The organism is Clostridia bacterium, from assembly GCA_035628995.1.
In the GTDB taxonomy this organism is placed as follows: Bacteria; Bacillota; Clostridia; order Lutisporales; family Lutisporaceae; genus BRH-c25.
The window spans coordinates 1-57,671 of sequence record DASPIR010000017.1 but is presented as its reverse complement, the minus strand read 5'-3'; the positions used below and the strand labels follow the sequence as shown (position 1 = coordinate 57,671).

Sequence of the window (57,671 nt, the reverse complement as noted above, 5' to 3'; positions counted from 1 at the left end):
AAATGCTGGAAGCTGAGCTTGATGTATCGATTGGGTATCCTAAGAACGAGAAGTTGATTGAGATGATAATGAGCGTAATGGGCACTCTCAAAAGACTGTAAAAAGCCAATTTGGAGAGTTTGAACTGAATATTCCCAGAGATCGAAAAGGCGATTTTGAGCCCAAAATAGTTCCTAAATACAAAAGGGATATATCCTGCTTGGAGGAAAAGATAATTTCCCTCTACTCCCGCGGAATGTCTACAAGAGATATTCATGATCAAATCAAAGATCTATAGGGCATTGAAGTATCTGCCGAAATGGTCAGCAAAATCACAGAAAGGCTTGTCCCTGAAATAAAAGAATGGCAGAATAGAGCTCTTGAACCCATGTACCCATTCATATTCATGGATGCCATACATTACAAGGTTAGAGAGGACGGACATATTCTAAACAGAGCTGCATATGTGGTATTAGGCATCGACCTGGAAGGGAATAAAGACATATTGGGCGTATGGATAGGAGAAAATGAATCCTCAAAGTTTTGGCTTGGAGTTTTGACAGAGCTTAAGAACAGAGGCGTACAAGATGTACTGATATTCAGCGTTGATGGACTGAGTGGCCTTAAGGAAGCTATACAGGCAGCATATCCAAAAGCCGAGATACAAAGGTGCATTATTCACCAGCTTAGAAACTCTTTCAAGTATGTATCCTACAAACATCTTAAAGAATTGCCAGGGATTTTAAAGCAGTATATACCGCTGTAAATGAGGAGGTTGCTTTAATGAAGCTGAGTGAAGTAAACAGTAAATGGGGCAAGCAATATCCTTATGCTACAAGGAACTGGGAGGCTAATTGGGATGTTCTAAGTCCATTCTTCAAGTACCCTGAGGGTATCAGTAAAATGATTTACACAACCAGCATAATTGAAAGCTTACATAGGCAATTCAGGAAGGTAACGAAGACAAAGACTGTCTTTCCATCAGACTCAGCCTTAGAAAAAATGCTTTATTTATCAAGCAGGAACGTCCTCAAAAAATGGACCCAAAGATACCGGGACTGGGACCAGGTTTTGAATCATCTGATGATTATGTTCGAAGATCAGGTAACTCAGTATATTTAGATAGCCATAAATGATAAAAGGCCGAGCAGCCAGACGCCCATGCCTTCTATCGGAGTCTTTTTTATAATCTTGTCTAATAAAATTATTGCCAGAACCGTCCAATTTCATACATAAAATTGAGCGATTCTGACAAAATAGAACTAACTAAATACGGGCGAATCTTGTCTAGAAAGGACGCTGTCCTTTCCTACCCACAAAATTATTTACGGTCTCTAAAATAAAAAACACCATAGCTGATATGGTGTTAAACTTTCAATATGGTGCACCTAGAGGGAGTCGAACCCACGACCTGCGGTTTAGGAAACCGTCGCTCTATCCTGCTGAGCTATAGGTGCATTTGTCACATTAAAATATTATATCGAAATGAACTTTTTGTCAATCGTAAATTTTGGAACTTCTTTATTTTTAAGCCTTTTACAGCAATATAATACCATTAATCAGGGACTTTTATACCTCTGCGCCGAGCTTCTCGTTTTCTCCAATTTTTACTGTTGTTCTGCTGCCGAATTCTCTTCTAAGAACACCACAGCCACAAGCACTGCAGCACTCTCCGCATAATATACACTCGGTGTTTCTCATGTTGCCTTTTTGAACCATTCCCATTACATCCAGACTCATTGGACAAGCTTTGTTGCACTTTCCGCACTTGATGCACTTATCCTTCCTTACTGTCAGGTGAAGAGAGGGTGTGTTCAAACAGTTAGAGAGCTTGCTGCCGGTGATAGTTAAAATTGACATTGGGCATAAATAGTGGCAGACTGCCCTTTTACCTAAAATAAAAGGCATAATTGCAAGAATTGTTATAAGCATATAGTAAAATATCAGCTTGCCCCAATGATCCACCGAGACAAAATTCTCAGTCATATAAAGCATATTGAACTGCTTCTGCCCTCCTACCAATACTAAAGGTACGATAATCGCTGATATCCAGATAACTCCCAATCCATATTTGAACCACCTGAGCCATGCTATTTGCTTCAGACTCTTGCCGTGAAACTTATCAATTAGCATTTGCAGCCCTCCATATGGGCATACATACGAACATGCTGCTCTCCCAAACACCAATGAGCTCAATAAGAACAACAGCCATATGACAAAGGCGCCGCCTATCACCTTTTCGAACAGCCCCTCTATTATTAAGTATGGCGAGAAATAATTCAAGGTTGCAGGCAGTAAAATAAATGATAATAGCAGTATGAACCTTCTAATTTTTTGATTTTTCATAATATCTCCCCTATTCCAATGTTATATGTATACTCCCTTTTTTCAAACCCAACACATTCACGATTACCTCTTCTATGGCCTTCATCTTCTCGTTTACAGTCTCCCTATCCTTTAATAATGGGTAAATCGCATGCATGTAGCCTTGTATTCCCAAGAGAAGTATCTGAGTCACCTCTTTATATGAATTCAATTCAAAATATCCTTCTTTTATGCCCTGTTCAATTACATAAAGCAGTACAGGATAAAACTTACCGTGAAACTTTTCTTCAAGTCTGCTGTGCATCTCATTATCCTGATTGTTATCCATGTGTTCCGTCATATTTTGTCTCCCAAGGCCTGAAAGCAAGACTATCTTCAGCATGCTTTGAAGCTTTTGCAGTGCATCCAGCTCGGATCCTTCAGCTATTGAGCTCACGGTTTGCATTATGCCGTCAAGCTGCCTCTCCAGAGTTTGATTCAACAGATCTTCTTTGGATTTGAAGTAATAATAAAAGGTTCCTTGTGCCACCCCAACTTTTTTAACGATATCGCTGACAGCTACATTTCGGAAGCCCTTTTCAGAAAACAGAACTTCAGCAGTATTCATAATCTCCGCCTTACGTTCTTCAGGATTCTTTGTTATTCTCGCCAAAACAATCACCTCCATTTGTATAATCTCATATTACCATACCGACTGACTGTCAGTCAATACAGATTGAAAAAAATAACGAGAGCCTTGCACCCCCGCTCCATCAATTCTTCATGCTAAATAAACAGCAGTAAGCTTACTGCCATTACCGCCATACCTGCCACAAGACCATATGTGGCCAAATGGGGCTCGCCATATTCTCTTGCAGTAGGCAGCAGTTCATCCAGGGATATGAATACCATAATGCCTGCTACAACAGCAAACATACTTCCAAATACCTGATCGTTCAATATTGGCATCAGGAATAAATAAGCCAGAAGAGCACCAAGAGGCTCAGAAAAACCTGACAGCAGGGAGTAAACAAATGCTTTGCGCCTGCTTCCTGTAGCGCAGTAAATCGGCACAGATACGGCAATACCCTCAGGTATATTGTGTATTGCTATTGCTATTGTTATTGCTATGCCAAGCTGGGGATCCTTTAGTGCCGCAATAAAGGTGGCTATCCCTTCAGGGAAGTTGTGGACTGCAATTGCTACAGCTGTAAAGACACCCATTTTCATTAGGCTCTTCATACTGTTCGGCTTCATATCGCTATATTCGCTCATTTCTTCCACCCTTCTCGTCTCATGAGGGTTTTCAAAAGATGGTATAAGCTTATCTATTAATGCAATTAATAATATACCTCCGAAAAAGGATGCTACCGTTATCCAACTGCCTGTGACCTTCCCCATTGATGCTGTCAGCATCTTATTGGCCTGAGGAAACAAATCTACCAGTGATACATATATCATTACTCCTGCGGAGAAACCCAAGACCGCAGATATGAGTTTTGTATTTGTCTTTTTTGTAAGAAGAGCAATAAGACTTCCTAAACCCGTGGAAATGCCCGCAATAAGTGTCATCCCAAAAGCAATAAAAACCGAATGCATATCCATAGCTATAACCTCCTCTTATATTTGCTGTAGAATCTGGTGTTTTTCCAAAGAACTATGCTCAAAAACAATTCCCATGCATATAAAGTATTAACCCAATATTTTTATATGTGCCTTCTTTAACCTTTCACCCCTTGTACATATGTCTAGTTCAATATACGCAGATGTTCTATTTGAGTTCCTAAATTTAGTAATTCTGCCTAAAAAACTATTATAATCTATAAGAAGCAAAAAAGATATTATGTAAGCTTACATTCCAATGTAATGTTTATGTAAATTCTGTACGATTCATGCAGGAATTTGAGACTTTTTGGCAGAATTTATTATATAACATTCTTGAGAACCGCCAAGGTATTTATACTCCCAGCATTAGAGCCGTATACCACGAAGCATCTATGTATAATATGGAGGTAAATGCATGATAAAAAACTTTATACTTGATACAAATGTGCTGGTACACGACCCTTACTGTATCTCCAATTTCCAGGATAACAATGTGATAATCCCGATCATGGTAGTTGAAGAGCTGGATAGTCTGAAAAAGAGGGAGGGTATGATAGGTTTTCACGCAAGAAGTGCTGCAAAAGAAATAAATAAACTTCGTGAATACGGCAGTCTAAGTGAAGGAGTTAACTTACCCGGCGGAGGCATGCTCAAGATTGAACTGGATCATCTGGATACCGTGGATCTGCCAGATGGTTTGGATATTTCCAAGGTTGACAACAAAATACTTGCTCTTACGAAAAATCTCCAGAAGGAGAATACTGAACAGCCGACCATACTTGTCACTAAAGATGTCTACATGGCTATCAAAGGTGACAGCTTGGGCATAACAGTTCAAGATTATGAAAATGATAAAGTTACTGTTGAATCGATTTACAACGGTTATACAGAGCTGATGCTCTCCTCCAAAGATATCGAGAAGATTTTCAAGGACGGTCTGAAGCTGCCAAAACAGCTTGATCAGACTATATATCCCAATGAGTTTATTCATATAAGAAGCAACGATTCATCAAGTCATGAAGTTCTCACCATTTTCAATGGTGAAAGGATAGTACCGTTAAAATATGCAAATAGTTCAGCCTGGGGCCTGGTTCCGATAAACAGGGAGCAGAAAATGGCCTTTGAGCTCCTGATGGATAACAATATACATTTTGTTACTCTTGCAGGGGGCGCCGGCTCGGGCAAAACTATTCTTTCTACAGCAGTTGCTCTCCAGAAGGTCATCGAAGAAGAGGTTTTCAGAAAGATCGTCCTTGTAAAACCGGTTGTGCCGGCTGGCAACGATATTGGCTTCCTTCCCGGTACAGAGGAAGAAAAGCTTAAGCCTTGGATGGGCTCCTTCTACGATGCTGTAGACAATCTATTCGGCAACAAATACAGGCGTAAGGAAAAGGGAGGCAAGACAGACAGCTCTGCCAAACCTTCCTTTACAGTAGATTCCTTTATAGACGACTATCGGCAGCACGGAATTATCGAAACCAAGACCTTTACGTATATGAGAGGAAGGACATTGTCAGATGCCCTTGTTATAGTAGATGAGGCACAAGAGATCACTCCTCATCTTGCCAAGATGATGCTGACCCGTGCAGGCTTCGGAGCCAAGTTCGTATTTCTGGGCGACCCAACAGACAGTCAGATAGACAATGTACTGGTTGATGCCCGATCGAACGGTCTGGTTTATACCATTGAAAAAATGAAGCCCTTCCCTATCACCGGTCATGTGACCTTGAACAAGGTTGAGCGAAGTCCTCTGGCCCAGATTGCAGAAAAATATATGTAGCTTTTGATTAATAGATAAAAGGTGGGCTATAAACGCTCACCTTTTATCTTTCTTTTCAATTTCAATCCCACATTTCCAAGCTTTAATACATTTATAGGCACGTCATAAAGCATAGGCTTTACACCAGGAATTCCTATAAGCTTTACCATAGTATCATAGTTTTCATTAGAAGCCATATTAAAAGACTCTCTTATTTCGTAAAGCCTTAGACTTTGCTTATATATATTCTTTACCAATTTCTCATAATCAGAGCCTTCTATTATAGATTTTGCAGCTAAGCCGCCCATCGTAATAGATTTAACTATACCAAAACCAAGGAACGGATCAATAGCTCCCCCGACGCTGCCGGCAAGAAGAATATTATCAACCTTATGAGGATACACATGCCCGCTGCCATGTCTTACCTTGAAGGTTTCTACAATTTCATACTTAAAATGCAGATCTTTTAAGAATAAGTCCCAATAGTAATCTATTTCATCAATACTGATATCAGGAACATAAAGACTAATTGAAGCCCTCCTGTCACTAAATGGAGTAAGATAGGCGTAACCAGCCTTACAGTATGTTTTATTTAGCCACATAATTAGTTCCTGCGGGTCAAAGTTACCTTCTAAAACAGCTCCTTTAATTATCCCCCTTACCCAGTCAGTCCAGCATCCTAATTTTTCTGACATGTCCGGCTTACCATCGGCTAATACAACATAATCAAATTCCTTGGATATGACCTTATAATCAACATCCATATTGAACTGTATTTCGGTTTTCTGGAGCTGGGAAAAAAGCTGACCTTTTAATGAAGTTTCCTCTTTATCTCTCCTGAAAAACAAGCCGAAGCTTCCACTGATAGATGTAGTAGCTGCGGGTGCATAGTGAGTGAGCTTGGTTATTGTATTCAAAGGTTTTACGTCTATATCAAAGCTCTTTTTCAGATATTTGGTAATATCCTTAACAGGTCTGTCCACTATCTTTAAGCTAGCTCCTACATGCGCTTCCCGGTCACCTATGAAATTTGTTTTTTCATAAACTACGGGGATTATTCCGTTCTTTTCTAATACTATTGCACAGGAAAGCCCGGCTAATCCCGCTCCAATTATTGCGACTTGCATAAAAACACCTCACCTTAGTATATATCTTTTGTTAATTTTTATAAGGCATATTTCATTTAGTGCCTTAAAGGCTTTTAACTCCCCCTTGATTAACCGTCAAGAGTTCTTTATCATTATAAATAAGAATTATTTTGTATGGGGGCATTATTATGAACTATAAAAGACTGCTGGAGCTTATACTTCTAAACCTTGACGAAGGAATCATAGTCACAGATGCAAAAGCTGATATAACCTTCTACAAAGAGCCTGCCACCAATATTGGAGGTATCGACTCCCATACAGCTATAGGCAAAAACATACTTGATGTTTTCCCTGACCTTACAAAAGAAACAAGCACCTTCTACAGTGTCATAAATAATAAGAAGCCTATAATTGAACATATACAGCATTATACAAATTATCAGGGCAAAAAGGTTTCTACTGTGACCTCCACCATCCCCATATTTGAAAATGGAGAAATGGTGGGCTGCTTTGAAGTCTTCAAGGATCTTACCCAGGTGGTAGATTTATCTGAAAAGATTATGCACCTTCAGGAGCAGCTGTATAAAAGCAGTACAGGTAAAAAGGAATACAATGAAAGCGGCGCAAAATACACCTTTGACAACATAATAGGGAACAGCGAGCCCATAGTGGGGCTTAAGGAAAAGGCAAGGCGTATAGCCAAAAGCAATTCCCCGGTATTGGTGTACGGTGAGACAGGCACAGGCAAGGAGCTATTAGTCCAGGCAATCCACAATGCAGACCACAAGCGAAGAAACAAACCCTTTATAGCCCAGAACTGTGCAGCCCTCCCCTTCAGCCTTCTTGAATCAATCCTTTTCGGCACAGCAGCGGGCAGCTTCACAGGGGCGAAGGACAATCCCGGACTTTTTGAGCTTGCTCATGGGGGCACCCTTTACCTGGATGAAGTGAATTCTCTTAACATAGAGCTTCAGGCTAAGCTTCTCAGGGTTATCCAGGATGGAGTCGTAAGAAGAGTAGGTGCCGCCAAGACCAAGGACGTGGATGTGCGGATAATAGCGTCTACAAATGAGCCTCCCTCTGAGCTGGTGGAAAAGAAGCTTCTGCGGGAAGACCTTTATTACAGGCTCAATGTAATCTATTTGGAGCTGCCGCCTTTAAGGGAAAGGCGTGAGGATATAAGCGTACTGGTACGCTATTTCATTGAACGGAATAATGAACAGCTGGGAAAAAAGGTTGCAGGTGTTGACAAGGAGGCTATGAGGGTCTTCGAAGAATACCCCTGGCCGGGAAACGTAAGGGAACTGGAACACCTTGTGGAAAGCACCATGAACCTAATTGACACCGAAACCATTGTCCTTGATGATATTCAGTATTACTTCGATAAAAGGCTGAAGCTTGCAGCCATGGATACAGAGGCACTCCCCTTGGACACTCCCATGGGAGATTTGAATGCTTCTGTTGATAAATATGAGAAAAGCCTGCTGGTCAAAGCACTCAAGGCTTCCAAGGGCAACATATCCATGGCCGCCAGAACTCTCGGACTGCCAAAGCAAACGATGCACAACAAAATTAAAAAGCATAATATAAGGCTTGTTAAAGAAATTGAATAGTACCATTTTCGGTACTTCGTATTAAATTAAGTGCGTAAACGTACCATTTTCGGTACGTTTATTTTTTGCGTTTACACGAATGACAGAGATACTGCATTTGTGCGATAGGAGAATATGGCATGCTATTTGCTACATTAATTCGGTATCTAAGCGAGGTGATAATTTGTGTAATGGAAGAATATTCAACATTCAAAAATATTCAATACATGATGGACCAGGTATCCGCACAACAGTCTTCCTTAAGGGCTGCCCACTCTCCTGCATCTGGTGCCACAACCCCGAGAGCCAGGCTTTTGGCCCTGAGATTATGCTGTACAATAAAAGATGCATAGGCTGCGGCAAGTGTGTGGAGGTCTGCAAGCACGGTGCTTTGTTCTTGTTAGATGGCTCACTGCACTTTAATAGAGATACGTGCACTTCTTGCGGCAGCTGCACTGAGATCTGCTACGCAAAAGCAAGGGAAGCTGCAGGAAAGTGGGCTGCTGTGCAAGAAGTTATGTATCAGATTGATAAGGATAGTATTTTTTATGACGAATCCGGTGGCGGTGTCACCTTCTCCGGAGGAGAGCCACTTTCACAGCCGGAATTCCTGCTGGAGCTGCTGACCCAGTGCAAGAAAAGGGAATATCATACAGCAGTTGATACAAGCGGCTACGGGGCTCCAGAAACAATAAAAACGATAAGCGGTCTGACTGACCTGTTCCTTTATGACCTTAAGCTCATGGATGATGATAAGCATATGAAATACACCGGAGTATCCAACAAGCTGATACTGGAGAACCTCAAGACAATATCTCAGCTTGGCAACAAGATTTTTATAAGAATACCTCTGATACCGGGCATCAATGACGATGAGAGCAATATCAAGGCGACAGCGGAGGTTATACAAAGCACCCCAGGAATAGAACAAGTCAATATTTTGCCTTATCATAATATTGCAGCGGACAAATATAATAGACTTGGAAAGCAGAACAGCCTAATGGACATTCCCGTACCATCCAGTGAGTATGTGGAGTCCATTGCAGGCAAGTTCTTGGCATATGGAATAAAAGTAAAGATTGGAGGGTAACACATGAACGATAGAGTCAGGATATTAAGGCAGAAGAGCATTGATGCAGTGCCGACCATGTCCTTGGAGAGAGCCCAGATAGTTACAGACACATATAAAAAGCATGCGGGCAAAGTATCTATACCAGTACTCAGGGCACTTACCTTCAAGGCATTGATGGAGAACAAAACCATCTGCATCAATGAAGGGGAGCTTATCGTGGGTGAGAGGGGGCCTTCACCAAAGGCCACTCCTACATACCCGGAGCTGTGCTGTCATACTGTCGAGGACTTCGATGTCATAGATAAAAGACAAAAGATATTCTTCAGAGTAAGTGAAGAGGCTAAAGAAATACAAAAGGATGAGATAATACCCTATTGGAAGGGTAAGTCCATGAGAGATCTGATGTTTGATCAGATGACCCAGGAATGGCAGGATTGCTATAGCAGCGGAATATTTACGGAATTTATGGAGCAAAGAGCTCCCGGCCATACTGTCGGAGATGGCAAGATATATAAGAAGGGCTTCCTGGGCTTTAGGAAGGATATAGAAAACCAGCTTGCAGCTCTTGATTTTGTCAATGATATGGATGTTTATGATAAGCAGGAAGAACTAAAAGCGATGAGCATATGTGCTGATGCTATTATAAGCTTTGGAAAACGCCATGCAGAAAAAGCTATTGAGCTGGCAGCGAAGGAAAACAATCCCGAGAGGAAAAAAGAGCTTGAGCAAATTACGGAGGTCTGCTCCCATGTGCCTGCCAACGCCCCGAGGAATTTCCGAGAGGCTTTGCAGATGTACTGGTTCGCACACCTTGGTGTAATTACTGAGCTTAACACTTGGGATGCATACAACCCGGGAAGATTGGATCAGCATCTCCAGCCCTTCTACAAAAAGGGTCTGGAAGATGGTACACTGACACCTGAGGCAGCAGAAGAATTGCTCCAGTGCTTCTGGGTAAAATTCAACAATCAGCCTGCTCCTCCAAAGGTAGGCATAACCCTTCAGGAGAGCGGTACCTACACCGACTTTGCCAACATTAACAGCGGAGGTCTGAAGATTGACGGCTCAGATGGAGTCAACGACGTGACCTATATGGTACTCGATGTTATAGACGAGATGCGTCTGCTGCAGCCCAGTTCAAACATACAGCTGAGCAAAAAGAATCCAGATAGGTTCTTGAAGCGGGCTTGCAGGATAATAAGCAAAGGCTGGGGGCAGCCTTCTATATTCAACGCTGACTCTGTAGTTGAAGAGCTTGTACGTCAGGGTAAAAGCGTAGAAGATGCGCGAGACGGCGGAACCAGCGGCTGTGTCGAGGCAGGTGCCTTCGGCAAAGAAGCGTATATACTCACCGGCTATTTCAACCTGGTAAAAGTCCTTGAAATAACTCTCAATAATGGCATAGACCCAAGGACAGGCAAGAAAATAGGTCTAGCGACAGGAAATGCCAATGAATTCAAGAGTTATGAAGAGCTAATGACTGCTTTCAAGAAACAGCTGCATCATTTTATCGAAATAAAAATCAGAGGAAACAATGTGATAGAAAAGCTTTACGCCGACTTGATGCCCTCCCCCTTCCTCTCTATTATGACTGACGACTGCATAAAGAGTGGAAAGGATTATAATGCGGGAGGCGCAAGATACAACTCCAACTACATTCAGGGTGTGGGAATAGGAACCTTGACTGACAGCTTTGCTTCTATAAAAAAGCATGTATTTGAAAATAAAACATATGAAATGACTGAGTTCCTGGAGGCCTTGAAGAGCAACTTCGAAGGCAATGACAGGATGAGACAGCTTATAATGAACAATACCCCAAAGTATGGCAACGATGATGATTACGCTGATGATATAATGAAGGAGCTCTTCGATGCATATTACAACGAAGTGAATGGGAGAAAGACGGTAAAAGGCGGGACCTATCGGATAGATATGCTGCCAACTACCTGCCACGTGTACTTCGGCTCTGTCACAGGTGCTACACCGGATGGAAGAAGATCCGGTCAGCCTCAGTCGGAAGGCATATCACCGGTTCAAGGCTCTGATATATATGGACCAACAGCAGTAATAAAATCTGCAGGGAAAATGGATCACATAAGAACCGGAGGCACTCTCTTGAATATCAAATTCACCCCGGATCTGGTGCAGAATGAGGAAGGCATCGACAGACTGTCTCAGCTTGTAAGAAGCTACTTCAAGCTGGATGGCCACCATATACAGTTTAATATTGTAAGTGCCGATACACTAAAAAGGGCACAGAAAAACCCCGAGCAGCACAAAGACCTTATAGTAAGGGTAGCAGGCTACAGCGACTACTTCTGTGACCTGACAGAAGCCCTTCAGGAAGAGATAATCACAAGGACGGAACACAAAAGCTTTTAGTTAAGAAAGGGGTAAATAGAATTGACGATTAATGAAAGAATCTCCAAGCTCAGGGGTCTCATGAAAGAGAAAAATATCGACGCCTTCATAGTTCCCAGCTTTGATGCTCATCAGAGCGAGTATGTACCGGAGCATTGGAAGGCAAGGCAGTGGATATCAGGCTTCACAGGCTCTGCGGGGACTGTAGTTGTTACACAAAAGGAAGCGGGCCTATGGACTGACGGCAGATATTTTCTGCAAGCCGAAAAACAGCTTGAAGGCTCTGAGGTAAAGCTTTTCAAAATGGGACTGCCGGTTGTGCCAACCTATATTGATTGGGTTAAAGAGGTACTTCCGGTCCATGGAATAGTCGGTTTCAATGGAAAATCCATGTCGGTTTCCCTCTATAATGAAATGGAAAAAGCATATAAATCCAAGAGGCTTTCCTTTGAAGCAAGCTACGACTTTATAGGTCAATTATGGGCAGACAGACCGGCAATCCCTCAAGTTCCGATATTCACCCACGATATTAAATACGCAGGAAAATCAAGAACCGAAAAACTTAAGGTCGTACGAGCTGAAATGAAAAAACTCAGCGTTAGCTATTATCTGCTTTCAGCCTTGGAAGATATTGCATGGCTTTTGAATATCAGGGGCGGAGATGTTCCCAACACCCCTGTGGTTACAGCCTATGTACTGGTTTCACAGACTGGCTGCCAGCTTTTTATAGACCAAAGTAAAGTAAACAGCGAAGTCAAAAAAGAATTAAAGGCTGATAATGTAGAAGTGCTTGACTATGACAAAATTGAGAATGCCATTACCTCTCTAAAGGGTGAGGCTGCTATAACAATAGACCCCCAAAAGACAAATGTATGGCTATACAAGTCAGTACCCGCTGCTTTCGAAATAATCCAGGAGCCTAACATAACCACAAACCTGAAGACTTTGAAAAACAATGTAGAAGTCAAGAACCTTCGAAATTGCCATATCAAAGACGGAGTTGCCCTGGTGAAATTCCTCATATGGCTTGACAACAATCTGGGAAAAGAAGGCATTACAGAAATCACCGTTGATGAGAAGCTGAAGGAATTCAGACTGCAGCAGGAGCTCTCAAAGGGGCCGAGCTTTGATACCATAGCAGGCTACAAGGACCATGCTGCAATGATGCATTATAAAGCTGTCCCAGGAATTGAATACGCCCTTGAAAAAGAAGGCATGCTTCTTATTGACTCCGGCGGACAATATCTTGACGGCACTACAGATACAACAAGGACAATTGTATTGGGCAAGCTGACTGCAGAGCAGCGAAAGGACTTCACACTCGTGCTTAAAGCTCATATAGGTCTGGCAACAGCTAAGTTCATGTACGGCTGCACCTGTACGCATCTTGATATACTTGCAAGAAGGCCTATATGGGAAGAAGGCTTGGATTACCGCTGTGGAACAGGCCACGGAGTGGGCTACCTGCTTAGTGTCCACGAAGGTCCACAGGGCTTCAAGCGGGCTCCTGTAATAAATACTGTGGTACTCGAGCCTGGTATGATATTGACCAACGAACCTGGAATATATAAAGAAGGCTTACATGGTGTACGTACTGAGAATATTATGCTGGTAGTGGATGACTTCGAAACAGAATATGGCAAGTATATGAAGTTTGATACCATTTCCTTCTGTCCTATAGACCTGGACGGACTTGATAATGATTTACTCACACAGCAGGAAAAGGATTGGCTCAATAACTACCATAAAGAAGTTTATGAAAAGCTGTCACCATCCCTCAATGAACAAGAAAAAACTTGGCTTAAACACGAAACCAGAGCAATCTAAAAGGGGATTGAACATAATGAAGTACAACTTTGATAAAAGTGTAAATCGGATAGGTACCAGCTCAGTTAAATGGGACTATCTGGACAGGACCTTCGGCAATGGATCAGTACTGCCCATGTGGGTGGCAGATATGGATTTTGAAGTTCCTCAGCCAGTGATTGATGCTGTTGTTAAAAGAGCTCAACATGGAATTTATGGCTATACCGAGAAGCCTGATTCCTTCTATTCCTCCATTGCAAGCTGGATGAAAAAAAGGCACGGATGGAATATAAGCAGCGAATGGATATCGGCTTCTCCCGGAGTTGTTCCTACATTAAGCTTCAGTGTACTCTCCTTTACAGAGCCTGGGGATAAGGTGCTGATACAGTCTCCTGTGTACCACCCATTCTTTTCATCAATAGAAGTTAATAACAGGATTATTGTAGATAACCAGCTAATATATGAAAAGGGCAGGTACTTCGTGGACTTTGAAGACCTTGAAGCCATGCTTGGGGACGGGGTAAAAGCCATGATACTATGCAGCCCCCACAACCCTATTGGCCGGATTTGGAGCAGGGAAGAGCTTACTAAGGTTGGTGAGCTATGCATAAAGCATAATGTGGTACTTATTTCCGATGAAATACATTCGGACCTAATTTATGCCGGCAATACTCATACACCTACCGCTTCAATATCTGAGGAGCTGGCTCAGTGCACAGTAACCTGTATTGCACCCAGCAAGACCTTCAATATAGCCGGGCTATCAACCTCTGTAACTATCATTCCAAATAAGGATTTGCGTGAAAAGTTTAATAATACTATAAAGCGTCTTGGCATAGAAATGAGCAATTTATTCGGCATTACTGCACTCGAGGCTGCATATACCCACGGAAATGAGTGGCTGGACCAGCTCCTCGCTTATCTTGAAGGCAATGTTGACTTCCTGATGGATTACTTTGAAAGTAAAATACCGGGAATAAAAGTATCAAAGCCTGAGGGCACCTATCTTATATGGCTGGATTGCAGGGAACTGGGAATGAACCAGAAGGAGCTGATAAGCTTCTTTATAAACAAAGCCCAGGTAGGATTAAATGACGGGGCTGTTTTTGGAGCTGGCGGAGAAGGCTTCATGCGAATGAATATAGCCTGCCCCAGAAGCCTATTGGCAGAAGCGCTCAATCGAATAGAGCAGGCAGTGAATAATATATAAAAAAAGCTTATCAGATTATTAATCTGATAAGCTTTTTGTTACCTGAATATTCTATCCCTATACTTCTCAAGAAGAAGCAAAAGCGGATATCCTATGAAGTAGCAGGATATCAACTCACCCAGAGCCACCCATCCAATGGTTATCAGCAAAGGCAGCTGATAGAGATAATTTAGCATATATCCAATAATAATTCCGTTTGCTATTACCGGTGGCAGCGGCACCAGCCACTTTGCCGGCATTTTGGAGGAAAGGTATGCGGCTATAAGCGTTGCTGCACTTCCAAATATCACATCGATCATTCCGCCTGGGCCAAAGAAGTTTGCTAATATACAGCCTACAAAAAGACCCGGAATCGCAGCAGGTGTAAAGAAAGGCAGTATGGTAAGCGCTTCAGCAAACCTAACTTGTATCTGCCCATAGCTAAGCGGCGCAAATGCAATGGTTAGCACTGCATATATAGCTGCTATGAATGCAGCATGCACCCAGTATCTGTTTCTATTCATTTTCTAAAACCTCCGTAGTTTTATTTTAAGTCAGGATGGTCACGAACTGACTGCATTTCCAATTATATTCTCTGTAAGGCTTAATTGTCAATGATCTCAAATCACATTAAAGTTTTATTAATATCTTTTTTGTTATTTCTTCCATATTATCCATCAATCTTTTTATATCAAAGGCTTCCGCATCGTCAATATGAACCCCTCCCGAGGCTGCAACTACTGTATTTGCTTTTTTGCAAACGGCCTCAGCTATGGGGACTATTATTAAGTCGTCTTTATGTGATAACATGTTTGTTACTGAAGTGGTACAGCTGACACCATTGTCAACTTTCATACTTGGACGAGGCTGGCTTACAACTACGGTTCCTATATGCGGTTTATCTCCCCCACCTACATATAACATGATACCATCATCTGTTATCACAAGTAAGGCTTCAAGAGAATATCTTCCATCTTCAACGCTTTCATAAATTTGGGATAACATCACTACCCCTCCCACCTTGTAAAGAGTTGGTTTTCTATACCGATATGATCCATGATTCGGCCTACTGTATGGTTAACAATATCATCAAGGGTTTGAGGGCGTGAATAGAAAGCTGGAACCGGAGGCATAATTTCAACTCCAATTCGCGAGAGCTTCAACATATTTTCTAGATGTATAGAATTTAGAGGTGTTTCCCTAGCTACTAGAATAAGTTTTCGCCTTTCCTTTATACAAACGTCAGCTGCCCTGATCAACAGATCCTCTGCATACCCATTAGCAATTCCACTCAGAGTCTTCATGCTGCAAGGAGCTATAATCATTCCGTTAGTTTGAAAAGAGCCACTGGATATTGCTGCGCTCACATCGTCTTCTCCATATACTTTATCAGCAAGGGACTTTACCCATTCCACTGAAAAATCGGTTTCCTTAGTAATAGTTACTGCACCCCACTTACTCATTATTAAATGGGTTTCAATCTTTCTTTTTTTCAATTCCTCCAGTAGCCTTATTCCATATATGGCACCTGAAGCACCACTTATTCCTACTATGATTTTCAAACCTGACACTCCTTTCTACGAACAAAAACTGCTACGAATAATTCATATATACTTTCTCAAGTATATCATAGCCTGTGCAGAACTTATCCTATATACTATTGTTCAAGCAGCAAAACATGTTAAAATATACATATTACAACTATACTAGTGAGGTACTGATATGCATCTTAATAATAACACCGTGGCCATGTTACCATATGATAAGTGCACAGGTTGTTTCGCCTGTTACAATGCATGTCCTAACAATGCCATAAAAATGAAATTATCGCCATATGGTTTTTATAGACCAGAAATAGTTACAAGCCGTTGCAATAATTGCGGTCTATGTTCCATAAAATGCCCGACACTTGGAAATACATCCGCTTCTCCTATAAATAGAACTGAAGCTAATATTCTGTCTTATGCTGCCTGGTCGAAAAATAATGCTTTACGAAAAAATAGCTCCTCCGGTGGAATCTTTACTGAGATAGCAAATACTATTTTAGACTGGAGCGGCATTGTATATGGAGTAAGATGGAAATCCGACTGGACTCTTTGTCATGCAAAAGCAGAATCCAAGCAGGAATTGCTGCCATTCCAGGGCTCTAAATATCTCCAAAGTAATATTGGGTTAACTTATAAGGAAATTTCTCAAATGGTCAGAAACGGTAGGACTGTTTTGTTTTCCGGTTTACCTTGTCAGGTAGCAGCCCTCCATAAATTTGTCGATAGTGAAAATCTCATAACCATCGATCTTGTTTGTCACGGCACACCTTCCATCATCGTTTTTCATAGATATCTGGAATATGTAAGTAACTCACGTACCGCTAAATCTATTAACTTTCGCAATAAAGAAAACGGCTGGTCCAAATTCCGAATATCAATTGATTTTACTGATGGAAGCAGTTATTCAGATACTTTTCGACAAGACCCCTTCTTAGTTGGATTCCTTAGCGATTTATATTTAAATGATGCCTGCTACAGTTGTTCCTTTTGCAGTATGCCCAGGCAGGGAGACCTAACACTTGCAGATTATTGGGGTGTACCAAAGGAATACAAAAATGATCTTGGTGTATCGTTGATTTTAAGCAATAACGAAAAAGGAGACAAGATTCTCGACACTTTGAAAGATAAAGGCAATGTTGAACTCATACAAATACCGTCTGAAAGTACTTTAAAAGGTAACCCTCGAATAGTGAATGGAAAGCTCCAAATACCGAAACAACGAGAATCCTTTTTATTTCAAATTCAGCGTACCGATTTTCAAAACCTACAGCATATAATTAGTGAAGTCAACTGTTTTCAGATAAAAAAATAGAATGGTGGTGTAAGTGGGGCTTGAAGCATTACCCCAATATACATCACCTTTAATTCTGTCATTATACACTTTAAGCTTTTGCATTTTGCATTTTTGCTTTAATTATGCCCCCACAATAAGTCCACACTAAAATTGCAATAATTGCAATAAATAAAATCAGAGAAATGGGTTTCTGCACAAATATGCCGTATGATCCGTCTGAGATTTGCAGTGCACGGTGGAAGTTGCTCTCAGCGATCTCACCCAGTACCAAGCCAAGAACTAGGCACTGTACAGGCCATTTATTCTTGAACAGTACATATCCTATAACTCCAAAAACCATAGCAACAACCACATCTTCAATATTATTATTTACTGCGAATGCCCCTACAAAACAAAGAGCTACAATTATTGGCACTAAGATTGCATTTGGAACTTTTGTGATTTTTGCCAATAGCGGTGTAGCTGTTAATCCAAAAAACAAAATAACAAATTGTGCCAAAATCATTCCCAGAAAAACTGTATCAACCAACACACCACCTGATGTAAAGAAACTAAGACCAGGTCTGAGACCATGTAAGGTCATTGCAGCCAAAAATATAGCAGCTGTAGCACCTCCCGGTATTCCCAGTGCGAAAGCAGGAATAAGTTCTCCACTTGTACAAGCATTTGAAGCTGCCTGAGGAGCAATAATACCTCTAATATTACCCTCTCCATAAGTCTCAGGATCTTTTGCCATCCTCTTCTCAGCTACGTAAGACAACATACTAGCCGTAGATATTCCTATTCCTGGTACCATGCCTATGCAAACCCCGAGTATAGATGAGCGTAATGTAACATACCAGTACTTTAATGTAGCACTAATTCCTTTCCAGGGCTTAGTTGCCAGAGTAAATTCACCTGCTATTGTGCCGCCTTCTTCTGCAAGTATAAACACTTGAGAAAGGGCAAACAGTCCTATTGTGGCACTTACAGTCGATATCCCGTCTTCTAAGAAATTACTGCCGAAAGTGAACCTTTCTGCTCCTGTAATTACATCCATCCCTACAAAGGAAAAGAGCAAACCCAAACAGCCGAGAATGAGTCCTTTTGCCGTATCACCCTTTCCGGCTACAGCTACCATTGATAAACCAAACATAGCAAGCATAAAATATTCAGCCGGCCCAATCTTTAATGAGAACTCTGCCATAGGAGGTGCAATAAATATTAATGCAAGAACCCCTATTAACCCGCCAATGAAGGATGAGCCAACCAGAGCTCCCAGGGCTTCAGCCGCTCTACCCTTACGTGTAAGAGGATATCCGTCAAATGTAAGAGCCACTCCTCCCGGTCCACCGGGCACATTTAAGAGGATTGAAGTAATACCATCTCCATATGCAGTACATGCATAAACTGCACTCAGGAGAATTAACGCTGAATCAGCACTCATACCAAAAGTAAATGGTAATACTAAAGCTGTGCCAAAAACCGGACCCAACCCAGGCAACACACCAATGACAAGTCCAATTACTGATCCGATAATCAAATACAACACATTAGTCACAGAGAATATATTAGTTATTGCAGACATCATGTTTTCCATAATCTCACCACCCTATAAAAATAACTCGAACAGAATACCGACCGGCAAGCGAACGTAGAATAAGTATGTGAAGCTAAAGTAAAGAACTGCTGTTGTTATAACAGAGAAGATTATATTGATTTTAAGGTTTCTGTATTTCAGGAATATCGGTATAAAAAATAACATTAGGCAGGTGGATATAGCGAATCCCAATACAACCATTGCTGCTAAATATGCTATCAACAAGCCAAAGCACTTTATAAAAGACATTCCCTGATTTTCATCCGAAGCAGCATCATTATTTTTTGGTTTACCATCATTTTGTTTAAAGTCTTTAACTAGCGTAATGACAGATAGTACAATTCCAATTATACTGATTAGTCTTGGTACACTCCCCGCTGTCTCGGATAATGAAAATGTCATCACAATAACGATAGTAAAGAGAACGATAATTGCTATTGTGAATAATCTGTCTACTAGTTTCTTTCGATTTGCATGGGATGTGATATTCATAGTATACCCCCTTATATAAAGCTTCCATTGCCAGAATAGGAGAAAGAGGAGTAATACCTCTTTCTCCTAACAACATTCATGAAGCTTATTTCGTAGTTTCCTTAAGATCGTCTTTTACCATATTTGCTTGATTATAGATGTTTTCAGCTAATTTTTTAAACTCTGCTGAGCCTAGCGGTACAATACTTGAACCTAACTTTTCAGCTTGTGCCTTAAATTCAGGATCGTTTACAGCCTTGCTTAAAGCATCTTCCAACGCCTTTGCTATATCAGCAGGCAGGCTTGGAGGTGCGTATACGCCAACGCAAACATCCATGGCTGCATCTGTATATCCTGCTTCAACAGCAGTTGGAACATCCGGATAATTTGGATGTCTATTCGCACCAATAACAGCCAATATTTTAATTTTCTTTTCGTCTACCATTTGTTTTAGAGATACGATATTTCCTACACCGCTTACAGTGTGTCCGCCAGCCACAGCTACAGCTGCTTCTGTTCCGCCGTCATAAGATACATATTCAAATATAGTACCTGATGACTTTTCCAATAGTTTCATAGCCATATGACCATTTGTGCCAATTCCTGAGCCTGACATTGTAATCTTTTTGGTTTTTGCTGCTTCTACTAAGCTCTTAATATCGTTGTATGGAGAATCATACTTTACGAAAATACCGTTATAATCACCACCGGTTACAGTATGCAAGTATGTATATTCCAAAGCTTTAAACTCTCCACCCTTAACAAGCTCGCCAAGTGTAACAGAAGGGAATGCGGACATTTCAATAGTATATCCATCCGGAGCTGCTTTGTAAGTTTTCACATGAGCAGCATTACCTCCGCCACCGCCTTCATTTTCTATAACGACAGATGCTTTTTCACCAAGATACTTCTGAAGATACGGTTGTAAAGCACGAGCCATAATGTCAGTACTGCTGCCTGCTTTATGAGGGATAAGCATAGTTACTGGTCGGGATGGGTAGTCTGAACTTGCAGTTTTCTCCACAGCTGGTGCGGTTCCCTCAACAGCTGGTTTAGGTGCACAACCTACTAATGAAATAGAGCCTAATAAAAAGACAAACAGTGTAACAAGCGCAATTTTTTTCTTGTTAAGTTTCATCAATTTTGACCTCCCTTAAATTCATTTATTTCTATTTAGATATAACCCGCCAGTAGTTTTCCCTCCTCCTTTCTTTCACCGTTTTGAGCTTAAATATAATCTTCAAGGCGAATCTGTTGAAGCAGATCAAGCGGAACTTCACATACTTCTGAAAAAGGCTCGCCATACGGTTTCGTTGCGTCAATCCCCATCTTCGAAGTCACGGGTTTTGATGATTCCATACTTACTGTCGGATCCAAGCTAGCCCCCATAGCCTCAGGAATTATGAAAAATCTGCGGTGGGGTTGGGTTCTTGTGGCAATAGCCCAGAGAACTTCCTGATCACTGAATATATCTACATCTTCATCAACAGCAACAGCAAACTTTATATGCCAATCACTGATGAAGGAAGCCATTATTGCATCCTTTGCCTCACCAGCAACACGCTGTTTAAGCGATATATAGCAAATATAGCGGCACACTCCGCCTGGTGTTAGGTATACGGCAGTTACGCCTGGGCAGCAGCCCTTTGCTCTTTCATAGATTACCGCTTCCTTGGGTAGTGAGCCTATGAAGCCTTGGTCTGAATGCGCCATATTATTTGATAAATATATTGCATTTTTTCTATAAGTAATAGCAGTAATCTTTACCACCGGGTCAAGCCTTTTATCTATTTTGCCCCCACGTATTGTCTTATAATAGCGTGTATGTTCTCCTACGGGTCCTTCCTCATCAACTTCATCAGATGAAACAACACCTTCAATTATCATCTCAGCATCCGCAGGAACCATGAAGTCTTCACCCCATGTTTCTGAAGGAACTACTCTTAATGTTTCACCCATAGCCGCACTGGCAATTTCGTATTCATCTCTTCCATAAGGGCCTTCCCATTGGCTGCCTAGATAGAAAGTAGGGTGATGTCCTACTACAATAGCTATAGGAGTCTCTTTTCCTGCCTCACGATTTGAACTTATAATCATACCGGAATGATGGTTAAGCTCGGCATGTATAGTAGTTCTATTTTTACTTTTAACATGAAGTCTAAGCATAGCAAGGTTATATACCCCTGTTTCTGGATTTCTCATAGCAGTGGACGCGCCTAATATATATGGACCGCCATCCTTTGAGTGATGAGTGGGGATAGGAAGCTTATATAAATCCACTTCTTCACCCTTCTTTATAACTTCTTTTACAGGAGCATCCTCAGGCTTTATTACTTCAACTATCCCTTGATTGCGATAACGTTTTGCCAATTCTAGTACAGGCTCCATCTTGTACTGCTCGGGCTTAAGATCAAGTGCCACCGCAAGTTTCTTTCGACTAGCAAAAGCATTGAATCCCAATGCCACCTCGGATTTTTCCCCATATAGGTTCTGTACATGTGGAAAGACTGCCATAGGTGAACGGCCTTCCAACTCTAATTTCCTTAAAAATGTAGTAGCTTCAAACTTAGGAACTACTTCTTTCTTTACCTCAACTACTTCTTCAGGACACAATGTCTGAAGTGTTTCCAGATAACTTCTTAAGCTTTTAGGCATTTGGCTCCTCCTTTTCCTAAATAAGTTCAAATATATATGTAGGACATCATTTCAAATTCTTTTTATAATACGCTATAGCTCCACCCATTGATATGATATCGAGTATGAGCTTTGGAGCAGGTTTTGTCTTCCACTGCGTTCCAGTTGTATGGTTGACGATAATTCCCTGTTCTAAATCAACCTCGAGCTCGTCACCCTCGTTGACTTTTTCTGAAATCCCTTCCATAGCAAGAACGGGCAGTCCGTTATTTACACAATTCCTATAAAATGCTCTAGAGATAGAGTCTGCTATTATTGCACCTACTTCTGCATACTTCAGAGTCATGGCTGCCTGCTCTCTTGCGGAGCCACATCCAAAATTATCTCCTGCTACAATAATATCTCCAGGCTTAACACGCTGGGAGAATTGAGGATCGATATCCTCCATAGCATGCTTAGCTACTTCCTTAGGATCAAAATGAACTAAATACCTTGCCGGATAGATTTCTTCCGTATCAATGTTCTTGCCATATTTCCAAACCTTAGCTCTAATCATGCAACTTCACCCCCAAACCTCTTGGGTCTGTAATCTCTCCCATAATTGCAGAAGCAACTACTGTAGCAGGTGAGGCAAGATATATGGAACCATGTACACTTCCCATCCTCCCCCGGAAATTACGGTTAGAGGATGATATGCATACCTCATCAGCTGCAATGACCCCCAAGTGTCCTCCAAGGCATACTCCACAGCCAGAATTGGTTACACAGGCTCCTGCTTTAAGTAGCACCTCTATGATTCCTTCTCTCAAAGCCTGCAAATGAACTGCCTGAGAGGCTGGAGTTACTATCATGCGTACATCAGGGTGTACCGACCTGCCTTCAAGGAGGGCTGCTGCTATTCTTAAATCCTCAATTCTTCCATTAGTGCATGAACCGAGGAAAGCCTGATGTATCTTGGTGCCTTCCACTTCAGCTATAGTTTTACCGTTTGATGGACTGTGAGGTGCAGCCACCATGGGAGTGAGGTTGCTCAAATTAAGTTCGACAACTTCACAATAACGAGCATCAGCATCTGGAAGTATAGATTCGAATTCCTTATTCGTGCGCTCCTTTAGGTAATTTATTGTTATATCATCAGGAGGGATAATACACGTTTTTACGCCTAGCTCATAAGCCAAGTTTGCTATGCACATTCTTCCTTCCATGCTCATATTTTCAATAATAGCTCCGCTTAATTCTATAACTTTGTATATAAACCTGGCTTCACCAAATACTTTTAGCATGTATAGGATTACATCCTTGGCACTTACGCCTTCTCCAAGTTGACCATTTAAAATGATTTTCGCAGTTTCTGGAACCATAAACCATAGATGTCCAGTTCCTAAGGCTATTGCCACATCAGTTACACCAAAGCCTGTTCCCAAAGCGCCGAAGGCTCCATATGTCGTAGCATGAGAGTCAGGGGCTGCAATAATCTGCCCTGGTCTCACATGGCCCTTTTCTGCCATCACTTGATGGCAGACTCCGCCTCGTCCTATATCATAGAAATCTTTTACTCCCATTGAAACAGCGAAGTTTCTGGTTATTTTCAAATTTTCTGCAGCCTGCACTGTTGGCGCTGGTACAAAATGGTCCGGTATAATTACACATTCAACATTATCTGAAATCTTATCAATCCCAAGCTCCTTCAAAGGTCTCTGAACACCGGGAGCCCCTATATCATGCAGCATTACAGTATCTACTCTTGCTTCAACAATTTCACCAGGATGGACCTCAGCAAGTCCGCTATTTTTGGCCAAAATCTTCTCTACGATAGTCATTCCCATTACAGGTTCCTCCTTAATTATTTCCGGCTATTCTATGACATATTGCCGATGTTATTTGGGAGGTACTACTATTCCCTCCTAAATCCCGAGGCTTTAACACACCATCTGCGAGAACTGATTTTACAGCTTTATAGATAGTCTGACCTGCTTCCTTCTCCCCGAGATGTTCGAGCATCATAGCAGCGCAGATTATGTGAACTAATGGGTTCGCTATATCTTTCCCTGCTTCACTCATTCTCCCATCATGATTCACCGGTGAAAATACGGCACAGTCCTTACCTATGTTCGCTGATGGTACCAGATTTGATACTAGTGCTGCAGCTTCATCGGAAATAATATCTCCAAATAAATTTGTCGCAAGTATTATGTCATATTTCTCCGGGCATAAGATAAGTTGGTTCGCAGTATTGTCTACATATTCATCTGTAAGTTCTATATCCGGATAACTTTTTGCTATTTCCCTTACAATTTCGAGAAAGAAACCACAGCCCTTTCTAAGGACATTAGCTTTGTGTATTACTGTAATCTTATTTCGATTTTGCTTACGAGCAAGCTCAAAAGCATATTTGGCAATTCTTTCAGAGCCTTGTCGTGTCAGTACTCTGACTGACATTACAACATCCTCCGTAGGCATGAACTCTCCGTTACCCATATGCAAGTTGCGATCTGCAAGGAATCCTTCTGTATTCTCTCGTATACAAATAAGATCAATACCGGGCTTTAAACTCCATACCCCTGGCCAGGACATCACCGGACGAACATCTGCATATAAATCAAGTTCTTTCCGCATTTGTCCTACCGGGCTTGGTGCCGGCGCTGGATTAGCATTGAGTGCACCAATAAGAGCAGCATCGGTGTTCCTTATCCCATCTAGAGTCTCTTGAGGCAATGCTTTGCCTAACCTTTGATATGTTTCCTGCCCTGCAGGATACACCTCAAATTCAAGTTTGAAGTCTCCCGAATTAGCCTGTACTACCTCAAGAACTTCTTTAGCCGCTGCAATTACTTCTTCTCCAATACCATCACCTGGGATAAGTGCAATAGTATACTTCCTCATTATTTTTCTCCATCCGGAAAAAAGTCCGGTACCAGCTCTGGATGCGCAGAAGCCATAGCTTGGAAATGTTCAATATCATTTTCCCTTTCATGCATGGAAATTGCATTCACGGGACATACCTGGCTACACAAGCTGCAACCTGCACAATGTTGCTTCTTAATTATTGCTTTCTTTGCCACTTTTATTGCATCATACCAGCATACCTGACTGCAGCGTTTACAACCTGTACATTTACTATAATCAACCTCAGCATATAGAGCCTTAACTTTGTCAACGAGTTCTTGATTGCTGTACATTTGTCTCATCGCTACGCCCTGGAACTCGTTTATACTGTTATAGTCTCTTCTTTCCATAAACTTTTCCATTCCGTCAAGAAGTTCTTTTACATAAACCAATCCTCGAATCATAACAGGTGTGCAATACTGTACTGCTGAAGCTCCGGACATTAAGAATTCAATAGCATCCTGCCAAGATGAAGCCCCGCGGTTCCCCATAACTGCAAAATCGCACTTAGAAGAAACCTCTGCTACCCATCTTAAACTTAGAGCCTTAACCCCCGGGCCTGTACCTGGTGCTGGGCCATAGGCAATAGGTTTGCCTGTCTCTATATCAACTCTCATAACCTTATTATTGGCAAACATTGTTACCCCGTCTGCTCCTGCCTCTTCAAGCATCTTAGCCACCTGTTCAAAGTTTGAACCGTCAGGACTCATCTTTACGAACATTGGTATCTTCACAAATTCTTTTAATTTCTTTACTATCGCTACTCCCTCTTCAGGATGTTTTGTGTAGTGAATACCTACTCTTACATCATCCGGGCTCTTAGCTAATCCTTCAGGAGGGAAAGGACAACAGAAGTTCAGTTCTAATGCTGCACACCCAGCCTCCTCATAGAGTTTCGCTATCTCAACCCATTCTTCCATGAATCTTGCAGAATAACTTCCTATAATAGAACAATTATGTTCCTTAGCATAAGGAGCAGCTTCTTTTATGATTTTCGCAAACTGTTTTGGAGGATAAACCGAGTTATGCTCTCTATGCATCCAGTTATAGTCATTCGGAACGAAGTATGCGTTATTATTATCTTTTTTGTAATCTATTAATTTATATAATGGTCTTGGATATCTCTGCAGGTACCATACTGTAGACGCAGTTTTAGTCACTATAGCTCCGAAGCCTGCATCTACACAGTCTTTGATATGTCCAACCGTGCCAGCCAGAGGTCCACCTGCAGCTATTATTGGATTCTTTAGAGTTAATGGTCCTAGTTTTACACTTAAATCTTTCATTAAAATACCCCCATTACCATGTCGTTAGTATAGTACCAATTATAATTTTCTAATCCTTGCGTGTCTGCAACTGGTGATAACCTGCTTTAGCGCGGGCATCTCTCAGTGTAGATCCATTTTTAATTGCTTCTTCTATAAAAGCTTCTTTCTGAGCAATCTCCTGTGATACTTTAAGAACTTCCCCTGCTCTCTCCATAGGAACTACCAGAACTCCTGTCTCATCTCCAATAATGATATCACCAGCTTTAACTTGAACTCCGGAGATAGAAACAGGCACATTCACTGCATCTACATAAACCCTGTCCTTGCCAGTAACCATGTAGGTTCCCTTTGTAAAAATTGGATATCCTATTTTCTTTATTGCAGGTATATCTCTGCATACTCCGTCAATAACCGTTCCTGCCACACCCATTCGTGTTGATCTTATTGACATTAAGTCTCCCCATACAGTACAGTAATCACGGCCAGAGTTATCTATTACCACTACCTGACCAGGCTCAACATCATCAAGAAAATCCCCTACAGTTCCTTTCACATTACCGCATGGAACGTAGTGCACTGTAAATGCCTGTCCACAAATTGCAGTATCAGCAACTACAGGTTTAATGCCCAGGAGCCCCCCTGTTATACCAAGGCGATCCAAAGCGTCAGAAACACTAGTAGTATCAAGCTCCTTGAAGGCTTCAATAATTGATAGATCAATTTTGGGTACGCTATTCATATTACCCCTCCTACTTATATCCTTTTTGTTCAATAACCTTGTCAAAACCATATATTTCAAGAGTCGTCTTCCCTTGGCGAAGCATTTCCCTTACCTTAATTTCCTTTTCCGCTATAGCCGCTGCCTTGTTCAAAACTTCTGCCGCTTTTTCCTTAGGAACAACTACTACTCCATCCACATCTCCAACGACTATGTCGCCTGGGTTAACTACTACACCACCACATTGAATAGTTTCGTTAATAGTTCCCCAGCTTTCTTTTACCGTACCGCCAGGATTAAAGCCTCTGCAGAAAAATGGGAAGCACAATTCCTCGATATCGTTTGCATCACGGCATGTACCATCAACTACGATGCCCGCAATACCTCTTTCCTGACAAGCTATAACTACTATTTCTCCCATTGGCCCTGCACCTGTGTAGCCATGAGCGTCGATAACGAGAACCGAGCCAGGTTGTGCCCTATATATAGCTTCATGTATTATCAAGTTATCTCCAGGCTGGCATCTTACTGTAACAGCAGGCCCTACCAGCTTGCTTTTTTTGTCTATAGGCTTAATATTAAAATCCATATTTCCACTTTTGTTATTGGCATCACAAACATTGCCTGTGGGAAGTTTACTGAACTGCTCTATCTCTTCTCTATTTACCATGCCCTCATCTCCTTAAGCATCATCTTTACTTACTGAGCATCTTTTCATAACTGTATTTATTATCTACTTCAAGCATAGACTTTCCTGCACGTATTTCAGAAATCATAGCTTCCTCTTTTTCATAAAGTTCTTCAGCTTTTACTAAAACTTCTTCCAGTTTTTCCGCAGGAATAACTACAACTCCACTGCGATCACCAAATACTATATCTCCAGGTCGGACTTGAACACCTGCAAATTGAATCATTATATTAGTTGCTTCTTCCATAATCCTTCCACGTGCAGTTGCTACAACAGAACCCCTTGAGTATACAGGGAATTTGATATCTACATAGTCATCTACATCACGACATGCCCCATCAATTACTACTCCATTTACGCCCTTCATCTTTGCTCCATTGGCCAAAATTCCACCCCAGCATGAAGTGTCCAATCGTCCGCCGTTATCGACTACTATTACATCCCCGGCCTTAGCCGCATCGATGGCTTTAACTCCTAGATGATTCTTACCCTTTGTCAGCCCAGCTGCTATCAATTTAACCGTAACCGCTTCTCCAACTATTTTACTTGCACCTTCCCAAATAGGACGAATTCCATAGGTAGCACCCTTTAGACCGTATGTATCCAATGCATCAGCAATATTTGTTGAGGATAGCTTCTCTAGTCGTGCTCGATATTGTTCAAACGGCATATTCCATTCTACCTCTCTTTATAATATAGTGATGGTTCCTGCATCTGCATCCACTTCTACGCAATCACCATCTTTTATAAGCTTTATGGGGTCAAGCTCTGCTTGATCTATCAGGGGAATCTCCGCTATGATGCAGCCAATGGCAGTAACCTGTTCAACATTATAATTAATCATAGCTGCTGGACCTACACCGTTGGATGCTGCTTCATATATTAAATAAGAACCTCCTGTAGAACCCTTTCCTGTAGGAAATACTAATATTTTCCCCGCAATACTTTTACCATATAGAGGATGGCCTACTTCCGTAACCTGCCCTGTCTTTACATCTATACCACCAAGAAAACATATTGGCTCAGAGGTTACTAAAGCTTCCCCCTTTGCTTTGCCGCCAATTACTTTACGACCTTTAATAATTTGCATAGTTCATTTCCCTCCGCATCCTTAAAATCTGCCGTTCAAAGCGGCATTTATGCATCTCTCCATGCTACCATAATAGGTTGGGAGTGCCCATTGCCCCGGAGCATAATGTGCTAATTTTGCAGAATTTGTAGCGATGGCCGTATATCCTTTTTCCTTAGCTACATAAGCCATAGGCGAAAGAATCGGACAAGTATCACTAATTATATGACCTCCTGCAGCTTCGATAATTCCCTTATAGCCGCATCGTTCTGCGTAAATTTTGTTTGGCATTGCAGTAATTACCCACAATTCTACTCCGGCATGTAACTTTTTATTGGCAAGCATTTTAGCAATCGTCCCGATTTCGGAGATTGATGCATGTGGGCATCCGATTGTTACCAGTGAAATTTCTTGCCCTTGCTGTTTATTTAGAGAATTCTGACCTTCCATTAATTGATTCTTCCCAAACTCAAGCACCAGCTCAGGTTGTCGTCCTCCAAAAGCAGCATCTACAGTAGGTGCTTCCGGAGTAATACCTACTACATGAAATAATGCAACAGAACCTGATGAAGCTAGGGCAGCACTAAGCATCTTAAGCTGATCATTAGTTACATCTTTAGGAATACCAGTAAAGACAGGTACTTTGCTCTCTACAATTTTTCCAACCCAGTAACCCAAGCTGCCATAATCATCTATACCATTCAATACCGTTGTCACATTAACCAATATATGCCCATACCTATTTTCCTGAAGATGATACCCGTACGCAGGAACACGTCCAGTAAGTGCAGCTGCAAGTGCTGATGGACCTCCGTGTCGGTTTGTCCGAGCTCCAAGTACTGAATTGACAAAAGCAATCGCTGATGATTCACCCCAAGCTATGTTTTCTCCAAGTCGGGGATTGTTTCCTATTAGATAAGGCGTACATGAGTGGCAGGCTATCCCTCCCATAGCTTCATATGCGCGAGTAAGCCTGTTTTGCAATTTATATATATCTTCTGGGTAACCGATTTCTTTCCAAAATTCAAAGTCAATAGCTGCAGTATTCAAAGTTGTAAATACTCTGAATTTTCCTCCTTTTTCAGCCATCATTTCTACAAATTTAGTTGCCGCCTCACCAGCAACTACTGCTGATGCTCCTGGCATATGTACGCTGGATATTGGAAGCATCTCTTCAGCATTATAAATTTCACCTAACTTCACAAGGATTTCCATTGCTTTTTGCACAGGATACCCATATTTACCTTCTAACATCCGTTCTTCTTCATTTGTTAATCGCATACATATCCTCCTTTCTCTGTTGTATTCCAAATAAATTTGATTCCTGTGAGCAGAACCTCACATCATCACCTCCAAAAATAAATATATTCCTTGCCGACAGATTGTATACAATCTGTGGACAATTTAAGGTAAAAAAGCATAATTTTACCTACTATATCTCATACTTCTGCAAACTTCTATTGCACTCTCTTTAACATTATTTATATGAACTCGCAATAACTCCTCAGTCTTCTCTAAATTTCTTTCCTTCATAGCGCTAATGATTTCAAGATGCTCTGCTTTGGATTTGCCAAGGCGCTGAGGAGTTAATGATGAAAGTATCCTTATCCTCTCTATTTGAGCATTAATATTGTTTAGAAAGCCCTCAAGTCTGCGATTATTACCATTACGTACTATTAAATCATGAATCATCCTGTCACTCTTATAGAAGTCATCTATAGAACAATTTGAATCTAGTGATGAAAGAAACTGTTCTGCTTTATTTATTTCTTCATCCCCAATTTTTTTCCATGCAACTTGCAGCGCAAGTACTTCCAACATTTCCCTTAACACAAATATCTCTTCTACATCTTCTGTGGTGACTTCAGAGACAAATGCACCTCTTCCAGGCATATGACGAACTAAACCCTCTGACTCTAATTGTTTCAACGCTTCTCGTACAGGGGTACGGCTGGTTCCGAGGTTGTCGGATATTTCCTGTTCGATAACAGGTTGTCCCGGCTTTAGTTGATTGGTTATTATGGAATTGTATAAATAATCATAAGCCATTTGTTTACAATTATCCTTCATAAACTTCTCTCCTTAAACTTTGTATACCAATTGTCGACAATTTGAGTTTAGCACATATGCCGAAATATGTAAACATATAACAATATTTTTTTGTAAAGATTTATAGGTTAATCAATTTACTGCATATGCTCGCGTTTTCATTAGGTTATTCCTCATATATATATACATAATTTTCATATACATTGCATTTTTAGCAAAATAGTTATATTATTGAATTAGTTTCTCCTCAATTAACTATACATGCCAATTGTCAATATTTAAATGAGGAGTTGTTGATATGAAATACTTTCTGAATCTCAAGCTGTCCCAAAAACTGGTGGCCAGCTTTATTTTTGTGTGTCTATTTATAGGGATTGTTGGATATTCCGGTTTAGCTAACATGTCTAGAATTAATTCAAATGCAGAAAGTCTATATAATGAAAATTTTATTGGGACAAACTCTATAAGAACAATTAAGGAAAATCTTGATGAAGTATACACGGATTTTTTATACATTGTATATGTGAGAGATTCTGACATTCTTGTCAAGCGCTTTACCAATATAGATTTGCTTAAATTAGAAAATGATAAGCTGATGCAAGAATTTGAAAAGACAAACAGTATAATAAAAGGAAAAGAACTATTTGATCAGTTTAAGACGGATCTACAGGATTACAGAAGCATACAAGAGGAAATCATCAGTTTAGTCAAAAATAACCAGTATGAGGAAGCAGCAGCCGCATTTACAAAAGTAACGGAATCAAAAACAAAGACATATGAAGTTTTAGACAAGCTCGTAGATTTAAATACACAGATGGCTGCCAATACTTATATTATTAACAATTCAATATATAAAAACTCAATTAACTTTATTCTTGTAACAACAGTCATAGGTTTTTCAGTTGCAATTCTATTTGGTTTAATTATATCAACTGTCATCTCGCGACAGCTTAGAAAGGTTATGTTGTTTGCAGAGGCTATTGGCAATGGGGACCTTACAAAATCAATTAATATTAATACAAAAGACGAAATAGGTGCTTTAGCTAAAGCGCTTAACAAAGCCGGAGAGAATACGAGGCAGCTTATTTCAGACATCATAGCTGGTGCAGGAGATATCAGTACTTTGAGCGAAGAATTATCAGCAACAGTAGAAGAGGTTTCTTCAACTATGGAAAGCATCAGCGAGTCCACTGGTGAAATATCCAAGGGAGCCGAAGAGCTCAGTGCTGCAACTGAGGAAATTACGGCAACAATTGAAGAGGTAAGCGCAGCTACAGCTGAACTTAGCAATAATGCGACCGATGCTGATTCCTCCTCCAATGAGATACAAATACGTGCTGCCCAAATAAAAGAAAAAGGGAGCCGATCAATGGAATCAGTAAGATCGATATATGATGTAAAGCAGGCTAATGTACTTAGAGCCATTGAAGATGGAAAGGTAGTTGAGAATATAAAGGTAATGGCCGATATTATTAGTGATATTTCCGCTCAGACAAACATGCTTTCATTAAATGCTGCTATTGAAGCCGCAAGAGCAGGAGAGCAAGGCAAAGGATTTGCCGTAGTTGCGAACGAGGTTCGTCATCTAGCTGAGCAATCATCACAAACTGTAGTTAATATCCAAAATGTAACTATTCAAGTAAAAACAGCATTTGACAATCTGTCTCAAAATACAAGAGAGATATTAGATTTTATAGAAAATACAGTAGATCCAGATTATAAGGCATTTGTCGGTATGGGCATACAATATGAGGAAGATGCTCTATACATACATGGAATGGCAAACAAGATTTCAAGTGCCTCAAAATTAATGTCAGAATCTATGGAGCAAATAGACAGTGCAATCCAAAATGTTTCAGCTACTGCCCAACAGACTTCAGCCGGTACTGATAGTATTGCAGACAGTCTAAAGGATACTGCTGTTGCAATTGAGGAAATAGCTAAATCAACTCAAAATCAAGCTGTGCTGGCAAAGAAGCTCAATAATATGGTTGAGAAATTCAAGATATAAGAATAGATGCCCTGCACCTAAGCTGGCAAGCCAATTAAATAACATAAAGCGCACTGTAATTTACTTAAATACAGTGCGCTTTATGTTGATGTGCTATTGAGTTCTTAAGATGCTTTAATATCTTTTATATATCCTATTGCCATACAAACCTTCAGCAATCCACAGCAGCACGACCAAAGCGGAAAAGTCCAGCAGTGCACTGTGCAGGATACTATAGCTCCCTAGTCGGGAAGCTACCCCAGCCTTTTCTGCTATAAATTCAAGTGCTAATGTAATTATAGAAAAAAGTATCACATTTACAAGTTTTCGGCTGAATCCGGGTTTCATGTAGTGAATGTATACTATTGCCGCTCCTCCTCCCCACAGCAAGTGGAATAAAGGAGCACCTAAGACGTTGACCACCGGGTTGTTATACTGGTACAAATTAAGAGAAGTAATATAAACATCAACTATGGTTAATCCTATAACTCCCAATACAGCCACCGGAATTAGTTCCTTGATGCGTTTTGGCTTAATAAATATAAGCACAAAAACCCATGTAACTGCAAAATAAAATACATGTGTATACTTCAATATTTGCATATTATCTCACCTCACAAATATATTGAGGTAATTTGTTAATAATTATGCAAGCCCTTCCTATACATTCTGCCTATCCCTTTATCTCCATGCTTAAGAGTCCTGATTTCATCACTGCCTTTCGTATTATCGGATTGTACATAAAGGGTGATTTCAAATTCTTGACAAGGATATTTCTTTTCAGTGAAGCAACGTTCTTTTTATAATTGCCTATAAAGTCATCCAGACCGCTCTCTAAGCTCTGCGCCAGAGCAAGGGCACTTCTCATTGAGTAGCTCATACCCTCTGCCGAGCTGGGGCTTATCCAGCCTGCCGCTTCTCCGATAAGTGCTATCCTGCCTCTTCCTGTGCATATCTGATCAAGCTTAACAGGTCTATATATGAAAGCACCTTTGGTCTTTATACTTTTACCTAATTTATAATTATAATTTCTCATCTTTTCCTTTAGAAGATTAAACTTTCCCCATGCATCCTCGCCATATGGAATTGCGGTACCCACAAGCAAGCAATCCTCTTTGGGAATTGTCCACGAGTAAAAGTCTGTGATTTGGCTGTCAAATATTGATGAAAAGTAAGGCAGCGCGTTATCAAACTTAAGCCATTCCTGTATAGACGTATAAAGCTTTGGAGCAGCTTCAGCGGGGAATGCCTGCTTTCTTACTACCGACGAGGCTCCATCTGCTCCTACAAGCATGTTCGCATATTCCACATATTCCTTACCGTTTTGAATATAGCTTACCTTGAACCTGTCATCCTCCTCTTCATATCTCTTAAACAAGCAGCCGCATCTAATATCTACTTCATCCGGAATCAGCGAAACCATCCACTGGTCAAATTTCTCCCTGTCAACATTTATGTAATGTCTCTGGTAGTATCTTTCTATGGAGTTCTGCATATCGATTGTTCTTACAGTAAAAAGCTGTGGTCCAACCAGTACGTCCTTAGGCACTCCCAGACCCAAAGTCGCCAGCATATGCTGAGCATCAGGCGCAATAAGCCCGCCGCAGCATTTTTCGAAGGTCCTCCTTAATGATGTTTCGATAAGCTGCCTTTTGTCCAGCATAAGTACTTTATATCTTTTTCCTATTAGCCTTGCCAGTGTGGCCCCTGCGGGTCCAGCGCCGACAATTATAACATCATACATAAAATATACCTCTCTACATTAATAAGCTTCTAATAAATATTTTATTATAGTACCTGTAAATATACCATTGGTTATTAAAGGGGGTAATAAATAACCAAACTTACCTTTGCAAGCTTATTGCCCGAATTATGATAGGTGTGGGATTTATCGGCCTTAAATCTGATTGAGTCTCCCTCTTTTATTGAATACTCCTCATCGTTTACTCTAATAGTCAATTCACCATCAAATACCGTTATAAACTCCTGAGTGCCTTCGGGGTGAGCATCAGCACTTAAATATCCGCCTTTCTCAATCTCTACAGAATATACCTCAAAACGCCGTCCATCCTCATAGGGGAAGTATGGGTAAAGTCGATACTTTCCATTATCCTCAATAAGAGGCTCTATTTCACTTCGATTTATAATAACGGTATCCTGCTGTGGAGTGTTAATAAGAGAAGTGAAGGAAATTTTGAGGCCGTTAGCTATTTTCCAGACTGTAGTTATAGTTGGGTTTGACTCTCCTCTTTCTATCTGTCCGAGCATGCTCTTGCTTACGCCGGTAAACTCTGCTACCTTGTCCAGGCTTAACTTCTTTTCTTCACGTATGCTTTTTAGGTTTCTGGCAACTACCTCATTTAAGTTTTCCAAAATAAATGTTTCCTCCTCTATTGTATTCTATAACGCACATGTTGTATAATTATAGCATACACTCGTTATAACGCACTTTATGTATAGTATATCATATTTTCGGAGGTCAATGAGATGATTAACTTAGTTCCTTTTCTTTCGTATGTATTTGTCACAACCTTTACTCCTGGCCCTAATAACATAATGTCGATGACAAATGCCAACCGGGATGGCTTCAAAAAGACAATCAATTTCAATCTTGGCGTTTTTGCAGGTTTTATGGTCATTATGCTGGCATGCAGCTATTTCAATCTGCTGTTGTTCAACCTTATACCAAGAGTAAAAATCATTATGGCCATCATAGGATCAATATATATGATCTATCTGGCATATAATATCTACACCAACAAACATGTTGAAGGAGAAAACGATAATACCCATATGAATTCATTTCTTACTGGATTTTTGCTGCAATTTGTTAATCCAAAGGTTATATTATATGGAATCACAGCTATTTCCAGCTTCATAATACCCTATTACAATACACATGCAGCACTGATGCTATTCTCACTCCTGCTGGCTTTTGTGGGGTTTGTCTCAACAACTTGCTGGGCCTTGTTCGGTGCATTGTTTCAAAAGTTCTTATCGAAATACAGAAAAGCTTTTAATATAACAATGAGCCTCCTGTTATTGTATTGTGCTGTAGCTATTTTTGAAATGATATTATAGTACTTGCTAATCAACCTCTATAAGCCTTATGTCATAATGGCAGCCAATTACTTGGCTGCTTTTCTTTTTCTTGGAGTTTAGAAACATGTTAAGTTGACATAAATTTAACAATGTACTATAATTAGATCTATCTTGTATACAATATACAAGTATTTTGTTATAATCATTTTATTCATAGGAGTTGTTATTATGATAATTCAGGTTTGCATAGGAAGCGCCTGTCATCTAAAAGGCGCATACAACGTCATAAATAGTCTTCAGAAGCTTATCAATGAAAAGAGCCTTCAGGACATTATAACTTTAAGAGCAGCTTTCTGTCTGGGCTGCTGTACCAGTGCTGTTTCGGTGCAGATAGATGATGGTCCGGTACTTTCAGTATGTGACAATACTGTTGGGCAGTTTTTTGATGAGCATGTCGCTGGGAGGTTTTAATATTGAACCTCATTAATTTCTCTAAAGCGAACTGTAAGAACTGCTATCGATGTCTGCGCTCCTGCCCGGTAAAAGCAATCCAGATAAAGGATGAGCAGGCTAATATAATGGAAGACCGCTGCATTGCCTGTGGCCATTGCCTGTCCGTGTGTCCCCAGGATGCAAGAAACATAAGAAGTGATCTTAATCAAATCAAAGCTTATATTGCCGAAGGCAAAACTGTTATAGCAAGTCTTGCTCCCAGCTTTGCAGGAGCATTCGAGATGTCAGACCCCGGGCAAATGGATACCGCTCTGAAACAGCTTGGCTTTTCTATTGTTGAAGAAACCGCCTCAGGGGCTGACGTTGTGACGATGCTGTATAATGAGTATTTGACCGAAAGTGACCAGACTAATCTTATTACCACCTGTTGTCCTTCTGCCAACTATTTAATAGAAAAGTACCACCCTTCTCTTATTCCGCTTATGATACCTATTGCATCCCCTATGCTGGTCCACGGACGACTTTTAAAGCATACACTAGGTTCAGATATCTGCGTAGTTTTTATTGGTCCTTGTGTGGCAAAAAAAGCTGAGGCATTTGGCATGCAATATAATGGTTCAATAGATGCTGTATTGACCTTTGAGGAACTAAGTCAATGGCTGTTCGAAGAGGATATTGATTTGAAGCAGCTGCCCCCTTCTGGCTTTGATCATAGGGCTTCATCCAAAGGGCGTCAGTATCCCATTTCAGGAGGAGTTGTAGGAAGCCTTCCAACCGCTGGACGTAATAAGAGCTATGAACTCCTGAAGGTTGACGGTATAAACAAATGCCTGGAGGTTTTTCAGGCCTTGGAGAAGGGGCTGCTTGAAAATGTCTGCGTAGAGGTAAGCATTTGCGAAGGGAGCTGCCTGGGAGGGCCGGGAATGCCTAAGGATAATAGAAACCACTTCAAATGCTATCAACGTGTCAGAGAATATTCAAAGAAGCAGGAAGCCTCAAGCTATGGTTATTACGAGACAGATGCATTACTTGATTCCATAAGCTTCTCGAAGGAATTCCATGATAAAGCCTTAAGGAATTCTCCTGCATCAGAGGAAGATTTGGTAAGAGTACTTTCCAGAATGGGGAAGTACACACCTGCTGACGAGCTCAACTGTGGAGCTTGCGGTTATAACAGCTGCCGGGAAAAGGCAAAGGCTGTAATTGACGGCATGGCGGAAATGTCCATGTGTCTGCCCTATATGAGAAGCAAGGCAGAAAGCTTGTCAAACGTCATATTCGAGCATTCCCCGAATATTATCATGCTTGTGGACGAGGAACTGCGGGTTAAGGAGTTCAACCCCACAGCAGAAAGACTTTTCAATATAAGCGCCATTGGTGCAAAGGACAAGCCTGTAAGCCTCTTAATGGATGACTCGGATTTTGTGAAGGTTATTGAAACAAGACAGGGCATTTATAAGCAGAAGGTGCGATTTTCACAATATGATTTGGTTTTTATGATGAATCTGGTTTACCTGGAAAAGCAGAACCTTATACTGGCTATCATGATGGATGTAACACTGGATGAGAAGCATAAGGAAGAGCTTACACGGGTAAAGCAGAATACCCTTGAAGCCGCTCAAAAGGTAATTACGAAGCAAATGCGGGTGGCTCAGGAAATTGCTGGACTATTGGGAGAAACAACTGCAGAGACCAAAGTAATACTTACCAAGCTAAAGGAAATAGTTATTGGAGAAGCCGGTGATTTAGAATGAGTTATTTTATTGATATAGCCTATAATAGTTTGAATAAATATGGTGAAGAGCTCTGCGGAGACAAGGTCGAGATAGTACGCACCGAGGACAGCGTGATAATTGTCATCTCCGATGGCTTGGGCAGCGGCGTAAAGGCGAATATTCTCGCTACCCTTACCTGTAAGATTGCAGCCACTATGCTTAAGGAAGGCGCAAGCATTTTTGAGACTGTGGATACCATCATTCAGACCTTGCCTGTATGCAGCGTACGAAAGCTTGCATATTCAACCTTTACAATAATAAAAATTCATGAGAGCGGGCAGGTATATGTAGCCGAATATGACAATCCGCCAATATTCCTCCTGCACAAAGGGAAAAATCAGACCGACATGCAAAATACTGCGATTTTGGTGAATGACCGTATAGTAAAGGAAAGCTCCTTCCTTATGAGCGAGGGTGATGCGCTTACTGTTGTCAGCGACGGTGTAGTTCATGCCGGCGTAGGTGGAATTCTAAATCTGGGCTGGCAGTGGGGGAACATAGAAGAATACTTGGAACGCCAAGCTTGTATAGAGAAATGTGCAGCTAATATATCAAAGAGTCTTATTGAGGCATGCCACAACCTTTATGAGAGCAGGCCGGGGGATGATGCCACAGTGGTCACGGTAAAGCTCCGACAGTCCGAAGAAGTAGACTTGTTTACAGGCCCTCCATTGAACCCCGAAGATGATGCCTGGATTATCAAAAAGCTTAAGCAGGCCAAAGGCAGGAGAGTAGTTTGCGGCGGGACAGCTGCTAAAATTGCTGCACGTGAGTTAAATCAGGAAATAGTAACAAATATGGATTTTTTTGATCTGGAGGTACCTCCTACCGCATCTATAAAGGGAATAGACCTGGTGACCGAAGGTGTGCTCACTTTACGAAAGACCGTTGATAAAATTAAAGCGTATATCAATAGCAGCGCTAACCGTGAGGGCCGCTGCAGCTTCGACAAGCTGGATGGTGCCTCTCAACTGGCAAAGCTCCTGATAGAGGATTGCACCCACTTGAATATCTGGGTGGGCAAAGCGGTAAATCCTGCTCACCAAAATCCTGACTTTCCTATAGATCTTGGAATAAAGCTCAAAGTGGTTGCAGAACTGGCAGATCTTATGGAGCGCTTAGGAAAAAGGATTCAACTAACTTATATTTAACTTGTGGGGTATATGAAATGAGAAAATTTGAGACAGATGTACAATTGATAAAATATGAAGTTCTTCGCGGTGTAGCAGAGCTGGCTTTGGAAGGTTCACTGGATGAAAAGCTTGGGGCACTTCCGAAAATAATCGCTCCCGGGCCTAAGCCGAGGATAAGGTGCTGCATTCATAAGGAACGCGCCATAATGGAGCAGAGGATAAAGCTGGCAACCGGAGGCAGCGCGGATAATCCAAATATAATTGAAGTGATGGACATTGCCTGTGATGAGTGTCCAATTTACCGCTTCACAGTAACAGAAGCCTGCCGCGGATGCCTGGCACACCGCTGTTCCGAAGCGTGCCCTGTGGGTGCTATACAGCATGTTAGCGGAAGAGCATATATTAACCCCAATAAGTGCATAGAATGCGGCAAATGCAAAGCAGTATGCCCTTACAATGCCATTTCTGATGTTATGCGCCCTTGTAAGAAAGCGTGCCCTACACACGCTCTTAACTTTGATGATGATAAAAAGGCAATAATTGATAATGAAAAATGCATTCAGTGTGGTGCCTGTGCTTATCAATGTCCATTTGGAGCTATTGCAGACAAGTCCTTCATAGTAAATGTCATTGAGGAGCTGAAGGAGGCTGCGCACAATAATAGCATAAGGCTTTACGCCGTTATAGCTCCCTCCATCTCCAGCCAGTTTGACAATGCAACTATAGGACAAGTAATCAAAGGGATAAAGCAGATGGGGTTCCATGATGTGGTAGAAGTAGCCCTTGGAGCAGACATGGTGGCGATGCATGAGACAAAAGAGCTTGCGGCAGCGGTTGGCAAGAAGAAGTTTGTAACAAGCTCCTGCTGTCCTTCCTTTGTAAGATATATTGAGAAGTTTTATCCTACATTGAAGAATAATATATCTGATTCGGTATCCCCAATGATTGCCATCTCAAGGCTGATTAAGTCCATGGATGATAAAGCCCGCATTGTATTCATAGGACCTTGCACATCCAAGAAAGCAGAAATCATGAGAGATGAGCTTAAGGGTGATACAGAATATGTATTAACTTTCGAGGAATTATGCGCAATGTTGGATGCCATGGAAGTAGACATAGAGAACTGCGAGGAAGCTGTACTTGATAATGCCTCTTTCTTTGGCAGGATATTTGCCCGCACAGGCGGTTTGACAGAAGCAGTCAGGCATGTCATAGAATCAGAGAACCTTGAGCTGGACTTCCGCCCTGTTGTATGTGATGGCATAGCTGAATGTGATAAAGCGTTAAAGCTCGCCAAGTTTAACCGCCTGAAAGAAAACTTTATCGAAGGTATGACCTGTGTAAATGGCTGTATCGGAGGCGCAGCCTCCTTGTGCCACGGCCCCAAGGACAAGAGCGAGGTTGACAAGCACGGGAAAATGGCTGTTGAGAAAGATATAAAAGGCTCATTGCGAATGTTTAATATGGAAAATATTAATCTAAGCAGGAAAACAGCTGAATAATATAAAGCCCTCCGTTCCTGCACAAAACAGGATCGGGGGGCTTTATCACTATTTCCAGTTCTTCAAAATCTCTTGTACAGACCGGTTCGCTTCCTTTGAGAATGCACTGTCGAATTTTTTTATGTACATGTGCTGCCCATAGTTCTCTGCTCCTTTTATTGAGCCGTTGCTCCCGAACAGTCTGTCATTTGTACTCTTAAACATGTCATCGAATTCTTCCTTGCTGAGCCTTCTGTATTTATCCTTAAACACCACATATTCCTGCTTGTATCTTTCCGGCTGCGGCCTTTCCTTCTGCTGCTCTGTAGGATACCCAAAGCAAACCATTGCAATTGGAAATACATATTGCGGCAAATCGAACAATTCTCTATGTTCTTCGTAGTTCTCCATTATGTCCCCTATGTAGCAGGTACCGATTCCCATGGACTCCGCTGCAACTACTGCAGCATGAGCAGCAATCAGAGCATCACAGCAAGCAAGGAGCAAGTCTCCTTCCTCTGGCTTCCTCAGCGGTTCGCCTTTCTCCTTGCAAAGCTCAGGCACTCCTGCTACCATGAAGTAGTCAAACCACCTCTGATAGTCTGCAAGAAACAGCAGCACAAAAGGAGCCTTGGCTATAAAGGGCTGATCATCACAAGTTCTTACCAATACTTCCCTGGATTTCTGATCAGCGACCTCCACTATGGAATACAGCATCTGATTGCCTGCCGTTGGAGCCCTCATGGCTGACTTTATAATTGTCTCCTTAATCTCTTCCGGGATTGCCCTCTCCTCATATGCCCTGACTGACTTCCTGCTTAAAAGTGACTCAATAACCTGATTCATATTAACCCCTCCGCAATTTTATTCATTATCCGTCATCAGACGGCTCTCATAGATATTTTTGCTCCCATAAATGAAAAAGCCTTGACATCTCTCAAGGCTTTAATAACTCTAAAACAATCGTGTTAATATCCAAACTGCCACGCATAAACCCATTAAGCCAGCAGCAATCATAATTACCTTATTCCCTGAGGATTCCTGCTTCTGCCTTGTATGCGCATGTACCGTCCTATTTTCAAATACTGCATGGATATCTTCTTTTATCTCTTCCTTAGTTTCCTCCGCGCTAACTGCAATCTGTTCTCCAGGAATCGCTGTCTTCTCTTCCTGCTTTACCTCATCCTGCACTACTCCATCAAAAAGTCCTTGCACTTCCGAAGCCTTGAAGAATTTCCTGTTGCCGAACTTCAATACATAGTCCTCAGGACCAATATCGCCTTTTTTCGCCATTTCAACAATATCCTCATAGGTAAAAGGCCCATGCTCCTTGTTGTCCTTCCTATAATGCCATACGTACTTTTTTACGTCCCCTATGCTTTCACTACTGATTTTATACATTAGCTTCACCGCCAATCTTTATTCGCTCATACATCATACCTAAATTATACCATTAAACGACAGATTCTGAAATCATTTATTTATTTTATAGTGGATAACTCCGTTATCTGGCATATATACTCACATTGAATACAATGGTCTTTATTAGAGATACTAGTTCTTGATGGACTTAACCATTGAAAAAGTGACATTTACTGATAAATGGGGTGTGCACAATAGATCCAAGTACTCAGTTAATTCTTGAATATGAAAAACTATTATATAAAGCAAACTTTCAGTATTGGGTAAATAATGTTGCCTTTACTCCTAGATGGTGGATTCTCTTAGGATTACTTGTTGTTCCCTGGATTGCGTGGTACAGCTTGGTAGATAAAAAGAGGATAGTAGAAATGCTTGTTTATGGCGCTCTAATGTCTGGCATCATTTTATTAATTGATGAAATAGGCAGTGAGTTAACTTTATGGGCTTACCCAGTGAAGATTACACCATTATTCCCTCATTTAATGCCCCTGAACTATTCTTTAGCACCTATTATTTATATGTTGCTTTATCAATACTTCCCCAAATGGAAGAGCTTTATAATTGCAGCTGTTATTACTTCAACTGTTCTTACTCTCATTTTGCTGCCACTGGCAACACGGTGGAGCTTTCTTATATTATTAAAATGGAAATACGTATACTCAACGTTTATATTCATAATAGCGGCACTTATTTCAAAATTGTTTATTGAGACAGTGAATACTATCGAGAATAAGTCAGCAACATAAACATTTAACTCGTAATTTTCTATATAATGATAAAAATAGAAGGTGTATCATGACGCCAGAGCAACAGGTAATAGTTAATCTACAAAAGCTTTTGCATCAAGTGAGATTTAGTGACTGGATAAATAACGATATATTTACTTTCGGATGGTGGGTTCTTTTATTATCCCTTATTATCCCATGGTTTATATGGTATCGTTTAGTAGATAAAGGCAGACTTAAAGAAATGCTTCTTTACCTGGCTATGACATCAAGCATAGCCATTCTGTTGGATGAGATTGGTTCAACCCTTACTATGTGGGTTTATCCAGTTAAAGTAATACCAATTCTTCCACGTTTAATTCCGGCTAATTATTCAATGGTACCCATTATATTCGTACTCATATATCAATACTTTCCTAAGTGGAAATCGTTTATCATTGCTAACATAATCCTTACATTTGTTTTTTCATTCATTCTGGAGCCTATCCTTGTTTGGATGAACCTTTACGATTTAATAACCTGGAAATATATTTACTCTATTCCAACGTACTTATTTACCGCTATACTCTTAAAATGGTTTATTGAAAAAATAAAACTCATACAGGAGAATGCTAAGGGTTTCAAGAGCGATAGAGAAGTTTAAAGTGCCCGACAGCCCGTCCAGACTTTCCATGCCCTCGATGATCCAGCGCATAAACATGATATTTCCCAGATTTGTGAAAGAATATAAAAATAGCACCCTTAGCAGGGTGCTATTTTTATATTAGGAGTTTTTTTATTGTAATAATTTATGCTGAATTGCACATAGTTTTATACTCACAAGATCATTAATAAACAAATACCTCGAAAATATTGGATAGAAAGTAGCGGCAGACTTATTATTTGATGCAGGCTTCCAGAACCTTTAAGAATTCTTTGCAGTCTTCTTCGTAGATTTCGCCCATGTTAGCGACTTGGAACATGCCCATATCCAGATATTTTCCTTTACCGCTGTACACCACATAACCGTGGTCTTCCATATCTTTCAGGAACGTATTCAGATCCTTGCCTTCTGGTAGGAATACGGAGGTAACGGTATTGGACATATATTTTTCAGGAAGGAGCATTTTCAGCCCCAAGTCATGCATGCCGGTGCGGAGGATGGAGGCACATTTTTTATAACGCATGATCTGCTGATCCAGTCCTTCCTCCAGAATATTCGTCAGAGCTTGATTTAACGCCCAGAAGAGGGTAACGTTCGGCGTGTTTGGCGTCTGATGGCTTTCTTTTGCACTTGCATAATGTTTTGCCAAGTTTAGATATACATTCTTGCCCTGTTCCTTAGTAATGGATTTCAGGACTTCTTCCTTTGCACATACATATGCGGAGCCAGGGAATGCACCAACGCATTTGCCGCCTACTGATGAGGTAAATGTGATATTATTTTCCACCACATCAATATACTCCCCAGCTGCAGCGGATACGGAATCTACATAAAACCACTTATTGTATTTCTTACATAGAGCGCCCACTTCTTTGACTGGATTAATCATACCAGTCGAGGTTTCATGGAATACCATGGCAACTACCTTGACCTTTGGGTTTGCCGCAATCAATTCTTCTATTTTTGCTAAATCCGGATACTCAGACCATTCAAAGGAAGCCTCTACTATAGGCACTTCATATTTACGAAGTATATCTTCCAGTCTTTCTCCGAATACGCCATTTTTGACTAGCAGTGCTTGATCACCATTCTGAAAAACAGAGGAAAGTACTGTTTCGTTTGCGGATGTACCAGAACCTGAAATTATTACAGAGTAGTAGCTGTCATCGGCATTGAACAGCGTATTGATCTTTTTTTGCATGTCTTCAAAAAGTGTCTCAAATTCTGCCCCACGGTGGCAGATGTCATAATGAAGCAGCGCCTCGCGAACATTGTCCTTTACCATAACAGGACCCGGACTAAATAATTTTGGTTTACTCAATGAAAAACATCTCCCTTCAGATATTACATATATATAAGTTAATCTTGAATCCAGTTTTTTGACCGTTCTACGGCACGATGCCAGTTGTAGAGAAGAGATTCTCGTTCGTCGGAGCCCATCTTTGGTTCAAAACGCTTGGCCAACTTCCAATTGTCCGCAAGTTCATGGATGGATTTGAATTCACCGATGCCTAGGGCTGCCAGATAAGCTGCGCCCAAAGCTGTGGACTCATTGATTTCCGGAATATCCACGGCAATACCTAAAATATCAGCTTGGAATTGCATCAGGAAATTGTTGACTACGGCTCCACCGTCTGCCCGCATGATTTTAATTGGAATACTGGCATCCATGTTCATAACGTCTAGATTATCTTTGACTTGATATGCTATGGCTTCCAGTGTGGCACGTACGATCTCTTCTCTTGAAGTGCCGCCGGTAATACCAATCATCATACCTCGAGCATAAGAGTCCCAGTGAGGCGCGGCAAGTCCTGAGAAAGCAGGGACAAAGTAAACGCCTCCATTGCTTTTAGCAGCTACGGCCATTTCCTCTGTCTGAGAAGCCTTTTCAATAATTTTGATGCCGTCCTTGAGCCATTGGGTTGCTGCACCGGCAATGTAGATGCCGCCATCTAAAGCGAAGGTCATCTTGCCGTTTAGGCCCCAGGCGACGGTGGTCAGAAGTCCGTTTTTCGAATATACTGGTTTGTCTCCTGTGTTCATAAGCATAAAGCATCCTGTTCCGTATGTGGTTTTGATGCTTCCCGGAGTGTAGCAGGCCTGTCCAAACAGTGCGGCCTGTTGGTCTACGACAGAACCGGAAATGGGAATTTTAGCACCGAAGAAGTCCAAAGGATCGGTGTATCCGTATACCATTGAACTATCGCAGATTTCCGGCAAGATGCGCTTGTCTATCTCTAGAATATTTAAAATATCTTCATCCCATTGACCGGTATGTATATTGAGGAGCATCGTTCGGGAAGCGGTGGAATAGTCAGTAATATGAATCCGACCGTGAGTCATTTTCCAAATCATCCAAGTATCCAGAGTACCTGCAATAATCCTGCCTTCCCGGGCCTTCTCTTTCGCACCTGGAACATTATCTAAAATCCATTTGATTTTGGTCGCACTAAAATAGGCGTCGATCATTAACCCTGTTTTTTTCCGGACTAATTCACCATGTTTTTCAGTTAAAGAATCTGCATAGCGGGCAGTACGGCGGTCCTGCCAAACAATGGCATTGTAGATAGGTACGCCGGTTAACTTATCCCATAGGAGTACGGTTTCTCCTTGATTATCAAGACCAATACAGGCAATTTCTTCGGGCTTTGCATCGGCCTCGGTCATAGCCATCTGTATTGATTCTAAAATTGCTCTCCATATTTCCATAGGGTCATGCTCAATCCATCCGGGCTTTGGATAGTATTGTGTGTGTGTTTTATTCCCTCTGGCTGCAACGTTCCATTCTGAATCCAAGAGCAAGGCTGTGGTACTTGTAGTACCTTGGTCAAGACCTAAATAAAATTTTTTGGCCACGCCAATTCCTCCTTTAAAATGATTGTGCTGTACCGCTTTTTTGGTATACCATGTGAAATAAATGAATATTATGTTGTAATCATCTTAAGATGATGCAATCACAGAAATTGTCTTACGGTATTAATTTGGGAACGTTGGAAAGATCTAACCCTTCAAATCCAAATTTGCTCAGCGTACCGGTCGTGCAATGTAAAAAACGTTGGTAACAGCGGTTCATGTGTGCATGATCGAAGAATCCGCTATCCAATGCTGTATCTAGTATAATTCTATCAGGCTTAATTTCAATCTCTTCCAATTGCTCAAGAGAAAACTGAAACCTCATGATTTCTGCGTATAGCTTTGGAGATATTCCCACCCATTGATCAAATAGTTTTCCAATATAACGTTCGCTAAAGCCAGCCTCCTTAGAAAGATCAGAGATTTTTATATTTCCTTTTCTGTCGTATATTTTGTCTACACAATAGTTCAGTAAGTAATGTGCTTCTTTTTTATCGAGATACTGTGGACGCATAGTTTTGGAAAAGGCAAGTAAGCGTTCTGAAAATGCTGAAGACTTTGCGAAAGCGGAAAAGAGAAGACTGTAATTAGGGAGCACTTCCGACAAAGAACAGGAGCGGTTAGTATATGTACGGATCGGCTCCCGCAAAAAAGGACGAACTCCACCGGGGAGGTAACGGGCTATAAAGGCAATCTCATTTTCATGGAGTATGATTTTTTGAATCTCCTCGATTACTCCGCATAAATAACCCCGGATTTCACCCTTGTTGAGAATTATAATAATAGAGACACACCCATCTGGAATGATTGGAAATTCAAATCCATCTCCAGGCACACCAGTAAGGTTTGGTGAAATTTCTAAAAAATCCGCAACAAAAGTATAGAGAGGATGTCCGAATGTGACCTCTAATTCTTCATGTGTACAGGAATCCAAGCGAGTCTTGTACGGAACGTATTTGGCTTTTCTTCTGTTTGAGGACAGATATTGCCTGTCACTGATAATGTATGACATATTACTGCTTCCGCTCCTTTTTGCTGCTTTTACTATAGTCTATATTAGGATTAAATTATTAACTAGTACAAATCGGAACATGTCCAAATTCACTTTCAGTTTATCATTTTAAAAAAAAATAATCAATTTCCGATTTGTGCTAGTGGGACAATTATCCCAGAGAGTATAATTATAGCAGGTGATAATGTGACAGAAAATTGCAAATTTCGATATATAACTTTTTTCTGCAACATTTTTCACAAAACTACATTTTTTCATAAAAATAAAATTTCTATGAAAATTTTATTTTTATGAAACTCACTCATATCTATTTTATTAAATTAGGAGGTTGGAGAATGAACGTATCTGACAAGCAATTAACTCGTGCCCTTGGATTACCCGAGTGCGTCACCATCACAACCGGTGCTGTAATTGGTGTAGGTCTGTTCACAGTTGGTTCTTCACAAGTGGGTGTAATGGGAAGTTCCGTTATACTGGCAACTATTTTGGCATTCTTGTTGGTACTGTGGCCCGCTGCTATTTATGGTGAATTGGGAGCAACTCTTCCTTTAGCCGGCGGTACATATGCCTATGCTAGGCGTGCAATTAACTACCCTACAGCCGTATTCTGCAGCTGGCATTATACGGTTGCTCAAATCGGCATCGGTGGTTCTGAAGCTTTGGCTTTCGCCAACTATTTTGGATGGCTGCTAAAGGCAGTTGGAGTTGATTATGAATTTGACAGCAGAATCATAGCCAGTGTCATGATGGTCTTCTTCGTTGTAATTAATTACAAAGGCATCGAATTTGCCGGAAAATGGCAGAACGCTTTCATGTACTTCTTCTGGGGAGCATCCCTCGTATGGTTCGCAATGGTAATCAAAGATATGCAGTTCCAAAACTTTGTTCCGTTGTTGCAGGGCGTACCGCATGAAGTCACTGCATTTGCAAAGGTCATAGTTATGGTATGGTGGTGCTTTGCAGGATTTGAAACTGTTGTAGGTATGGGTGCAGAAGTAAAGTTCCCGCAGATCACAATTCCTCGCGCATTGGTCATTTCTCCATTTATCGTATTTGGTGTGAACGCTCTGTTCCAGTGGTTCTTAGTAGGACTTACTCCACTGGCTAGCCAGGCTATGTTAGCAACCGCAGGAGCTCCGTTTGCAGAGGCTATGCAGCTTGCTGGTATCATTGGAATTCCGTTCATTGTATTGTGTCTCGGAATTACCTTCGGTGGTGACTTCTCCACAATGAATCCTTGTGTAGCCGGCCCTGCAAGATACATGTACATTATGGCTCAGGACGGTTGTTTCCCTAAGGTATTCGGAAAGATTCATCCGAAGTACAAGAGCCCTCATTTCGCAGTAGTAGTCGTTGGTATTATAGCTATACTATTAATTGCAACCGGCTCTATAGCTATCATTGCTGCAATGTGTGCATTTTCTCAGATGATTGCTTACATTATCGGTTACATTTCTTATATCATGCTATATAAAAAAGAACCGAATCTCGAAAGACCATTCAAAGTACCCTTTGGTGTATTTGGTGCATACTTCAGTATCGTCACATATGCCGGCTTAATGGTACTGGCTGTAGATTGGACCGCTCTTCCTTACAACATTATCTTGTCGGTGATATGCTTGGGTTATTACTTCATTTTTGTAAGAAAGAGACCAATTCCGCAGGAATCTATTGATTTGGAATTGCTCACATTACAGACCACTCCTCCGACTGTAGCGGAAAAAGCTGCATTAGACAAGCAGTTCAATGTTTGGAGAAACTCAGCATACGGCATATTCGTTTTAGCGCTGATAATCTTCGCACTGGGATATATACTCTAAATACAGAAGTTCAGTTTTTAGGACAATACCTCGCAACTTTGTATACAAGGTTGCGAGGTATTTGTATCTATGTCAAATGTTGAAGAAATTAGAGTGGCAGGCACCAAAGTTATTTGAGATTTACTCATAAATAACTCTAGTGCCTGCCACTTATCTCATACATCTATAAATTTAATTGAGAATAAATCAGCTATAGTTGTTAATCCATTTGGATTAACGAAAGCAACATAATCAGGTCCAACATCTTTTAAAACTCCGGTTTTATGAATCAACTTGTTTGTGCCAATCAGAAAATCAATACTGACTTTTTTACCAATAAACTTTTTCAGGTAGTTTGGAAAATTTGTTGCGCCTACTTGCTCTCTGGCAGTATCCATTATATCGCCTCTTATTTTCAAAATTAGTGCACTATACATACTATGCAAGCGAAAATAAAGTGTTACTAAAGATCATCGGCGAAGGGTGAATATCTTAATAAAAAACTTATGTGGCACTTAGCTTTTATTAGTCTTTTGATGCTATTTATTATTTGATAAATCAATCCACCCATCACTTGAATCATTAATAAATTCAATCATTATTTTCCCATAATTAATTGATAGTTCATAAGTATATTCGCCTTTAAAATATGCTACATCAGTCAACTCTTTATAAACTGACTTTAAAGAATTAATATCTAAATACCATTTGAAATTATCACTTTCATTGATTGATTTATAAATATTAAATTGCTCCTTATCCTTTGTAGCTACTACCACGGTATTTGTAGAAACGCTCTCACCTGAATAGATACCTGGCTCATCAACGCTAATTACATCTCCCTTAATAAATGTTTCTGAAAGTTTTATATTTGCTACAATCTTTAATCCATTCAGATCTACCTTCTGGAGTTCTTTAGTTTTCTTATTGTATTGCCATAAATATGAATATTTGTACGAAGCAAGTGATGAATTAAGTAATTTATAGACAGTCCCATCATTAAGCGAATTCAACACAATTGACTTCTTACTATCATTAACAAGGGTAGCTGTATCATCCAGATTATCGTAATATATGCTGCCATCAATAGCGTCAATTAAGGCCCATCCCAAAGTTGCAGTATGGTCATAATGTGATTCATAAGTATGGACACTATAATAATAATTGTTATCGTATTCAATTACTCCATCTATTGCATTAATTATGGATACTTTATAATTGCCTTCTTCAATTAATTCAGTTTCATGGCTCTCGCCAAATTCATTTGTCATTAATTTTGTAGCTTGTTCAAGATTAATCTTAATGTTTTCAGCGTTAGGAAACATTTTAAAATACTTGTCCATATTTTTATAGGATATTTTTATGTATTTTTTATCATTAATATCTCCTTCTACATTGACTTCATATTTATCGCTTACTAACTTATAGCTCCAATATCCATTTGACTTTAAGACTTCTACTAACATTTGCTCAAAAGTTTCCTTTTCTTGCAACGCTGAATATGCTGGAAAATTGCAATAAATTACTGGATATGTCTTATTACTAAGAAACTCTACTTTCGTTACATTTACACCATAGTCAGACAAGACTAACTTTACAGGATGATTCCATGTATCAATATCAGTTATTGTTACTACGCTGTCAGAAGCATAAACGCTAATCATACTCAAAAGTAGAACTATAACTAGAAAGCATATTCTTTTCATTGCAAAACCTTCTTTCTATTCTTTTATAAAAGTGAATTAATAAAATCATTTCACAAAAGTTTTCTTAACCCTATTTGATTTCATAAAGTATGATTCCGAAATTGGTGCCAGGTACAGCACTTAAGAACTTATTATAACAATATGTTCTTAAGTGCTGTACCTGGCACTAACTATCTTATTTTAGCGATTGCCCTTAAGTACTTTTCGGCATTTGGATTGTAATTCTTCTGTGTCTCAAAATTTCTATTATCCATAATTCTAATATTACTCATTTTATCTACCTTAAATTCTCGCCATACTGGTAATTTATATCTCTCACTTGATTGACCTTCTGTTTGAAATAAATCAAGTAAAACATTACCCGTTTTTAGGTGTTCATACATTGCATGAGGATTGCCACTTCTCATTGTTCCTATTGGGTCGGCATCGCTTTTGTAGTCAAATGTGATTACCTTTCTTTCTCCTATTGCCTTTATAATAAGAGTTTCATTATTTTGATTACGCATATACAATCGCCTTCCTTCTATTCCCATATTATCACATAGTAGAAAGGTGGACAATTAATGATGTAAAAGTAATCCACAAAATAAAAGAGCCTATTGGCTCTCATAAATAATATATTAATACGGATCTGGATCGTCTATATTTGACTTTCAGTCTGGGCGTGGATCATCCACATGTGACCATTCTTTTGGTTCAGGGTCAGTACCACCTGAGTGAGTAATTCTGTTTTTATGGCTTGATGGGGTCTCTATATGTTTGCTTAAATGGTCCTCAAAAGACTCTTTCTTCTTAGTATCCTTGCCACCGCCTTTTATGACTCCAAACTTCTTATGCGGGTCGTCATCATCAGATTTATACACATAAATCACCCCTTTGTATGGTATTATTCTCCACATTTGGGCCTATCCCTGCACATCATATAACATTGTCTCGATTTTTTAATCGTTCTACTGATAGAAATGTAGCTTGTTTATTTCTATCAGTGTTGCCAATATTGATATTCGGACTTCGGCAACAGCTCACTCGATTCTTAACTCTTCTTCAACTTAGGCTTATAAGTACCTTTTAGGACCCTGCATACTGTCGAGTAATCAATCTGAATACCATAAACCGTTTTGTTGCAATCTCTCTACAAGACAATTTCTTACCCGGTAAGGTATGCCATTCCTGCAGTGCATTAATTTTGTCTATAATATCCTCGCTTATATTAGAAGTTCTATGGCACGGCTTCTGTTGCCGATGTTGATTTATAGGCTTCGGCAACTCTTTTTTCTCTACCAAATCCGGAGCATGTCTTGCCAGGTATAGCCTGGTACAAACAAGCAGAAACTCATAGCCATCTGCTTTCACTTTAGCTTCATTAAATATGGTGTCAGGCACCGCAGTTTCGCACTTATTTTATTAGGTCCCTACTTACCGCGGATTCTGTTATGCCTATATCGCACTCCGCTTATTTTATCTATAGTTCCCCCAAATAATATACCCCCTGACATTATAGTATCAGAAGGTGTATCTATAGTAAATATTTACCTTAATATATGCGAGCGGTGCCTAGCACTCACTATTCACTGGGACATACATTCGCAACAAACTATCTTATGAATAGTGGAGATATTTTCAGCTTTCAGCATATCCTAGGACATACTTCTCTTCAAATGGTACGGAAATATTCTCAATTAGCTTCGGCATATGTGCTAAATAACTATAAAAAGTTCTCACCACTAGATAACATATATATGAAAAAACAGCAATCATAAAAAAAGCACTCGTAATGAGTGCTTTTTATTATGCAAAAATTCCGTTTTTAATATGTTCCCAAGTCTCATTACTCATGCATCCATAATAGTTTTCTGTAATTTCAACAATAAATAATAAATCGTTATCTGATTGTAAGACTGGTTTAATACTATTATATATATCCACCGAACTCAAACTTGTTTTAACAAGCCATACTGATTCTAAAGGGTGACACCAATAGCTACCTAATTGTTTTATAGTCTCATAGAAAGTCTCATAATTCTGTACAGGTTTAATCAAGTCATATGTGATTAAATATCTGGCCATTTTAAATTCTCCTTTGCTAATTCTTGAATCATTCATATTGCACAAAATTAGGGTTTCGTGCAATACCACAAATGGAATTTGGGTATATTTTTTAATAGTTGGTAAATTATAGTACTGGATAAGCTGCCAGTCACTTATCCAGAAAATTTTAGTATTTAAGCGACTTTAATCCATATAGGCCAAGCCTTTTTTCCATAGTCACGAGCATATATTTTATTGCCAGTAGTTGGGTCAATGCGCCATGCACGGAATATAAGTATGTAGTTACCATCCGGCTTTTTAACCATATTTAAATCCTTTCTATGTAGAAAGAACATTATTGCGCAGAGCATCAGAGTATGGTATTATTTATATATGCGAAATATCAATAATACTGGCCCATATTCTTATGGGCTCCGTGGGAATCTACATATTCCCATCAGCAACAATGCCAGGCTTTATTAACCGCCTGGTAGTTTTTTTGTTTTTGTATTGCACATAATAAACCTCCTCAAAAATTATTTTCATCCGTTCATTCTAATCATCGTCTGATTCAGTATCGTTAGATGAATCAAAATCATCCATTGGATTCGTTAGATCTATTATCAACAACTCATCATCTGAATCCCAATCGGCAATATACTTATATGTATTTCTTATCTTAAAGTCAATTTCCTTTTTATTTATCAGATACTTTATAAAGTCCTTATTCCCTATTCTTACATATCCATTGCGCTCTTTTTTTATAAATTCGAATGATTTACTATTTGCGTCGTCATTTATCGGTTTCATTCCCACTACTTTGCTTTTTTCATCGTAGCCTATCATTAATCTTTTGGGTTTGCCTAATAATTCAACAGTTGCGCTATTGAAAGTAATGCCATAAGGTGCAATTGTAATAATCGGGGCTCTTGCATTAGGTGTACTCCATAAAAAACTGTATTTCATAATTTTCACCTCCAATGGATAACTAATCCATTAATCTGATTTTATTATACCACTGTTGTTGCAAAAGTCAACTCTATAGCCACAATAAAATACGTCTTTTATCGTAATTTCATTCTTTTATGTACGTTTCATAGTCGTCTTGCGTTTTTTGTATGCTACAGTTTACATTTTTATAAGTGGGTTTTATTCAAAATAGAAGCGTAAAACTCGTCTCATGTATTTTTGTGACTGATAGTATCTATTTATATCAACTTTATAACGAGTGCATCTTGATTATTTGATTAATAACCTAAATTCGTTTTCGTCAATCTGACTACCCTAAAAGCAAAAATCTTTAATTAATTTTTCCAAAGTACAAAAACAAAAAACCTTGATTTCTCAAGGTTTATATCAATCGATAATATGGTGTGCCCGACAGGAGTCGAACCTGCGACCTTCTGATTCGTAGTCAGACGCTCTATCCAGCTGAGCTACGGGCACATTTTTCATTTTGAAGTTCATTTTTTATTATAATCAAATACATATGATAAGTCAATGTATAATACAGGCTTTTTAGTAATTAATACGCATGCCGTCTACTGCTAAATCCTTAATCCAGAGAAACTTTCTAATGAAAATGCGTATTCCATCGTTTTTGGCTTGGATATCTTTTCTTAGGTATACACTTATTTCATCAACGCTATATAGATCAAACTTTTCAGCTTTTTCAGGCTTGCCCAACAGGATTGCCGGGCTTTGTACAGAAGCGCAGCAGTTTCCGCCTGTTGACTGTATATGAAGTATTACTGAGTTATCCTCGGAATGTTTCTTGATATATTCTACTGCATCCTTTTCGATAATAATATTCATAACCTACACCTCATTCATATCATATTTATTTTCAACAAAAAAGCCCGCAAAATATTCAATTTTACGAGCTCTATCTTTATTATATCAGAATTCGTTTAAACCTTCTGAGATTTATTCTTCTATGCTGCTTTCCGCTTCTCTTCCTGTCTTTTTTGATTTCTGTATTACATATATACCTGTCAGAACCAAAGCAATAGGTATTATGCTTCTCTTGATAGACCAGTACAGATTGCCTCCGAAAATGTTTTGCAGCACTGAGTGTTCAAAAGCATTTGCAACTCCCAGCACACCTAGGACAAGCATTATTATGCCGACTATCTTCTTGTTTGCTATAATAATATTGTAATCGAATATTGTATTGTCTTCTACAACCTCTCCCTTTCTAAGCCTTCTTCTTATGGCGTAGCTGTCAAAGAAGCTGAAAAACCAAGTGGGTATTATGATAAGCGGTATCATGCTTTCTGTATTTATATAGCTGAACAGTACTATACCCGCTATAAATCCGAACATCAGCTGAAAGCCTCTTTTGAAAAGGTTCATATACATTTGGGCTGCTCCCGGTACTACAGCAAAGCAGAAGAACGCAAAGCTTTCAAAGAAGCCTCCCTTATAATATTGAGCATTATCTGCGAACACTGACTTCTGGATACAGCTGCTGCATATCTTGTTTCCGTTCACATCCACTGAGCATTCTTCACATATTGGCTGCTTGCATTTATCGCAGATGAATTTTGCTTCTGATTCTTTATGGTATTTACAATTCATATTAATTTCCTCCCTCTTTCTCTCTTTCTATTCTCCCTGTAATCCCATCCAACTCTGTTATTCTCTTTGTGAACTTATCCAAGCCTTGGTTTAACGAGCTGAAGGGATGATTTATCTTTTCTGTGATGTTTCCCTTTGTATTATCCCATTCATTCTGCATATTCACTATGTTATCAGCGGGAGCTACATTTATGAACAAGAGTATCAAACCTGCTGCAACAAGGCTCATTCCCCAGTTTGCCAGCTCTCCAAGGGTGTTCTTATAAACCTTCTTGTACTTCTTTAGGTCTATGGAAGCCATTATTGAGGATTTCAAATCCATAGGCGGCATTACATTTTCCTGGAAGCCGGACTTCAGGAATACTTTTATCTCCTTGATCTCTTCCACTTCTCTTCTGCATTTGTCACAAGTCTTTAGATGCCTTGTTATTGCGTGACATTCCAGTTCACTCAATCTGCCGCTTGCATATTCATGAAGACTATTTCCGTATTCACTGCAGCACATGTTTTTCACCTCCACAAATCAATTCTTCCAACCTAAGCTTCAGAAGGTTCTTACCTCTATAAAGTCTCGTCTCTATGGTACGCTTGGGAACATCGGTTATATCTGATATTTCCTGAGGACTGAAGTCTTCAAAATAATATAGTATGATTACGGTCTTATAAATCTCCGGCAGGTCTTCAACTACTTTCCTTATATACGCTTTGTTCTCCTGCTTTATAAAAGCTTCTTCAGGTCCTCCGCCGCTGTCTGCTATAGTATCATATATGTCAATTTCATCATCGCTGTTGTCATAGATGGTCGATATTGTTTGCAGCCTCTTCTTCCTCGTCCAGTCTATGCACCGGTTCACTGCAATCCTATACAGCCACGTGGAGAAGGAAGCTTTGTTCTTGTAGCTCTGCAGGTTGTTGTAGAGTTTTATGAATATCTCCTGAGTGAGATCTCGTGTTTCCTCATGGTCATGGGTATAGCTGTAGACGGTGGAGAATACCTTGGACTGGTACCTGTCGACTATAACAGAAAACAGCTCAGTCTTGCCTTTCACTATATACGAAACCAGTTCTTCGTCTTTCAACCTACCACTTCCTTATCCACTCATCTATATGTTAATACGATGCAATTCAGCCCCACACTTCAAGAGTCATAAAAAAAGAACAAATAATTGTTCTTTTCTATTTGAAGTATTCCATAACTTCATCAAAGCTGTGAATATATCCTTCAGTCATCTCTATTAGCTTATCCTTTGACTCCTCAGAAACCTCGTCAGCCATGGCAAATACCTTCATACCGGCCGATTTGGCAGCCATTACGCCGGAGACAGTATCCTCGAACACCAGACAATGCTGTGGTTCCAAGCCCATGTCCTCTGCCACCTTCAGGTATACATCCGGATGAGGCTTTCCCTTGTTAACCTCACAGGAGGTCCTTATAATGGAGAAATATTGCCTTATGCCGTGATTTTCCAGCATATTATCCACAAGCTCTCGTGAGTTGCTGGTAGCTATACCTATTGTAAACCCTTTATCGTAGAGCAGTTTCAGAAACTCCTTCGCTCCGCTTTTTAGCTTAATATGAAATTTGTAATAGTCCTCAGCCATGAGCCGCCATTCTTCCTTTATCTCGTCCAGGGAGTCGGTCAGATCAAACCTGGCTTTAAAATATATTGCAGTTTCAGAATAGCTCATCCCCTCTATTTCGGACTGCAGTCTCTCAGGAAGTGGGATTCCTCTCTTACCCAGGAACTCTATGTCCACTTGCTTCCATATCCACATGGAATCTATAAGGGTGCCATCAACATCAAATATTACAGCCTTTATATCTTCGTACATACATCCTCCAAATTTCTTAAATTGTTATTCTATATATTCCAACTAAATTCATTACATACTAGTAAAATAATGTGACACAGGGGAACGGAGGAACGGGTACCACTGAACACACGGATGTTCCACGGATTCCTACGGAATTGCACGGTTAATTTTATATAATATATAGCGACATTAGAGAGTTTTGATACTTACTCTTTATCGATTATTACTTATGTTTCAGAATATTTTTTCCCACCGT

General features: G+C 40.3%; 57 protein-coding genes, 2 tRNA genes and 1 pseudogene (1 of these 60 running past the window's edge). 17 read left to right on the top strand and 43 right to left on the bottom strand.

Going from position 1 to position 57,671, the window contains the following annotated elements; all coding sequences use genetic code 11:
- A pseudogene (locus VEB00_05415) lies at positions 1-1,101 on the top strand (IS256 family transposase); it begins 115 nt to the left of the window's first position.
- 258 nt (positions 1,102-1,359) lie between these two features.
- Here VEB00_05415 and VEB00_05410 read toward each other — a convergent pair.
- The 4 genes from VEB00_05410 to zupT all read right to left on the bottom strand — a co-directional run bounded on the left by VEB00_05410 (position 1,360) and on the right by zupT (position 3,888).
- Positions 1,360-1,436, bottom strand: a tRNA-Arg gene (locus VEB00_05410).
- 112 nt (positions 1,437-1,548) lie between these two features.
- A complete protein-coding gene (locus tag VEB00_05405) occupies positions 1,549-2,325 on the bottom strand; it encodes a 4Fe-4S binding protein (protein HYF82450.1) in 777 nt (258 codons plus the stop codon).
- A 10-nt stretch (positions 2,326-2,335) separates the two neighbouring features.
- Positions 2,336-2,956, bottom strand: coding sequence for a TetR/AcrR family transcriptional regulator (locus tag VEB00_05400; protein HYF82449.1), 621 nt, complete (start codon positions 2,954-2,956; stop codon positions 2,336-2,338).
- A 113-nt stretch (positions 2,957-3,069) separates the two neighbouring features.
- Positions 3,070-3,888 carry a zinc transporter ZupT gene (zupT, locus tag VEB00_05395; protein ID HYF82448.1) on the bottom strand — a complete coding sequence of 273 codons (819 nt, stop codon included), beginning with the start codon at positions 3,886-3,888 and terminating at the stop codon, positions 3,070-3,072.
- Between the two features lie 415 nt (positions 3,889-4,303).
- Between zupT and VEB00_05390 the strand changes: the two genes are divergently transcribed.
- Complete coding sequence (locus tag VEB00_05390; protein HYF82447.1) at positions 4,304-5,668, top strand: PhoH family protein; 1,365 nt, start codon at positions 4,304-4,306, stop codon at positions 5,666-5,668.
- A gap of 26 nt (positions 5,669-5,694) precedes the next feature.
- Here the strand turns inward: VEB00_05390 and VEB00_05385 are convergent, their stop codons facing one another.
- Positions 5,695-6,774 carry an NAD(P)/FAD-dependent oxidoreductase gene (locus VEB00_05385; protein ID HYF82446.1) on the bottom strand — a complete coding sequence of 360 codons (1,080 nt, stop codon included), beginning with the start codon at positions 6,772-6,774 and terminating at the stop codon, positions 5,695-5,697.
- Positions 6,775-6,923: 149 nt separating this feature from the next.
- Between VEB00_05385 and VEB00_05380 the strand changes: the two genes are divergently transcribed.
- The 5 genes from VEB00_05380 (at position 6,924) to VEB00_05360 (ending at position 14,776) form a co-directional block, all read left to right on the top strand.
- A complete protein-coding gene (locus tag VEB00_05380) occupies positions 6,924-8,348 on the top strand; it encodes a sigma 54-interacting transcriptional regulator (protein ID HYF82445.1) in 1,425 nt (474 codons plus the stop codon).
- 163 nt (positions 8,349-8,511) lie between these two features.
- Positions 8,512-9,417, top strand: a complete 906-nt coding sequence (locus VEB00_05375; GenBank protein HYF82444.1) for a glycyl-radical enzyme activating protein — start codon at positions 8,512-8,514, stop codon at positions 9,415-9,417.
- Between the two features lie 3 nt (positions 9,418-9,420).
- On the top strand, positions 9,421-11,781 hold the full coding sequence (gene hypD, locus VEB00_05370) for a trans-4-hydroxy-L-proline dehydratase (protein HYF82443.1): 2,361 nt from the start codon (positions 9,421-9,423) through the stop codon (positions 11,779-11,781).
- 21 nt (positions 11,782-11,802) lie between these two features.
- Positions 11,803-13,587, top strand: coding sequence for an aminopeptidase P family protein (locus VEB00_05365; GenBank protein ID HYF82442.1), 1,785 nt, complete (start codon positions 11,803-11,805; stop codon positions 13,585-13,587).
- A 16-nt stretch (positions 13,588-13,603) separates the two neighbouring features.
- Positions 13,604-14,776: a PatB family C-S lyase gene (locus VEB00_05360; GenBank protein ID HYF82441.1), complete on the top strand. Its 1,173-nt coding sequence runs from the start codon at positions 13,604-13,606 to the stop codon at positions 14,774-14,776.
- Between the two features lie 38 nt (positions 14,777-14,814).
- Here VEB00_05360 and VEB00_05355 read toward each other — a convergent pair whose 3' ends face one another.
- The 3 genes from VEB00_05355 to VEB00_05345 all read right to left on the bottom strand — a co-directional run bounded on the left by VEB00_05355 (position 14,815) and on the right by VEB00_05345 (position 16,317).
- The gene (locus VEB00_05355) at positions 14,815-15,279 is read right to left on the bottom strand and encodes a QueT transporter family protein (GenBank protein ID HYF82440.1); all 465 of its coding nucleotides are present in this window, start codon (positions 15,277-15,279) and stop codon (positions 14,815-14,817) included.
- A 106-nt stretch (positions 15,280-15,385) separates the two neighbouring features.
- Positions 15,386-15,760, bottom strand: coding sequence for a hypothetical protein (locus tag VEB00_05350; protein HYF82439.1), 375 nt, complete (start codon positions 15,758-15,760; stop codon positions 15,386-15,388).
- 2 nt (positions 15,761-15,762) lie between these two features.
- Positions 15,763-16,317 carry a UbiX family flavin prenyltransferase gene (locus VEB00_05345; protein HYF82438.1) on the bottom strand — a complete coding sequence of 185 codons (555 nt, stop codon included), beginning with the start codon at positions 16,315-16,317 and terminating at the stop codon, positions 15,763-15,765.
- A gap of 160 nt (positions 16,318-16,477) precedes the next feature.
- Between VEB00_05345 and VEB00_05340 the strand changes: the two genes are divergently transcribed.
- Positions 16,478-17,614 carry a Coenzyme F420 hydrogenase/dehydrogenase, beta subunit C-terminal domain gene (locus tag VEB00_05340; protein HYF82437.1) on the top strand — a complete coding sequence of 379 codons (1,137 nt, stop codon included), beginning with the start codon at positions 16,478-16,480 and terminating at the stop codon, positions 17,612-17,614.
- A 70-nt stretch (positions 17,615-17,684) separates the two neighbouring features.
- Here VEB00_05340 and VEB00_05335 read toward each other — a convergent pair whose 3' ends face one another.
- From VEB00_05335 to VEB00_05270, 14 genes are all read right to left on the bottom strand, one after another.
- Positions 17,685-19,175 carry a tripartite tricarboxylate transporter permease gene (locus VEB00_05335; protein ID HYF82436.1) on the bottom strand — a complete coding sequence of 497 codons (1,491 nt, stop codon included), beginning with the start codon at positions 19,173-19,175 and terminating at the stop codon, positions 17,685-17,687.
- Positions 19,176-19,187: 12 nt separating this feature from the next.
- Positions 19,188-19,667 (bottom strand): tripartite tricarboxylate transporter TctB family protein, encoded by a 480-nt coding sequence (locus tag VEB00_05330; GenBank protein HYF82435.1) that lies wholly within the window; start codon positions 19,665-19,667, stop codon positions 19,188-19,190.
- Between the two features lie 85 nt (positions 19,668-19,752).
- On the bottom strand, positions 19,753-20,784 hold the full coding sequence (locus tag VEB00_05325) for a tripartite tricarboxylate transporter substrate binding protein (GenBank protein ID HYF82434.1): 1,032 nt from the start codon (positions 20,782-20,784) through the stop codon (positions 19,753-19,755).
- A gap of 89 nt (positions 20,785-20,873) precedes the next feature.
- Positions 20,874-22,301 (bottom strand): UbiD family decarboxylase, encoded by a 1,428-nt coding sequence (locus VEB00_05320; GenBank protein ID HYF82433.1) that lies wholly within the window; start codon positions 22,299-22,301, stop codon positions 20,874-20,876.
- A 46-nt stretch (positions 22,302-22,347) separates the two neighbouring features.
- Positions 22,348-22,836 carry a 3-isopropylmalate dehydratase small subunit gene (locus tag VEB00_05315; GenBank protein HYF82432.1) on the bottom strand — a complete coding sequence of 163 codons (489 nt, stop codon included), beginning with the start codon at positions 22,834-22,836 and terminating at the stop codon, positions 22,348-22,350.
- Positions 22,829-24,106, bottom strand: coding sequence for a 3-isopropylmalate dehydratase large subunit (locus tag VEB00_05310; protein ID HYF82431.1), 1,278 nt, complete (start codon positions 24,104-24,106; stop codon positions 22,829-22,831). Before VEB00_05310 ends, VEB00_05315 begins: the two co-directional genes overlap by 8 nt.
- 13 nt (positions 24,107-24,119) lie before the next feature.
- On the bottom strand, positions 24,120-25,163 hold the full coding sequence (locus VEB00_05305) for an isocitrate/isopropylmalate dehydrogenase family protein (protein ID HYF82430.1): 1,044 nt from the start codon (positions 25,161-25,163) through the stop codon (positions 24,120-24,122).
- Positions 25,163-26,452 (bottom strand): 4Fe-4S dicluster-binding protein, encoded by a 1,290-nt coding sequence (locus VEB00_05300; GenBank protein HYF82429.1) that lies wholly within the window; start codon positions 26,450-26,452, stop codon positions 25,163-25,165. The genes VEB00_05305 and VEB00_05300 overlap by 1 nt, the downstream gene beginning before the upstream one ends.
- A 49-nt stretch (positions 26,453-26,501) precedes the next feature.
- Complete coding sequence (locus VEB00_05295; protein ID HYF82428.1) at positions 26,502-27,173, bottom strand: RraA family protein; 672 nt, start codon at positions 27,171-27,173, stop codon at positions 26,502-26,504.
- Positions 27,174-27,183: 10 nt separating this feature from the next.
- Complete coding sequence (locus VEB00_05290; GenBank protein HYF82427.1) at positions 27,184-27,822, bottom strand: 4-carboxy-4-hydroxy-2-oxoadipate aldolase/oxaloacetate decarboxylase; 639 nt, start codon at positions 27,820-27,822, stop codon at positions 27,184-27,186.
- Positions 27,823-27,847: 25 nt separating this feature from the next.
- Entirely contained in the window at positions 27,848-28,510 is a 663-nt protein-coding gene (locus VEB00_05285; GenBank protein HYF82426.1) for an RraA family protein, read from the bottom strand.
- Between the two features lie 18 nt (positions 28,511-28,528).
- Entirely contained in the window at positions 28,529-28,930 is a 402-nt protein-coding gene (locus VEB00_05280; protein HYF82425.1) for a DUF126 domain-containing protein, read from the bottom strand.
- Between the two features lie 21 nt (positions 28,931-28,951).
- Complete coding sequence (locus tag VEB00_05275) at positions 28,952-30,190, bottom strand: aconitase X catalytic domain-containing protein (GenBank protein ID HYF82424.1); 1,239 nt, start codon at positions 30,188-30,190, stop codon at positions 28,952-28,954.
- A gap of 144 nt (positions 30,191-30,334) precedes the next feature.
- Positions 30,335-30,979 (bottom strand): GntR family transcriptional regulator, encoded by a 645-nt coding sequence (locus VEB00_05270; protein HYF82423.1) that lies wholly within the window; start codon positions 30,977-30,979, stop codon positions 30,335-30,337.
- A 277-nt stretch (positions 30,980-31,256) separates the two neighbouring features.
- Here VEB00_05270 and VEB00_05265 point away from each other — a divergent pair, with 277 nt between their 5' ends.
- Positions 31,257-32,969: a methyl-accepting chemotaxis protein gene (locus VEB00_05265; GenBank protein HYF82422.1), complete on the top strand. Its 1,713-nt coding sequence runs from the start codon at positions 31,257-31,259 to the stop codon at positions 32,967-32,969.
- 114 nt (positions 32,970-33,083) lie between these two features.
- Here VEB00_05265 and VEB00_05260 read toward each other — a convergent pair whose 3' ends face one another.
- From VEB00_05260 to VEB00_05250, 3 genes are all read right to left on the bottom strand, one after another.
- The gene (locus tag VEB00_05260) at positions 33,084-33,551 is read right to left on the bottom strand and encodes a hypothetical protein (protein ID HYF82421.1); all 468 of its coding nucleotides are present in this window, start codon (positions 33,549-33,551) and stop codon (positions 33,084-33,086) included.
- Between the two features lie 70 nt (positions 33,552-33,621).
- Positions 33,622-34,692, bottom strand: a complete 1,071-nt coding sequence (locus VEB00_05255) for an FAD-binding protein (GenBank protein ID HYF82420.1) — start codon at positions 34,690-34,692, stop codon at positions 33,622-33,624.
- Between the two features lie 74 nt (positions 34,693-34,766).
- The gene (locus VEB00_05250; protein ID HYF82419.1) at positions 34,767-35,321 is read right to left on the bottom strand and encodes an XRE family transcriptional regulator; all 555 of its coding nucleotides are present in this window, start codon (positions 35,319-35,321) and stop codon (positions 34,767-34,769) included.
- A 117-nt stretch (positions 35,322-35,438) separates the two neighbouring features.
- On the opposite strand from VEB00_05250, the gene VEB00_05245 reads away from it, so the two are divergent.
- The 5 genes from VEB00_05245 (at position 35,439) to VEB00_05225 (ending at position 40,853) form a co-directional block, all read left to right on the top strand.
- The gene (locus VEB00_05245) at positions 35,439-36,029 is read left to right on the top strand and encodes a LysE family transporter (GenBank protein ID HYF82418.1); all 591 of its coding nucleotides are present in this window, start codon (positions 35,439-35,441) and stop codon (positions 36,027-36,029) included.
- Positions 36,030-36,218: 189 nt separating this feature from the next.
- The gene (locus VEB00_05240; protein ID HYF82417.1) at positions 36,219-36,461 is read left to right on the top strand and encodes an NAD(P)H-dependent oxidoreductase subunit E; all 243 of its coding nucleotides are present in this window, start codon (positions 36,219-36,221) and stop codon (positions 36,459-36,461) included.
- A 2-nt stretch (positions 36,462-36,463) separates the two neighbouring features.
- Complete coding sequence (locus VEB00_05235; protein HYF82416.1) at positions 36,464-38,197, top strand: [Fe-Fe] hydrogenase large subunit C-terminal domain-containing protein; 1,734 nt, start codon at positions 36,464-36,466, stop codon at positions 38,195-38,197.
- Positions 38,194-39,369, top strand: a complete 1,176-nt coding sequence (locus VEB00_05230; protein ID HYF82415.1) for a SpoIIE family protein phosphatase — start codon at positions 38,194-38,196, stop codon at positions 39,367-39,369. The genes VEB00_05235 and VEB00_05230 overlap by 4 nt, the downstream gene beginning before the upstream one ends.
- Positions 39,370-39,386: 17 nt before the next feature.
- Positions 39,387-40,853, top strand: a complete 1,467-nt coding sequence (locus tag VEB00_05225) for a 4Fe-4S dicluster domain-containing protein (GenBank protein HYF82414.1) — start codon at positions 39,387-39,389, stop codon at positions 40,851-40,853.
- A gap of 48 nt (positions 40,854-40,901) precedes the next feature.
- Here VEB00_05225 and VEB00_05220 read toward each other — a convergent pair whose 3' ends face one another.
- Positions 40,902-41,678, bottom strand: coding sequence for a nitroreductase family protein (locus tag VEB00_05220; protein ID HYF82413.1), 777 nt, complete (start codon positions 41,676-41,678; stop codon positions 40,902-40,904).
- Between the two features lie 108 nt (positions 41,679-41,786).
- Entirely contained in the window at positions 41,787-42,233 is a 447-nt protein-coding gene (locus VEB00_05215) for a DUF4339 domain-containing protein (GenBank protein HYF82412.1), read from the bottom strand.
- Positions 42,234-42,595: 362 nt separating this feature from the next.
- Here VEB00_05215 and VEB00_05210 point away from each other — a divergent pair, with 362 nt between their 5' ends.
- Positions 42,596-43,000 (top strand): CBO0543 family protein, encoded by a 405-nt coding sequence (locus VEB00_05210; protein ID HYF82411.1) that lies wholly within the window; start codon positions 42,596-42,598, stop codon positions 42,998-43,000.
- A gap of 49 nt (positions 43,001-43,049) precedes the next feature.
- Positions 43,050-43,622, top strand: a complete 573-nt coding sequence (locus tag VEB00_05205) for a CBO0543 family protein (protein ID HYF82410.1) — start codon at positions 43,050-43,052, stop codon at positions 43,620-43,622.
- A gap of 235 nt (positions 43,623-43,857) precedes the next feature.
- On the opposite strand, the gene VEB00_05200 is transcribed toward VEB00_05205, so the two are convergent.
- The 3 genes from VEB00_05200 to VEB00_05190 all read right to left on the bottom strand — a co-directional run bounded on the left by VEB00_05200 (position 43,858) and on the right by VEB00_05190 (position 47,487).
- Entirely contained in the window at positions 43,858-44,943 is a 1,086-nt protein-coding gene (locus tag VEB00_05200; GenBank protein ID HYF82409.1) for an aminotransferase class V-fold PLP-dependent enzyme, read from the bottom strand.
- 38 nt (positions 44,944-44,981) lie between these two features.
- Positions 44,982-46,478, bottom strand: coding sequence for a glycerol kinase GlpK (gene glpK / locus VEB00_05195; GenBank protein HYF82408.1), 1,497 nt, complete (start codon positions 46,476-46,478; stop codon positions 44,982-44,984).
- Positions 46,479-46,590: 112 nt separating this feature from the next.
- Positions 46,591-47,487 carry a helix-turn-helix domain-containing protein gene (locus VEB00_05190; GenBank protein ID HYF82407.1) on the bottom strand — a complete coding sequence of 299 codons (897 nt, stop codon included), beginning with the start codon at positions 47,485-47,487 and terminating at the stop codon, positions 46,591-46,593.
- Between the two features lie 335 nt (positions 47,488-47,822).
- Between VEB00_05190 and VEB00_05185 the strand changes: the two genes are divergently transcribed.
- The gene (locus VEB00_05185; GenBank protein ID HYF82406.1) at positions 47,823-49,307 is read left to right on the top strand and encodes an APC family permease; all 1,485 of its coding nucleotides are present in this window, start codon (positions 47,823-47,825) and stop codon (positions 49,305-49,307) included.
- Between the two features lie 155 nt (positions 49,308-49,462).
- Here VEB00_05185 and VEB00_05180 read toward each other — a convergent pair whose 3' ends face one another.
- The 13 genes from VEB00_05180 to VEB00_05120 form a co-directional block, all read right to left on the bottom strand.
- Positions 49,463-49,684, bottom strand: a complete 222-nt coding sequence (locus VEB00_05180; protein ID HYF82405.1) for a hypothetical protein — start codon at positions 49,682-49,684, stop codon at positions 49,463-49,465.
- Between the two features lie 141 nt (positions 49,685-49,825).
- Positions 49,826-50,992 carry a hypothetical protein gene (locus VEB00_05175; protein HYF82404.1) on the bottom strand — a complete coding sequence of 389 codons (1,167 nt, stop codon included), beginning with the start codon at positions 50,990-50,992 and terminating at the stop codon, positions 49,826-49,828.
- A 170-nt stretch (positions 50,993-51,162) separates the two neighbouring features.
- The gene (locus tag VEB00_05170) at positions 51,163-51,498 is read right to left on the bottom strand and encodes a hypothetical protein (GenBank protein HYF82403.1); all 336 of its coding nucleotides are present in this window, start codon (positions 51,496-51,498) and stop codon (positions 51,163-51,165) included.
- Between the two features lie 147 nt (positions 51,499-51,645).
- Complete coding sequence (locus tag VEB00_05165; GenBank protein HYF82402.1) at positions 51,646-51,855, bottom strand: hypothetical protein; 210 nt, start codon at positions 51,853-51,855, stop codon at positions 51,646-51,648.
- 205 nt (positions 51,856-52,060) lie between these two features.
- The gene (locus tag VEB00_05160; protein HYF82401.1) at positions 52,061-52,375 is read right to left on the bottom strand and encodes a hypothetical protein; all 315 of its coding nucleotides are present in this window, start codon (positions 52,373-52,375) and stop codon (positions 52,061-52,063) included.
- 405 nt (positions 52,376-52,780) lie between these two features.
- On the bottom strand, positions 52,781-53,059 hold the full coding sequence (locus tag VEB00_05155) for a hypothetical protein (protein HYF82400.1): 279 nt from the start codon (positions 53,057-53,059) through the stop codon (positions 52,781-52,783).
- A 516-nt stretch (positions 53,060-53,575) separates the two neighbouring features.
- Positions 53,576-53,986 (bottom strand): hypothetical protein, encoded by a 411-nt coding sequence (locus VEB00_05150; protein ID HYF82399.1) that lies wholly within the window; start codon positions 53,984-53,986, stop codon positions 53,576-53,578.
- Positions 53,987-54,389: 403 nt separating this feature from the next.
- Positions 54,390-54,466: transfer RNA gene (locus tag VEB00_05145), tRNA-Arg, on the bottom strand.
- Positions 54,467-54,538: 72 nt separating this feature from the next.
- On the bottom strand, positions 54,539-54,835 hold the full coding sequence (locus VEB00_05140) for a CC/Se motif family (seleno)protein (GenBank protein ID HYF82398.1): 297 nt from the start codon (positions 54,833-54,835) through the stop codon (positions 54,539-54,541).
- 111 nt (positions 54,836-54,946) lie between these two features.
- Positions 54,947-55,600 carry a B-box zinc finger protein gene (locus tag VEB00_05135; GenBank protein ID HYF82397.1) on the bottom strand — a complete coding sequence of 218 codons (654 nt, stop codon included), beginning with the start codon at positions 55,598-55,600 and terminating at the stop codon, positions 54,947-54,949.
- 1 nt (position 55,601) lies between these two features.
- Entirely contained in the window at positions 55,602-56,105 is a 504-nt protein-coding gene (locus VEB00_05130) for a zf-HC2 domain-containing protein (GenBank protein ID HYF82396.1), read from the bottom strand.
- Positions 56,092-56,679, bottom strand: coding sequence for a sigma-70 family RNA polymerase sigma factor (locus VEB00_05125; GenBank protein HYF82395.1), 588 nt, complete (start codon positions 56,677-56,679; stop codon positions 56,092-56,094). The genes VEB00_05130 and VEB00_05125 overlap by 14 nt, the downstream gene beginning before the upstream one ends.
- Before the next feature lie 97 nt (positions 56,680-56,776).
- Positions 56,777-57,433 carry an HAD family phosphatase gene (locus VEB00_05120; GenBank protein HYF82394.1) on the bottom strand — a complete coding sequence of 219 codons (657 nt, stop codon included), beginning with the start codon at positions 57,431-57,433 and terminating at the stop codon, positions 56,777-56,779.
- Positions 57,434-57,671 lie beyond the last annotated feature (238 nt).

Bases quoted from the DNA above. Each gene is read 5' to 3' on its own strand.
- VEB00_05350 (HYF82439.1), bottom strand. From the start codon at position 15,760: ATGTTATCCCAAATTTATGAAAGCGTTGAAGATGGAAGATATTCTCTT.
- VEB00_05260 (HYF82421.1), bottom strand. From the start codon at position 33,551: ATGCAAATATTGAAGTATACACATGTATTTTATTTTGCAGTTACATGG.
- VEB00_05385 (HYF82446.1), bottom strand. From the start codon at position 6,774: ATGCAAGTCGCAATAATTGGAGCGGGATTAGCCGGGCTTTCCTGTGCA.
- VEB00_05275 (HYF82424.1), bottom strand. From the start codon at position 30,190: ATGCGATTAACAAATGAAGAAGAACGGATGTTAGAAGGTAAATATGGG.
- VEB00_05405 (HYF82450.1), bottom strand. From the start codon at position 2,325: ATGAAAAATCAAAAAATTAGAAGGTTCATACTGCTATTATCATTTATT.
- VEB00_05240 (HYF82417.1), top strand. From the start codon at position 36,219: ATGATAATTCAGGTTTGCATAGGAAGCGCCTGTCATCTAAAAGGCGCA.
- VEB00_05215 (HYF82412.1), bottom strand. From the start codon at position 42,233: ATGTATAAAATCAGTAGTGAAAGCATAGGGGACGTAAAAAAGTACGTA.
- VEB00_05325 (HYF82434.1), bottom strand. From the start codon at position 20,784: ATGAAACTTAACAAGAAAAAAATTGCGCTTGTTACACTGTTTGTCTTT.
- VEB00_05290 (HYF82427.1), bottom strand. From the start codon at position 27,822: ATGGTAAATAGAGAAGAGATAGAGCAGTTCAGTAAACTTCCCACAGGC.
- VEB00_05130 (HYF82396.1), bottom strand. From the start codon at position 56,105: ATGTGCTGCAGTGAATACGGAAATAGTCTTCATGAATATGCAAGCGGC.
- VEB00_05140 (HYF82398.1), bottom strand. From the start codon at position 54,835: ATGAATATTATTATCGAAAAGGATGCAGTAGAATATATCAAGAAACAT.
- VEB00_05335 (HYF82436.1), bottom strand. From the start codon at position 19,175: ATGGAAAACATGATGTCTGCAATAACTAATATATTCTCTGTGACTAAT.
- VEB00_05310 (HYF82431.1), bottom strand. From the start codon at position 24,106: ATGGGAATGACTATCGTAGAGAAGATTTTGGCCAAAAATAGCGGACTT.
- VEB00_05190 (HYF82407.1), bottom strand. From the start codon at position 47,487: ATGTCATACATTATCAGTGACAGGCAATATCTGTCCTCAAACAGAAGA.
- VEB00_05280 (HYF82425.1), bottom strand. From the start codon at position 28,930: ATGCAAATTATTAAAGGTCGTAAAGTAATTGGCGGCAAAGCAAAGGGG.
- VEB00_05380 (HYF82445.1), top strand. From the start codon at position 6,924: ATGAACTATAAAAGACTGCTGGAGCTTATACTTCTAAACCTTGACGAA.
- VEB00_05230 (HYF82415.1), top strand. From the start codon at position 38,194: ATGAGTTATTTTATTGATATAGCCTATAATAGTTTGAATAAATATGGT.
- VEB00_05265 (HYF82422.1), top strand. From the start codon at position 31,257: ATGAAATACTTTCTGAATCTCAAGCTGTCCCAAAAACTGGTGGCCAGC.
- VEB00_05225 (HYF82414.1), top strand. From the start codon at position 39,387: ATGAGAAAATTTGAGACAGATGTACAATTGATAAAATATGAAGTTCTT.
- VEB00_05390 (HYF82447.1), top strand. From the start codon at position 4,304: ATGATAAAAAACTTTATACTTGATACAAATGTGCTGGTACACGACCCT.
- VEB00_05255 (HYF82420.1), bottom strand. From the start codon at position 34,692: ATGTATGATGTTATAATTGTCGGCGCTGGACCCGCAGGGGCCACACTG.
- VEB00_05295 (HYF82428.1), bottom strand. From the start codon at position 27,173: ATGAATAGCGTACCCAAAATTGATCTATCAATTATTGAAGCCTTCAAG.
- VEB00_05205 (HYF82410.1), top strand. From the start codon at position 43,050: ATGACGCCAGAGCAACAGGTAATAGTTAATCTACAAAAGCTTTTGCAT.
- VEB00_05155 (HYF82400.1), bottom strand. From the start codon at position 53,059: ATGGCCAGATATTTAATCACATATGACTTGATTAAACCTGTACAGAAT.
- VEB00_05270 (HYF82423.1), bottom strand. From the start codon at position 30,979: ATGAAGGATAATTGTAAACAAATGGCTTATGATTATTTATACAATTCC.
- VEB00_05355 (HYF82440.1), bottom strand. From the start codon at position 15,279: ATGAATAGAAACAGATACTGGGTGCATGCTGCATTCATAGCAGCTATA.
- VEB00_05180 (HYF82405.1), bottom strand. From the start codon at position 49,684: ATGGATACTGCCAGAGAGCAAGTAGGCGCAACAAATTTTCCAAACTAC.
- zupT (HYF82448.1), bottom strand. From the start codon at position 3,888: ATGGATATGCATTCGGTTTTTATTGCTTTTGGGATGACACTTATTGCG.
- VEB00_05170 (HYF82403.1), bottom strand. From the start codon at position 51,498: ATGCGTAATCAAAATAATGAAACTCTTATTATAAAGGCAATAGGAGAA.
- VEB00_05305 (HYF82430.1), bottom strand. From the start codon at position 25,163: ATGAGGAAGTATACTATTGCACTTATCCCAGGTGATGGTATTGGAGAA.
- VEB00_05285 (HYF82426.1), bottom strand. From the start codon at position 28,510: ATGCCGTTTGAACAATATCGAGCACGACTAGAGAAGCTATCCTCAACA.
- VEB00_05135 (HYF82397.1), bottom strand. From the start codon at position 55,600: ATGAATTGTAAATACCATAAAGAATCAGAAGCAAAATTCATCTGCGAT.
- VEB00_05175 (HYF82404.1), bottom strand. From the start codon at position 50,992: ATGAAAAGAATATGCTTTCTAGTTATAGTTCTACTTTTGAGTATGATT.
- VEB00_05320 (HYF82433.1), bottom strand. From the start codon at position 22,301: ATGCCTAAAAGCTTAAGAAGTTATCTGGAAACACTTCAGACATTGTGT.
- VEB00_05300 (HYF82429.1), bottom strand. From the start codon at position 26,452: ATGAAAGATTTAAGTGTAAAACTAGGACCATTAACTCTAAAGAATCCA.
- VEB00_05185 (HYF82406.1), top strand. From the start codon at position 47,823: ATGAACGTATCTGACAAGCAATTAACTCGTGCCCTTGGATTACCCGAG.
- VEB00_05220 (HYF82413.1), bottom strand. From the start codon at position 41,678: ATGAATCAGGTTATTGAGTCACTTTTAAGCAGGAAGTCAGTCAGGGCA.
- hypD (HYF82443.1), top strand. From the start codon at position 9,421: ATGAACGATAGAGTCAGGATATTAAGGCAGAAGAGCATTGATGCAGTG.
- VEB00_05330 (HYF82435.1), bottom strand. From the start codon at position 19,667: ATGAATATCACATCCCATGCAAATCGAAAGAAACTAGTAGACAGATTA.
- VEB00_05315 (HYF82432.1), bottom strand. From the start codon at position 22,836: ATGATTAGAGCTAAGGTTTGGAAATATGGCAAGAACATTGATACGGAA.
- VEB00_05360 (HYF82441.1), top strand. From the start codon at position 13,604: ATGAAGTACAACTTTGATAAAAGTGTAAATCGGATAGGTACCAGCTCA.
- VEB00_05150 (HYF82399.1), bottom strand. From the start codon at position 53,986: ATGAAATACAGTTTTTTATGGAGTACACCTAATGCAAGAGCCCCGATT.
- VEB00_05120 (HYF82394.1), bottom strand. From the start codon at position 57,433: ATGTACGAAGATATAAAGGCTGTAATATTTGATGTTGATGGCACCCTT.
- VEB00_05340 (HYF82437.1), top strand. From the start codon at position 16,478: ATGCATCTTAATAATAACACCGTGGCCATGTTACCATATGATAAGTGC.